Annotated in this window: 44 protein-coding genes and 1 pseudogene; 25 read left to right on the top strand and 20 right to left on the bottom strand. The window is 59.1% G+C overall.

The window, feature by feature from the left end; genetic code table 11:
• The 3 genes and pseudogenes from KO536_RS23575 to KO536_RS23565 all read right to left on the bottom strand — a co-directional run.
• A pseudogene (locus tag KO536_RS23575) lies at positions 1 to 170 on the bottom strand (urocanate hydratase); the annotation flags it as partial.
• Between the two features lie 316 nt (positions 171 to 486).
• Complete coding sequence (gene hutC, locus KO536_RS23570) at positions 487 to 1239, bottom strand: histidine utilization repressor (RefSeq protein WP_219263208.1); 753 nt, start codon at positions 1237 to 1239, stop codon at positions 487 to 489.
• Positions 1240 to 1373: 134 nt separating this feature from the next.
• Positions 1374 to 2078, bottom strand: coding sequence for a YoaK family protein (locus KO536_RS23565; protein ID WP_133078496.1), 705 nt, complete (start codon positions 2076 to 2078; stop codon positions 1374 to 1376).
• A gap of 259 nt (positions 2079 to 2337) precedes the next feature.
• Between KO536_RS23565 and KO536_RS23560 the strand changes: the two genes are divergently transcribed.
• Positions 2338 to 3012 carry a histidine phosphatase family protein gene (locus KO536_RS23560; protein WP_219263207.1) on the top strand — a complete coding sequence of 225 codons (675 nt, stop codon included), beginning with the start codon at positions 2338 to 2340 and terminating at the stop codon, positions 3010 to 3012.
• 16 nt (positions 3013 to 3028) lie between these two features.
• Here KO536_RS23560 and KO536_RS23555 read toward each other — a convergent pair whose 3' ends face one another.
• Positions 3029 to 3967: a DMT family transporter gene (locus KO536_RS23555; protein ID WP_219263206.1), complete on the bottom strand. Its 939-nt coding sequence runs from the start codon at positions 3965 to 3967 to the stop codon at positions 3029 to 3031.
• A 136-nt stretch (positions 3968 to 4103) separates the two neighbouring features.
• On the opposite strand from KO536_RS23555, the gene KO536_RS23550 reads away from it, so the two are divergent.
• Positions 4104 to 5042, top strand: a complete 939-nt coding sequence (locus tag KO536_RS23550; protein ID WP_219263205.1) for a LysR substrate-binding domain-containing protein — start codon at positions 4104 to 4106, stop codon at positions 5040 to 5042.
• A complete protein-coding gene (locus KO536_RS23545) occupies positions 5039 to 5260 on the top strand; it encodes a YgdI/YgdR family lipoprotein (protein WP_133078492.1) in 222 nt (73 codons plus the stop codon). The genes KO536_RS23550 and KO536_RS23545 overlap by 4 nt, the downstream gene beginning before the upstream one ends.
• A gap of 21 nt (positions 5261 to 5281) precedes the next feature.
• On the opposite strand, the gene KO536_RS23540 is transcribed toward KO536_RS23545, so the two are convergent.
• Genes KO536_RS23540 through KO536_RS23530 form a run of 3 tightly spaced genes read right to left on the bottom strand, consistent with a single transcriptional unit; the run spans position 5282 to position 8048 of the window.
• Positions 5282 to 6574: an FAD-binding oxidoreductase gene (locus KO536_RS23540; RefSeq protein ID WP_219263204.1), complete on the bottom strand. Its 1293-nt coding sequence runs from the start codon at positions 6572 to 6574 to the stop codon at positions 5282 to 5284.
• Positions 6571 to 7227, bottom strand: a complete 657-nt coding sequence (locus KO536_RS23535; RefSeq protein WP_133078490.1) for an amino acid ABC transporter permease — start codon at positions 7225 to 7227, stop codon at positions 6571 to 6573. The genes KO536_RS23540 and KO536_RS23535 overlap by 4 nt, the downstream gene beginning before the upstream one ends.
• A gap of 59 nt (positions 7228 to 7286) precedes the next feature.
• A complete protein-coding gene (locus KO536_RS23530) occupies positions 7287 to 8048 on the bottom strand; it encodes an ABC transporter substrate-binding protein (protein ID WP_133078489.1) in 762 nt (253 codons plus the stop codon).
• Positions 8049 to 8217: 169 nt separating this feature from the next.
• Between KO536_RS23530 and KO536_RS23525 the strand changes: the two genes are divergently transcribed.
• The 3 genes from KO536_RS23525 to KO536_RS23515 all read left to right on the top strand — a co-directional run bounded on the left by KO536_RS23525 (position 8218) and on the right by KO536_RS23515 (position 12326).
• On the top strand, positions 8218 to 8994 hold the full coding sequence (locus KO536_RS23525; protein WP_046808658.1) for an IclR family transcriptional regulator: 777 nt from the start codon (positions 8218 to 8220) through the stop codon (positions 8992 to 8994).
• Positions 8995 to 9985: 991 nt separating this feature from the next.
• Positions 9986 to 10714 (top strand): carbonic anhydrase, encoded by a 729-nt coding sequence (locus tag KO536_RS23520; protein WP_219263203.1) that lies wholly within the window; start codon positions 9986 to 9988, stop codon positions 10712 to 10714.
• An 82-nt stretch (positions 10715 to 10796) separates the two neighbouring features.
• Entirely contained in the window at positions 10797 to 12326 is a 1530-nt protein-coding gene (locus KO536_RS23515) for a SulP family inorganic anion transporter (RefSeq protein WP_219263202.1), read from the top strand.
• Here KO536_RS23515 and KO536_RS23510 read toward each other — a convergent pair.
• The 5 genes from KO536_RS23510 to KO536_RS23490 form a co-directional block, all read right to left on the bottom strand.
• Positions 12312 to 13325 carry an AraC family transcriptional regulator gene (locus KO536_RS23510; RefSeq protein ID WP_219263201.1) on the bottom strand — a complete coding sequence of 338 codons (1014 nt, stop codon included), beginning with the start codon at positions 13323 to 13325 and terminating at the stop codon, positions 12312 to 12314. The genes KO536_RS23515 and KO536_RS23510 overlap by 15 nt on opposite strands.
• Before the next feature lie 151 nt (positions 13326 to 13476).
• Positions 13477 to 14310, bottom strand: coding sequence for an SDR family NAD(P)-dependent oxidoreductase (locus KO536_RS23505; RefSeq protein ID WP_219263200.1), 834 nt, complete (start codon positions 14308 to 14310; stop codon positions 13477 to 13479).
• Between the two features lie 202 nt (positions 14311 to 14512).
• Positions 14513 to 15757 carry a helix-turn-helix transcriptional regulator gene (locus KO536_RS23500; protein ID WP_219263199.1) on the bottom strand — a complete coding sequence of 415 codons (1245 nt, stop codon included), beginning with the start codon at positions 15755 to 15757 and terminating at the stop codon, positions 14513 to 14515.
• Positions 15758 to 15923: 166 nt separating this feature from the next.
• The gene (locus tag KO536_RS24390) at positions 15924 to 16193 is read right to left on the bottom strand and encodes a hypothetical protein (protein WP_257623066.1); all 270 of its coding nucleotides are present in this window, start codon (positions 16191 to 16193) and stop codon (positions 15924 to 15926) included.
• Between the two features lie 284 nt (positions 16194 to 16477).
• Entirely contained in the window at positions 16478 to 17833 is a 1356-nt protein-coding gene (locus tag KO536_RS23490; RefSeq protein ID WP_219263198.1) for an MATE family efflux transporter, read from the bottom strand.
• Positions 17834 to 18051: 218 nt separating this feature from the next.
• Between KO536_RS23490 and KO536_RS23485 the strand changes: the two genes are divergently transcribed.
• From KO536_RS23485 to KO536_RS23465, 5 genes are all read left to right on the top strand, one after another.
• The gene (locus KO536_RS23485; protein ID WP_219263197.1) at positions 18052 to 18735 is read left to right on the top strand and encodes a response regulator transcription factor; all 684 of its coding nucleotides are present in this window, start codon (positions 18052 to 18054) and stop codon (positions 18733 to 18735) included.
• Positions 18713 to 20101, top strand: a complete 1389-nt coding sequence (locus KO536_RS23480; RefSeq protein WP_219263196.1) for a HAMP domain-containing sensor histidine kinase — start codon at positions 18713 to 18715, stop codon at positions 20099 to 20101. Before KO536_RS23485 ends, KO536_RS23480 begins: the two co-directional genes overlap by 23 nt.
• Positions 20102 to 20166: 65 nt before the next feature.
• Entirely contained in the window at positions 20167 to 22041 is a 1875-nt protein-coding gene (locus KO536_RS23475) for an extracellular solute-binding protein (RefSeq protein WP_219263195.1), read from the top strand.
• 1 nt (position 22042) lies between these two features.
• Positions 22043 to 23113, top strand: coding sequence for a microcin C ABC transporter permease YejB (locus KO536_RS23470; RefSeq protein WP_219263194.1), 1071 nt, complete (start codon positions 22043 to 22045; stop codon positions 23111 to 23113).
• A complete protein-coding gene (locus KO536_RS23465) occupies positions 23113 to 24135 on the top strand; it encodes an ABC transporter permease (protein ID WP_219263193.1) in 1023 nt (340 codons plus the stop codon). The genes KO536_RS23470 and KO536_RS23465 overlap by 1 nt, the downstream gene beginning before the upstream one ends.
• Positions 24136 to 24152: 17 nt before the next feature.
• Here KO536_RS23465 and KO536_RS23460 read toward each other — a convergent pair whose 3' ends face one another.
• Positions 24153 to 25052 (bottom strand): LysR family transcriptional regulator, encoded by a 900-nt coding sequence (locus tag KO536_RS23460; RefSeq protein ID WP_219263192.1) that lies wholly within the window; start codon positions 25050 to 25052, stop codon positions 24153 to 24155.
• A gap of 96 nt (positions 25053 to 25148) precedes the next feature.
• Between KO536_RS23460 and KO536_RS23455 the strand changes: the two genes are divergently transcribed.
• The 4 genes from KO536_RS23455 to KO536_RS23440 all read left to right on the top strand — a co-directional run bounded on the left by KO536_RS23455 (position 25149) and on the right by KO536_RS23440 (position 28525).
• The gene (locus KO536_RS23455) at positions 25149 to 26015 is read left to right on the top strand and encodes a DMT family transporter (RefSeq protein WP_374105728.1); all 867 of its coding nucleotides are present in this window, start codon (positions 25149 to 25151) and stop codon (positions 26013 to 26015) included.
• 231 nt (positions 26016 to 26246) lie between these two features.
• A complete protein-coding gene (locus KO536_RS23450) occupies positions 26247 to 27053 on the top strand; it encodes an ABC transporter substrate-binding protein (RefSeq protein WP_133077657.1) in 807 nt (268 codons plus the stop codon).
• A gap of 71 nt (positions 27054 to 27124) precedes the next feature.
• Positions 27125 to 27853, top strand: a complete 729-nt coding sequence (locus KO536_RS23445) for an amino acid ABC transporter permease (RefSeq protein ID WP_219263190.1) — start codon at positions 27125 to 27127, stop codon at positions 27851 to 27853.
• A 3-nt stretch (positions 27854 to 27856) separates the two neighbouring features.
• A complete protein-coding gene (locus tag KO536_RS23440; RefSeq protein WP_133077655.1) occupies positions 27857 to 28525 on the top strand; it encodes an amino acid ABC transporter permease in 669 nt (222 codons plus the stop codon).
• A gap of 253 nt (positions 28526 to 28778) precedes the next feature.
• Here KO536_RS23440 and KO536_RS23435 read toward each other — a convergent pair whose 3' ends face one another.
• The 4 genes from KO536_RS23435 to KO536_RS23420 form a co-directional block, all read right to left on the bottom strand.
• Entirely contained in the window at positions 28779 to 29117 is a 339-nt protein-coding gene (locus KO536_RS23435; RefSeq protein WP_219263188.1) for a DUF3325 domain-containing protein, read from the bottom strand.
• Position 29118: 1 nt separating this feature from the next.
• Positions 29119 to 30657: a PepSY domain-containing protein gene (locus KO536_RS23430; RefSeq protein ID WP_219263187.1), complete on the bottom strand. Its 1539-nt coding sequence runs from the start codon at positions 30655 to 30657 to the stop codon at positions 29119 to 29121.
• Positions 30654 to 30944, bottom strand: a complete 291-nt coding sequence (locus KO536_RS23425) for an iron transporter (protein WP_219263181.1) — start codon at positions 30942 to 30944, stop codon at positions 30654 to 30656. Before KO536_RS23425 ends, KO536_RS23430 begins: the two co-directional genes overlap by 4 nt.
• A gap of 128 nt (positions 30945 to 31072) precedes the next feature.
• The gene (locus KO536_RS23420) at positions 31073 to 33331 is read right to left on the bottom strand and encodes a FepA family TonB-dependent siderophore receptor (RefSeq protein WP_219263179.1); all 2259 of its coding nucleotides are present in this window, start codon (positions 33329 to 33331) and stop codon (positions 31073 to 31075) included.
• A gap of 305 nt (positions 33332 to 33636) precedes the next feature.
• On the opposite strand from KO536_RS23420, the gene KO536_RS23415 reads away from it, so the two are divergent.
• The 5 genes from KO536_RS23415 (at position 33637) to KO536_RS23395 (ending at position 38102) form a co-directional block, all read left to right on the top strand.
• Entirely contained in the window at positions 33637 to 33978 is a 342-nt protein-coding gene (locus tag KO536_RS23415; RefSeq protein WP_133077650.1) for an FKBP-type peptidyl-prolyl cis-trans isomerase, read from the top strand.
• Positions 33979 to 34043: 65 nt separating this feature from the next.
• Entirely contained in the window at positions 34044 to 35120 is a 1077-nt protein-coding gene (locus KO536_RS23410; protein WP_219263211.1) for a DUF1615 domain-containing protein, read from the top strand.
• Positions 35121 to 35177: 57 nt separating this feature from the next.
• Positions 35178 to 36872: a DUF262 domain-containing protein gene (locus tag KO536_RS23405; RefSeq protein WP_374105727.1), complete on the top strand. Its 1695-nt coding sequence runs from the start codon at positions 35178 to 35180 to the stop codon at positions 36870 to 36872.
• A 151-nt stretch (positions 36873 to 37023) separates the two neighbouring features.
• Complete coding sequence (locus tag KO536_RS23400; protein ID WP_219263178.1) at positions 37024 to 37425, top strand: MbcA/ParS/Xre antitoxin family protein; 402 nt, start codon at positions 37024 to 37026, stop codon at positions 37423 to 37425.
• Entirely contained in the window at positions 37425 to 38102 is a 678-nt protein-coding gene (locus tag KO536_RS23395) for an RES family NAD+ phosphorylase (RefSeq protein ID WP_219263177.1), read from the top strand. The genes KO536_RS23400 and KO536_RS23395 overlap by 1 nt, the downstream gene beginning before the upstream one ends.
• Positions 38103 to 38147: 45 nt before the next feature.
• Here the strand turns inward: KO536_RS23395 and KO536_RS23390 are convergent, their stop codons facing one another.
• The 3 genes from KO536_RS23390 to KO536_RS23380 all read right to left on the bottom strand — a co-directional run bounded on the left by KO536_RS23390 (position 38148) and on the right by KO536_RS23380 (position 40908).
• Positions 38148 to 38750, bottom strand: a complete 603-nt coding sequence (locus KO536_RS23390; protein ID WP_219263175.1) for a hypothetical protein — start codon at positions 38748 to 38750, stop codon at positions 38148 to 38150.
• 108 nt (positions 38751 to 38858) lie between these two features.
• Positions 38859 to 39083, bottom strand: a complete 225-nt coding sequence (locus tag KO536_RS23385) for a hypothetical protein (protein ID WP_219263174.1) — start codon at positions 39081 to 39083, stop codon at positions 38859 to 38861.
• A 487-nt stretch (positions 39084 to 39570) separates the two neighbouring features.
• Positions 39571 to 40908: a PLP-dependent aminotransferase family protein gene (locus tag KO536_RS23380; protein ID WP_219263172.1), complete on the bottom strand. Its 1338-nt coding sequence runs from the start codon at positions 40906 to 40908 to the stop codon at positions 39571 to 39573.
• 85 nt (positions 40909 to 40993) lie between these two features.
• Between KO536_RS23380 and KO536_RS23375 the strand changes: the two genes are divergently transcribed.
• From KO536_RS23375 to KO536_RS23355, 5 genes are all read left to right on the top strand, one after another.
• Positions 40994 to 41965 (top strand): threonine dehydratase, encoded by a 972-nt coding sequence (locus tag KO536_RS23375; protein ID WP_219263170.1) that lies wholly within the window; start codon positions 40994 to 40996, stop codon positions 41963 to 41965.
• A 23-nt stretch (positions 41966 to 41988) separates the two neighbouring features.
• The gene (locus tag KO536_RS23370) at positions 41989 to 42444 is read left to right on the top strand and encodes a GNAT family N-acetyltransferase (protein ID WP_219263169.1); all 456 of its coding nucleotides are present in this window, start codon (positions 41989 to 41991) and stop codon (positions 42442 to 42444) included.
• A gap of 26 nt (positions 42445 to 42470) precedes the next feature.
• Positions 42471 to 42872, top strand: coding sequence for a hypothetical protein (locus KO536_RS23365; protein ID WP_133077641.1), 402 nt, complete (start codon positions 42471 to 42473; stop codon positions 42870 to 42872).
• A 125-nt stretch (positions 42873 to 42997) separates the two neighbouring features.
• Entirely contained in the window at positions 42998 to 43342 is a 345-nt protein-coding gene (locus KO536_RS23360; protein ID WP_219263168.1) for a hypothetical protein, read from the top strand.
• A gap of 61 nt (positions 43343 to 43403) precedes the next feature.
• Positions 43404 to 43958: a UPF0149 family protein gene (locus tag KO536_RS23355; RefSeq protein ID WP_219263166.1), complete on the top strand. Its 555-nt coding sequence runs from the start codon at positions 43404 to 43406 to the stop codon at positions 43956 to 43958.
• Positions 43959 to 44041 lie beyond the last annotated feature (83 nt).

The following is a 44041-nucleotide window of genomic DNA, read 5'->3' as shown; positions in this document are numbered from 1 at the left end:
CCAATACCGCCATACACCACCAGCTCGGTCGGGTTCTCGGCCACTTGCGGGTCGAGGTTGTTCATCAACATCCGCAGCGGCGCTTCGGTCATCCAGCTTTTAGCAGTGAGCCGGGTGCCACGGGCGGCGCGGATTTCACCTTCACGGTGACGGTCATGGGCAGTTGTCATGGGCAGTCCCTCATAAAAAAGCATCAACGTCATACGGTGCAGTGCGACAGGTGCGCACTTATACCAGCCTGTATGTACAAGTGAATGCAAGCGAAGGGCCAACACACAAGCGGCAATGCGCCAATGGCCTGTTTTTTCTATGTAAAAATGTTATAAATCAGATAGTTAAAAAATTTTTAATTTTTGCGAAAAGAATATGTCGCACGAAAAATCTGCATCAAGTTGCCGCAACTTTGTGCATCAACAGGCGGGAAGGTAACAAAAATGCACCAAAAGTAACGCGAGTAACACATCGTTACCCGCTATCAGCGACCCCTCAGTTGCCGCACTGGCCTTGCAGGCGATAGCGCGTGCCCGGGTACACCAGGCGGGCACACCCCACCATTCCTTGAGCCGCCCACGTGCGGCGGCGAATGAGCAGGCAAGGCTCGTTTCGCTTGACGTGCAGCAGGCGACACTCTGCAGATTTGGCATGAATGGCCTCTACCACATGCTCACCGCCGGTCAATGGCGCGAGGTTCATCAGGTAGGCATAGGCCGTGGTACGGGTGAAATCCTGCTGCAGGTACTCAGGTGCGATCTCGGCATTCACGTAGCGCTCTTCAATCTGCACCGGTACATCGTTTTCGTAATGCACCATCACCGAATGGAAGAACCGCTTGATACCGTCCAGTGCAAATGGCAACACAGGCGTGACCTTGGCCGGGACTTCTTCGAGCACGATCACTTCACAGCGGTGCACGTGGCCACGGTCGGCGATTTCCTGGGCAATGTTATGAATCTCGAACAACGCCGCATTGCCTTTGGGCACGGCAACAAATGTCCCCACCCCTTGCATGCGCACCAGCAACCCTTCGATGGTCAGCTCACGCAATGCGCGATTGATCGTCATGCGACTCACGCCCAACAGGGTAAGCAACTCACTCTCGGAGGGCAGCTTGGAGTTGGGCAGCCAGGCGCCCGAACGGATTTTTTGCGCAATGGCCTGTTTGACGCGCGCATACAGCGGCGCAGGACTCTCAATGGAGAATGACTCAAGGGATGAATTGTCATCGACTGGCTTGGACACAACGACTCCTGTTGGCGGGTTGGGCATGCCAGGGGGCATTCTCGATCAGTTTGCGCGCCACACAAACTGATCGAGAACATCCCCTGATGCGCCGGGCCAGTTTACGCGCAGCGTGAGCGAAGAAAAACGGGCGTTTAGCGTGGCATGTAATCGCGTTGCCAGCGGCGCGGGATTCTCAACGACAGCAGCCCGAGCACGGCGGCAAAACCGGCACTGAACAGCATCGCCTTGAGCCCGAACCGTGTTTCCAGCAGCGCCCCCAGTACCGCCCCCAGCAGCATCCCGGTCCAGGGCACCAGCTGCACTCGCCAGCCGCTGCGTCGCTCGCCCAGCAGCCAGCGGCCCACCCCCCGGCCAAAACGCGATAACGCCCCGGTCACATAGGTCAGGCCCACCGGTAGCCCGTTAACCTGCTCCACCGCCGCATTGAGCATGCCCATCGCCACAATGGCCGCCAGCAACGCCGGCACTTGCGTGGCAAACGGCAGCAACGCCGCGGTACACAACAAGCCTGCGATCACCAGCATCAACGGCAATGCACGTCGCCCGCCCCAGCGCGCCAGCAACACCCCGAGGGCGTTGCCGACAATAAACGCCAGCACCGCAAACAACAGACGCACCACCAGACTCACGTCGCCCTCGCCTATGGCGACCGCCAGGCGCGTGGTGTTGCCGCTCATGAATGAAACAAAATCACCGGTGGCCAGAAAGCCGATGGCGTCGGTCATGCCCGCCAGTACCGACAAGCTGGCAACCATGCCCAGCCCCACCCGTCCGCGCCAGGCACGAACACGCACATGCACGGGATTGCTCGGTTTTCTGAGTGGCGCTGGGAGCATGGCGAATGCCTCTGAAGAGTGACCCGACTAAAGAGAGAACGATTTTGTCATACAAAAAAGCCACCATAGCACTCGGCCTGTAGGACCATTCGCAATCTAGCGCAGGTAAAATCGAACCATATTTGAAAATGACATCTAATGATTGCTTGGACCAAGGATGAGAAACACAGGTGGTGTAGCAATGACAGGGATAAACACGCGGGCGATACGCTCGATGTGCCAGGCCAGTCAGCCTTAATGCGGTATGTAGAAGAGCCCCATGACCCAGTCTGTTTGGAATAAATTTCGAATCAAACCCTACGCACTGGCGGCAATCCCGCTGTTACTGGTTGCAGGCGCCGTGACGCTGGCCGTACATGCGGATGATGTGTTTGCCCAGCCGGTAGACGGCGTACAAACCCTGGTGTTTATGCGTCACGCCGAAAAACCGGCCGACGGCCTTGGCCAGCTCACCTGCCAGGGACTTAACCGCGCAATTGATCTGGCCACCCTGCTGCCGCAACGCTATGGCAAGGCCGACTACGTGTTTGCCGCCAACCCGTCGCGACAAGTGGAAGAAGGGGCTGATGATGACGCCTACAGCTACGTGCGACCGATGATGACCATCAACCCCAGCGCCATCAAGCTGGGCTTGCCGATCAACCTGGAGTACTCGGCCAACGACACCCGCGCACTGGCCAGGGAGCTGACCGGCGACCAGTATCACAACTCCACCATCTACACCGCGTGGTCCCACGGCTATTTGCCGGACCTGATCAATAACGTTGCCAGCCAGGCCCTGGGCAAAAAAACCTCGCTCACAGAAGACTGGCCCGGCAATGACTTCGACTCGTTGTACGTGCTGACCCTGACCTGGAAAGATGGCAAGGCCACCCTGCTCAGCCGCAGCGAAAAACAGGACCTCAACAATGGGGCCAAAACCTGCCCGAGCTGATCACCCCGCACCTCGATCACGGCGCGAGCATTGTCCGCGCCGGGGCATGGCAGCGCACCGCCCAACTGACACCGCCCAGCAGCAGCACCACCGCCAGAGCTTCTGAAAAGGTGGGCCAGCGTTGCAGGTACACAAAGCCATAGAACAGCGCGAATACCGTTTCAAACACAATCAATTGCCCGCTCAGGGTCAGCGGCAGACGCCGGGACGACGCATTCCACATCCGATTGCCGAACCATGAGCCGAGCACGGCGCACGCCAGATTGACCATCCAGAACATCTGCCAGCGCTGATCACTGACCTCGACCGTCACCGCGTCCAGGGACAGTCCATGGGCAACGCCCCAGATCAACAAGCCCAGCACACCGGTGGTGACGCCCCACAGGGTCGACCACTGCCCACTGTCAAACTGACTGTGCTTCAAATACCGCGCATTCTCGATCGCAAACCAGCTCCAGCACAGCAAGGCACCGATCCCGCACAGCACGCCCAGCACCTTGTCCCCCAGCGGCTGCTGCGACGTGCTGCCGAACAAGGCCTCGAGATTGATGCAAAGCACGCCGCCCAGCACCAGCAGCAACGGCCACGCCAGCCTTGCCAATGGCACCGCTGCAGCATCGCGGCGCCCCAGCCAGGTAATGCTCAGGGGCAATACCCCCACGATCAAGGAAGCGGCGGTGATACCTGCCCACTGAATCGATGCCGCCAGCAGCATGTAATAAATCAGATTGCCCAGCAGCGCGAACTTGACCAGTGTCAGCACATCGCGCCGAGTCAGCTGGCCCAGCAAACGCCGGGCGTTGGGCAGCAACACAATCAGCGACACGGCCCCGTACACGATAAAACGCCCGCAACTGAGTAACAGCGGGCTGAACTCCGGCAACAGCTTGGGCACCAGAAACACCAGACCCCACACTGCACCGGCCATGCCGGCATAGACTATCCCGCGTTTCATTCAAGACTCTCAAACTGATCAATATCGAGTGAGCGTAAGCGGCCCAACTATTTGGCACAAAAGATCATTTGGCATACTGGCATTCCGTGCAGGAATGCCTTATACCGTCCCCCCCACAACCTGCTGTAAGGTTTCTGTGAATCGCTACTCGAAAAACCTGCCCCCTCTGGACAGCCTGATTACCTTCGAAGCCGTCGCGCGCACTGGCAGCTTTACCCGCGCAGCGAGCGAACTGTGTTTGACTCAAAGTGCGATCAGCAAACAGATCCGGGCCCTGGAAGACAACCTCAAGCTCACCTTGTTTGAGCGCCAGGCGCGGGGCATTTGCCTGACCCAGGCCGGAGCAAGCCTGTTCAGCGAAGTCACCACCCTGCTCGAACGCCTGCAGTACAGCGTCAATCGGATCAAGGCAGCCCATGCCCCCAACTCCGTCACAGTGCTCTGTACCCATGCCGTCGCGCAGTTCTGGCTGTTTGCGCGATTGCTTGCGTTCAATACCGAGCATCCGTCAATCACGGTCAATATTCACGCCAGCAACGACATCCATGAATCCAGCGTTGCCGATTACGACTTCACGATTTTATACGGCGCCGGTCACTGGTCATCATTGAGTGTCGAGCCACTGTTTGCCGAAAAGGTCTACCCTGTCGCCCGCACTGACCTGGTATTGGCCAGCGTCGATGAACCTGCCGACCTTCAAACATTGCCCCTGATCGAACTCGACGCCTCGGGATGGAACTGCATGGACTGGCACGACTGGTTCAAGCATTTCGGCCTGGAACACAAAGCCGATGCCAAGCGACCGACCTTCAATCAGGTCACGCTCGCCTATCAGGCAATCGTGCAGGGCATGGGGGTGGGGCTGGGTTGGGACTTTATGGTCAGGGACAAAATCGACAAGGGCGAACTGCGACGCGTGGGGCCTTTTGAATTTTTAAGCACGAATGCGGACTACCTGGCGCACTCTCGCCATAAAACGCTGTCAGATGCAGCAATTACTTTCCAGCGCTGGCTGCTCGACGACGCCCGGCGCGAACACTCTCCACTTTGCCAAGAGCTCAAGGTACACCCATGAAAATCAACGCTATCGGTTTACCCCTGCTTGTGGTTGCCTTGCTGGGACTGGCAGGCTGCGCAACCCCGAGCGTTGTGACCCTGCAAAACGGCACGCAATACCTGACCAAAGACCTGCCGGTTACCACGAACAAGGACGGCCTGTACGAGTTTGTGGACATTGCAGGCAAACACATCAAGGTCAGGGCTGCCGATGTCTCCAGCATCAAGTCCGATTGAAGATCGGCGCCAGCCCACCCCTCACCCGTTCAACGCATCCAGCAGCCGGTAATAGCTGATGCCTGCGGCCACATACAAGCGCTGAAGGCTATGGAAGGGAATTCTGCGAATCGGCGTCACCGGGAACGGGAAGTCATCGCTGCCCCCCGAAACACGGGCCGCGAGGTGCTTGCCCAGGGTGCTGGACATCGCAATGCCGCGCCCGTTGTAGCCCATCAGGATTGACAGGCCCGGTTGCGGCTCATGGAGTTGTGGCAGCACGCTATGGTTGAGCGCCACACGACCGCTCCAGCGGTACTCAATCGCGACGCCCGCCAGCTGCGGGAACACGCTGATCAGCGAGCGTTCCAGATGCGCCCAGTCTTCATTGCGACCCGGCTCGGCAAACGGCCCGCGACCACCCAGCAGCACCCGCCCCTGGGCATCCTGCTTGAAGTACAGCAACAGGCGACGCGCATCCGAACACACTTCCCCACCAGGCAAAATGGTTTTGCGCAGCTCCGGCGAAAGCGGTCGCGTTGCAATCATGAAGCTGTTGGCCGCCAGCACGGTTTGCCGCAAGCCGGGCCATAAACCGTCGGTGTAGCCATTGGTGGCCAACACCACCCGTTCAGCCGTGACGCTGTGGCCCTGGGCGGTGGTCAGTTGCCACTGCGTGCCGATGCGCCGTAGATCGGTTACCCGGCTATCGCTGTGAATCATCGCTCCACGGCCCAGCGCCGATCTGGCCAGCCCCCGGGCGTAATTGAGTGGATGCAGGCTTCCCGCACGGGGGTCAACCCAGCCGCCCACGTAATTTTGCGTGCCGATGCGCTGGCAAACGGCACTGGCGTCCAGCAACTCAGCCGCCACACCACGTTGTTGCCATTGCCGGGCACGGTGTTCCAGGGTCTTCATCGTGGCACTGGAGTACGCGGGTTGAATCCAGCCCTTGCGGGTTGCATCGCACGCAATGCCGTACTCGCGAATCAGCGAAAACACTTCGTCTGCCGCCCCGCCGCACGCCTCAATAATCTTCTCGCCGCGGGCCGCACCAAAACGCTCGATCAGTTGATCCGGATCGTATTTGAGACCGGGAATGACCTGCCCGCCATTGCGCCCCGAAGCGCCCCAGCCTGGCTCCCCGGCATCCAGCACACACACGCTGACACCCGACTCGGCCAGGCGCAGCGCGGTCACAAGCCCCGTGTAACCGGCGCCGACAATGGCCACGTCCACGCGCTTGTTTTCGGCGAGCGCCTGGGTCATCGCAGCCGAGCGCGCCGTGGCGGACCACAGCGAAGGCGGCAAGGTGAGTTTTGACGTTGCTTTCATGTACGCCTCCGCAGCGCAAAACGTCCTTCCAGACGACGCAAGCCATAAGACAGCGGCAAACTCATCGACAGATAGAGCAACGCAACCAGGGTGTAGACCGTCATGTTTTCAAAGGTCGAAGAAGCGATCAGTTGACCTTGGCGCGTCATCTCGGCCACGGTGATGGTCGACACCAGCGAGGAGTCCTTGAGCATCATCACCAGCGTGTTGCCATAAGGCGGCAAGGCAATGCGAAACGCCTGGGGCAGCACAATGCGGCGCATGATCATCAGGCCGCGCATGCCAAAGGATTCGGCTGCCTCGATCTGGCCAATGTCGATGGCTTGAATGCCGGCCCGGAAGTTCTCGGCCTGATAGGCCGAATAGGCAATCCCCAGACCGATCACACCGGCCTGCATGGCGCTGAGCTGGATGCCGAAGTCGGGCAAGACGAAATAGATGTAGAACAGTTGCACGATGATCGGCAACCCGCGAATCACATTGACCACGCCAATGGCGAACAAGGCGACGGCACGGATTTTGGAAACCATCATCAGCGCGAACATCAGGCCAATCACTGAACTGAGCAGGAACGAACCCGCCGTGACCTGCACAGTGACCACTGCGCCTTTGAGCAGAATCGGAAGAAAGTCCAACGCGTCCTGGAGAAACATAAACTACCTGCACACCGCTACAAGAAGTGGCCCACCGCAGAGCGGGGGCCACAGAATCATCAGTTCAGCTTCCACTTCTCGATGATGCGCTGCAGCGAGCCGTCAGCCTTGATGGCGGCAATGCCCTTGTTGACCTGCGCCAGTTTCTCGGCGTCGCCTTGACGCATGACCAGGCATACATCACCCATCACGACCGGCACATAGGTGCTCGACAGTTTCACTTCCGGGTTTTTGCCCTGGGCCAACTGGTAAGCGATGATCGGACGATCGCCGAAAGCAGCCTTGATGCGACCCAGCTTCAGGTCACGCATCAGGTCAGGAATAGAGTCGTAGCTGCGCACTTCCTTGAAACCGCCGTGCTTGTTCAGGGCGTCGAGGAATACCGTGCCCACTTGAGCACCGACCACTTCACCGGCCAGGTCATCCATGGTCTTGTATTCTTTGGGATCGTCAGTCTGGACGATCAGGCCTTCGCCATAGCTGAAAATCGGATCGGAATACTGCACAACCTTTTCACGCTCAGGGGTTTTGAGCATGGCGGCGGAAATCAGGTCAATTTTGTTGGTGGTCAGCGAAGGGATCAGCGCGGCAAACGTGGTTTGCTGGATCTCGGTGTCAAACCCCCCTGCTTTGCCGACGGCTTCAGCGGCGTCGACCATCATGCCCTGGATTTTTCCGCTCTTGATATCGAGGAAGGTGAACGGGATACCTGTCGCCGTTGCACCGACTTTATAGACAGGCTCTGCAACAGCACTGGCTGATCCAATCAGTCCGGCTGCCATTGCGCATACAAGCGTCAGTACTTGAAAAGGTTTGTGCATAGCGAATCTCCCTGTGGTCGCTTTTATTGTTGCGGGGCAGCATTTAACACCCTTGCACCCTCTGGTACAAAATGCCGCCATCGACTATAACCAATTTACTTAAATCGTAAAGAGATTTATAAATATCGCACACCGATATTTGTAGGTCGAAAAAAGCCAAGGATGCGCCATGAGCGACAGCAACAATCCTCTTTTCAACCAGTCACTGGAAAAGGGCCTGGCCGTACTTCGCGGCTTCGGGGCAGCGCGGCGCACCATGACTCTGGCGGATATCGCGCAGGTTGCGGGCATCAGCAAAAGCTCGGCCCAGCGCATGGTGCATACCCTTGAAGAACTCGGCTATGTGCGTAAGCACCCGCAAAGCCGACGCTTCCAGTTAACGCCCAAGGTTATGGAAATCGGCTACAACTATTTAGCCGCCGACATACTGGTCGATGTCGCAAACCCCTACCTGGCCGAGCTCAACCAGCTCACGGGCGAAACGGTCAACCTGACGGAGCCGGACGGCCTGGACATGGTCTATGTATCCCGTTTTGTGGCGCCTAAATTTATCCCGATCCACATGCCCATCGGCAGTCGAATCCCGATGTATTGCACCGGGGGCGGTCGAGCCTATCTGAGTGGCCTGGGGGATGACGAAATTCGCCGTGTGCTGCAAGACAGCACGCTGGCTGAGCTGACCCGCTACACCCTGACTGATGCCACCGCCATTTTTGAGCGTGTGATCACCAGCCGCAATCAGGGCTATGCCACCAACAAGGAAGAAATGTTCCTGGGGGACATGACCATTGCCGCACCGATATTCAACAGCAACGGCCTGCCGGTTGCGGCCGTGCATGTGGTAGTGCCGAGCAGTCGCTGGAGCATGGAAGAAGCCGAAGATAAATTGGCCTCGACCGTTATCCAGTGTGCCCGTGGGATCAGCAATTCGATCAGAACCTTGTAGCGGTCCCCGGTGGGAGCTAGCCTGCTCGCGATGCAGCCGGACGTAGCCTCGCACAGCTCGTCAACTGCTACGTATTCCTTGTAGATACTCTGTTGCCAGCTGGCCTGTTTAGAGAAATGTGCTTCGCTAAACAGGTCGGCCTGTAGGCCGCCTCGGCGGGCAGTTGATCTTGTTTTTGCACTGGTTTTTGATCTGCCTGCCCTTCGGGAGGCCGAGAGGAGGTTCTGCGTAGTGGGTCGACCGGCATGGATGCCGGGAGAGCCGTGTTGGGCCAGGGATGGCCCGTCACGGCGGGCCCACGGAGCGGGACCGGAGCGAGGGACACCTGAGCGCAGCGAAGGCCGTACGCAGGGGCGAAAGCGCTTTGGTTACTTTGCCGCTTTTGCAAAGTGACTCGCTGTAAGAGCGAAACCATCATTTCAGTTAACCGCGAATGCCGGATATGTACCCCGTGTGCCAGTTGTTTTGCGATGCGCCCGCACCTATGCCGAGTCCATATCCATTCGATGTGTCACGACTTTCTACGGGTTCCGCCCTTACGGCGGGTCACTTTTTCCAGACGCCGAAAAAGTAACCAAAAAGGCTTGCCCTACCATACGGCCGCCTCGCCAAGGCTCGGCGGTGCCCTCACTCCAGCACTGTCATGGGCATTCGCGTCGTCTGGACATTCGTGTGGCTCCAGCAAAAGCAAAATGCATCGCAGACGTCACAGAACCCTACGAAAAACGGTTTAGCGCCAACCTACAAGTAGCTGTCGAAGGAACGAGGCTGCGAAGCAGTCGTAGAATCGGTGATCGTGGTCCCCTGAATCACCACAGCCGCTGTCGTTGCATGGCAACAAAACCCCCTCCCGCAATAGGTAGCATCCTCATATAAAGCCCGTGCTAGAGCATTCAATTAAGGTTCAGTTAAGTTTCGGGCGCTAACGTGACCGAAGAGTCACAAATGACTCGCATTAGCTTTTCCCCTGCTCTACCACAGAGGATGAACGATGGATATCAAGGTCACACAGCGCTCGGCTGCAGCTACTGCCCCTCCTGAAACGGAACAGGCTGACGCAGCACTGCAGCTCATTGTTGAAGGTTTTCTGCATTTCCATCGTGAGGTCTTTCCACAACAGAAAGACCTGTTCAAAAAACTGGCCACCGCTCAACGCCCAAGGGCGATGTTTATCGCTTGCGCCGATTCTCGAATCGTCCCCGAATTGATTACCCAAAGCGCTCCTGGCGATCTGTTCGTCACCCGCAATGTCGGCAACGTCGTACCGCCTTATGGCGAGATGAATGGCGGGGTCAGCACGGCGATCGAATACGCCAACCTGGCACTGGGCGTACAGCACATCATCGTCTGCGGGCACTCCGACTGTGGCGCGATGCGCGCCGTGCTCAACCCGCAAAGCCTTGAAAAAATGCCCACGGTCAAAGCCTGGCTGCGCCATGCCGAAGTGGCCAGGACCATGGTTCAGGAGAACTGTGCGTGCGCCAATGAAGCTGAAGGCATGCACGTGCTTACCGAAGAAAACGTGATCGCTCAGTTGCAGCACTTGCGTACCCATCCCTCCGTCGCTTCGCGCATGGCCAGCGGCCAGTTGTTTATCCATGGCTGGGTCTACAACATCGAAACCAGCCAAATCAAAGCCTACGACGCTGAGTCCGGCAGTTTTCTGCCACTGGACAATCTCCAGACAATCCCTTGCGCGACACCCAAAGCGCGTTTCTGAACATGTCCCAATGAGGTAGCCGTGGCAACCAGGCACGACGCCGGCCTTTGCCACGCCCCAAGAATCCCCAGGGAGAATCATCATGCGTACTGCGCAATTAAAAGCAGTATTGCCACGGGAGCTATTGGCCTCTGTGGTTGTGTTTCTGGTCGCCCTGCCCTTGTGCATGGGCATCGCCATCGCTTCCGGAATGCCCCCGGCCAAAGGCTTGATCACCGGTATCATCGGCGGCCTGGTCGTGGGCTGGATGGCCGGATCGCCACTACAGGTCAGTGGCCCGGCAGCCGGGCTGGCAGTGCTGGTGTTCGAAGTGGTACGCCAGCATGGCATGGCCATGCTGGGACCGATCCTGCTCCTGGCAGGCTTTTTACAACTGGTGGCCGGCCGTTTGCGTTTGGGTTGCTGGTTCCGCGTTACCGCCCCGGCTGTGGTCTACGGCATGCTTGCCGGAATCGGGGTGCTGATTGTGTTGTCGCAACTGCATGTGATGCTCGACGGCACCCCCAAACCCTCGGGCCTTGATAACCTTGCCGGCTTCCCGCAGGCAGTGGCGCAAGCCATTCCAACCCTTGGCTGGCAGGCGGGCCTGCTGGGCCTGGCAACCATCGGGGTGATGTGGTCGTGGGATAAATTACGCCCGCAAAAGCTGCGCTTTGTCCCCGGCGCCCTGCTCGGTGTGGGCTTGACCACGGCCGTCAGCCTGGTCATGGCGTTACAGGTCAAGCGCGTGGAGGTCCCGGACAATCTGGCGGACGCTATCGACTGGCTGCGTCCGGCCGACCTGCTGAACTTTGCCGATCCCGCACTGTTGATCGCGGCGTTTGCAGTGGCGTTTATTGCCAGCGCAGAAACCCTGTTGTCCGCCGCAGCCGTCGACCGCATGCACAACGGCCAGCGCTCGGATTTTGACAAGGAACTGACCGCGCAAGGGGTCGGCAACATGCTCTGTGGCGTGCTGGGCGCGCTGCCAATGACCGGTGTGATCGTGCGCAGTTCGGCCAATGTTCAGGCAGGTGCCACCACCCGGCTTTCGACAATGTTCCACGGCCTCTGGCTGCTGGCTTTTGTGCTGTTGCTGTCCAGTGTGCTGCAAAGCATTCCAGTGGCGAGCCTGGCGGGTGTGCTGGTGTATACCGGGATCAAACTGGTGGACATCAAGGCGTTTCGCGGCCTGGTACGCTATGGCCGCATACCGATGCTGACCTATGGGGCAACCGCCCTGTCAATCATCTTCACTGACTTGCTGACCGGGGTACTGCTGGGGTTCGGCCTCACCCTGGCCAATCTGGCCTGGAAGGCAGCGCGCCTGAAAATCAGCCTGATTGATCTGCCCCGCAGCGGTGAAATGGAGTTGCGGCTCAATGGCTCGGCAACCTTTCTCAAAGTACCGGCATTGACTCAGGTTCTGGCTCGGGTACCGGCCGGTAGCATCGTGCATGTCCCCCTCAGCAACCTGAGCTACATCGACCACTCCTGCCTGGAGCTGTTCGAAGAGTGGGGACGGGCCAATGCAGCCAAGGGTTCGAAGCTGATCATTGAACCCCAGGGGTTGAAACGACGTCTCGAAGGCCGACTGCGCACGACCCGCGGCCTGGGTTCAGCCACCGCCTAGAATCAAGCTGCGGTAATGCCCCGGATTGGTTCCCGACCACTTGCGAAAAGCCTTGTAAAACGAGCTGGTGTCGGCAAAGCCCAGGCGCAGGGCGATGTCGGCAAAGCTGTGGTCGGGCTCGGCCAACCAGCCAATCGCCAGCTCCTTGCGCACGCCGTCCTTTATCCCCTGAAAGGTGTGCCCTTCGTCCGCCAAGCGGCGGCGCAAGGTCGATGCCGACATGCACAGGCTTTGCGCCAGGCCCGGGGTTTCAGGCCACTGTTCGGCAGGCAACTGGCGCAGATGCTGTTTGATCTGGCTGGCCAGACTCTCGGGATCCCGGTATTTGACCAGGATATTGGCAGGTGCCTCGGCCAGAAAGCGCTTCAGCTCCTGGGCGTTGCGCTTGATCGGTGCATCCAGGCAATCGGCAGCGAAAATCATCCGTGTGCGTGGCCGCTCAAAGCGCAGGTTCTCGGAGAACATCACTTCGTAGTCTTCGCAGTAATCGGGCGCCGCACAGCGCAACTCAATGGCCAGAATAGGAATTCGCCGCCCGGCCAGCCAGCAGGCAACGCCGTGCACGATCATCCAATAGGTGAAGTAGGTAAAGCCACGGTTCGCCGGTTGCTCAGGTTCGTGCAAGACGATTTCCGCCAGGCTTTGCTGGCGCACCAGTTGCGCCGGCAAGCGTTCCAGCATCAACGACAGAAATCCCAGCACCACCTCCAGCCCCTGGGCCAGGGTCGGCTGAGCCATTGCGGTGCGGCACATGAACGCCAGGCTGCCAGAACGCAGCTTGCGCGGGTCCATGGCAAAAAACTCGTCATCCAGACGTCGCGCCAACAGTCGCCACATCCGTGCATAGACCAGCGCAGGCACACGGCCATCCGGTTCGTTGAGCAACCCGGGGGCAATGCCTACCTTATGCAGCACTTCATCCGTGGCGCTACCGGGCGCACAGCTCTGCAGCAACGCCTCGCGCACCAGATGAATGGAGATGGTGTCCTTGTTCAACATTGGCCGTATTCCGAGCCCGATGACATTTGATTGACGGCCATCTTAAGCAGCACGGATCAAAAAGCCAGCAGTACCTTAGCCTTATACGGGCAGCTTGCCTTCAGGGTTGTTCCACACAAACTGCACCCTGTCCCAGATCCATGTGAGGGTCTTAACGCCAATCCTCAACAATCCCGTGTTCCCGGGCAAACGGCTGGCAGTGGATGGTCTTGCGCTGGTGATCGATTGCTGCATCATTGGTCGCCAGCCACAGCATCACCGCTGCTGGCACCTCAGGCGGCGCCGAGCCTGCACGCAAGGCAATCACGCCCTTGTCACCGATGGTGGCGCGCAAGGCGTCAGTGGTCACCACCCCGGGGTTGAGGGTGTAGGCGCGAATCCCCTGTTCGCCAAACTCCACCGACAAAATGCCCGACAGCCGCGACACCGCTGCCTTGCCCGCCCCATAGGCATACCCCCAGCCGCCCTTGCCCGCCGCCACCGGAGGATCGGTTTCACCCGCGCCTGAGGTGACATTGATCACCACCCCGCCACCCTGCTCCAGCATCTGACTGACCACGGCCCGAGTCAGTAGAAACGGAGTCATCATGTAACCCTGAAACACCCGTGCCAGGGTCTCGGGCTGCAAGTCCATAAAGGGCGCGTTGAGGTCGCTGCCCTGATAGATCGCGTTATTGACCAGCACATCCACCCGGCCATATTCGGCAAACACCGCCTGGCTGGCGGCCAGCACCGACTCGCTGTCAAGCAGGTCCATCCGCACCACCAGCGCCTTGCGGCCCAGTTCGCGGATCGCTGCGGCCGTTGCGTTCAGACTGCCGGGCAGCGCCGTGCCGTCGGGGTTACGCAAGCCGTGGGTATGGCTTTCGCCTTCTTCCAGGCTGCGTGCGCTGATGGCCAGATCAAAACCTGCGCGGGCAAACGCCAGCGCTGTTTCACGACCGATACCGCGGCTGGCGCCTGTTATAAATGCCACTTTATTCATCAGAATTCCTTAAAGATCAGAAGCGCTGGGCACGCACCATTACGTCCATGCCACCATCGACGAACACGACGCTGCCGGAAGCGGAACCACTGACAGCTGTAACTGGCATAAGACTTACCTTGATGATCCTGGCCCTGTCTGGCCTGCCTGAAAGGCAGCTGGCAGTGACGTTAAATCGCCATTGCCAACCTGGAATCAATACTTAAGCGCTTTTACGAACCGGTCGCGCCAACTGGGGTGCCGGCACTATCACGGACTCAGCCGCTCGCAAGGCGCACTTGGGCTTTCCCAAGGCAACCACACTGTTAAGCAAAATTCTTACCAGTTCGGTCTGACGGCGTACACCGGTCTTGGAGAAGATCGAGCGCAGGTGTGCCCGTGCAGTGTTGCGTCTGATGTTCAGGTTTTCGGCGGCTTCTTCCAGGGACAAGCCGTTTGCCAGCTCCATCGCCAGCGCAGTTTCGGCCTTGGTCAGGTTGAACAGCTGCTTGGTCACCACTTCACTGGCCAGGGACTTGCCGACCGAGTCACGGATATAGATCACCGCCGCAGGCTTGCTCTTGCCTTCCGCCCATTCGAGGGAAGGAATAGCCTCGACCACCAATCCCAGGCTGACCTGGCCCGATGGCCGGGTAACGGACATCGCGTCGGCCGTCACCCCGCCGTCGCGCACTTCCTGGCTGAAGATGTGCTTGACCAGGCGCTGCAGCTCGCGATTGTCGCTGGGGTAAGTGGCCTCCAGCCTGCCGCCCACCAGCTTCAAGCCATCGGCTTTTTTGAGGATTTCTTCAGCAATCGGGTTAAGGCGCAGCACCTTGCCGGTTTCGTCGAGCACGATGGTGGCCACGGACAGGCGGCTGATGGCCTGGGCGTAAAGCTCGCTCATGGACTCGCTGCGATCGAGCAGATTGTGCAGGTGCAGGGCCCGGCGCAAATGCGGCAGGAAGCTGCTGCACAACGCGCGCTCGGCACTGGAGAAGGCAGGTGAGGTTTTGGGCCGGGTCAGACGAAAGCGCAGCTTGCCACCGTCGGGGGTCGATATATCGGCACCCATCACGTGGAAGACATCCTGCTTGGCGCAGTAAGCCTTGAAGTACGCCGATTGGACCCACTCGGATTCGCTCATCAGGTCTTCAACCGTAAACACCTGGTCAAGCGCCTGCCCTGCGAACGGGGTAAGGGTTTGCGGGTAAGTCTGATACGTCAGTTCACCCTCGCCTTCAATATCGCCGGCCACAATCATCAGGCCCAGATCGGGCTGGTCCGGAACCCGCAGAATAAGGGTCGCATAGTTGGCCTTGAACATGCTGCGTACGGCACACAAGGTACGGCCCATCACTTTCGGGTCCAAAGCACCGTCGTAGAAGCTGCCGACCATTTGATCGTAATCGGCCAATTCGAGCCCCAGACTGGCCAGGGTTTGGTGGTTCAGGGTCACTGTATCCACGGATGCTTCCTCGCGTTGGGTCAGGTTCGGGGCCTGCCCTTTTTATTGTTCTTATTTCCAGCGGTTATTTATACGCAGCCCCTGCAGCGGTAACGGCGCAAAAACAACTCAATGTCTCTTTATACTAGCCGTCATGCAAGCCCGGCAGGCTGTCTGTTCAGCGGTTTTAGGAGTCCCTGGCCGCAAGGATCTGCTTGAACGGGTAATGCCCTGCAGGTGCGTCCATTGCCTGGGTTTTAACCCTGACCAACGGTCGATCCAGATTGAACCGGCTTGGCAAAGCCAACGATATTGGGCAACAGCGCATGCCGTTGATTTGCAGGCGGTCCGGGCGCAACTGAGCAGAAGCGACGGTAGAGGCGGGACGGGGTGAGAAAGTGAATGCTCGGGTTGCAGCGACAATCAGGCAAACCAGATAGCCGATCATTGAGCGCATGGTAGATGCCTCGCTGCACGATTCAATTGCTGGGCAGAGTTCATGCCGCCAGTCCTGTTTTTTATTATCTTGGATGCTCTGGCTTGCTCCTCAGCGAGGTATCCAGAACCTGGCTTCGATCATCGGACTGACCAGCCACAGGCACATCGTCCAAATGGCCTAGCCCGGATGAAGGAGTGAAAAACGGTCATAGAGAATGGTTTTGCGCCGTAGTCGCTGACGAGCCGTGCGAGGCTGCGATCAAGCGCGCAGGGGCGCACCAAACCTGTCGCAGCCTCACACACTCAAACCAGCCGCTGAATCTGCTTGTGCCGCCAGACCAGCCGGTAATACGCAGTCTGCAGAACCAGCATGGCGATATAGGTCACCGGGAACGCCATCCACACGCCTTGCAGACCAAAATGCGCATCCAGTGCATAAGCCACCGGCAACTCAATGCACAGCACGCAGAAGATCGTGATCCCCATAGGCACCAGGACCACGCCGCTGGCCCGCATGATCCCGCCAATAACCGCCTGGAAGCCAAATACCAGCACGCTCCACAGCATGATATGCAGCAGGTGCTCAGCCCTGACCCGCGCCTCGACATCGGTGATGAACAGTCCCAGCAACCAGTGCGACAGCCCATAACCGAGCACTACCAGGGCACCGGTCAGGCACAGGTTGATCAGCAAACCGGTGCGCAATATCAACCCGATACGCTCAATGCGACCGGCGCCAATGGCCTGTGCCCCCAGAATCGAGGCCGTAATGGCAATCGACAGCGCCGGAAACTGCACGTAGTTGACGATCTGGGTCACGGCCCCATAGGCCGCGGTGGCCTGGGAGCCGTGACTGTTGACCAGCGCCAGGATCACCAGCTCCGACAGCGAAAGCACCACCATCTGCACGCCCGTGGGCAAACCGATACGCAGGACCTTGCCCAGAATCTCCCGGTTCAGGCGCAGCGCAGCCCAGAGTTCGCGGTCCGGGGCCATGACATGGTTTTTGTGGCGCAAGCGCAGCACCAGAAACAGCATGGCCAGCACGTTACCCACCAGCCCCGCATAGGCCGCACTTTGAATACCCATCGGCGGCAAGCCGATCCAGCCCAGGATCAACGCCGGGGTCAACAGCAAGCCAACCGCCGTGGACACCATCAGTGCCAGCAATGGGGAAACCGTGTCACTGACCCCACGCAGAATTTGCGTGAACAAAATAAACACCAGCAGCAACGGCATGATCAGCATCATGACCCTGGCATAACCGACAGCCTCCTCCAGTACGTCAACCGGCGTGCCCAGCGCCTGCAAGGCGGGCCGCGCCAACAGGCTGCCCAACACCGCTGCAATCAGCCCGATCAGCGCCCCAAGGGTGAGGGTCGCCCCGGTGATTTGCTTGACCATCGTTGTTTCCCGCGCCCCCCAGGCCTGACCGATCAGCACGGAAGCGCCCGCCCCCAGACCAATCACCAGCGCAATAAAAAAGAACACGATGGGAAACATCCCCGACACCGCGGCCAGCGCCTGCGTACCCAGCAATTGCCCGACATAGATCCCGTTGAGGGTGCCGGAGAAACTCTGAAGGAAGTTGGACAGCACCATCGGCGCAAGAAAGATCAGGTAGATCAGCCACAGCGGCCGTTGCGAAGGGGTTTGCATGAACAAAGGGCCTGAAAAAATAAACAACGGAACTTATACCGCAAATGTATCCAGATGTTCCTGTCGGGCATCATCAACGACCCGGCTACTGAGCCTTGTCATGGACATTTGGACTACGCTTTCTGACGACTTGCTGAACATGAAGAAATATTCAGAAACGTTTCAGCTTTTTGCGGGCAAAATGTGCTCAACGCTGAAAGAGCCCATCAGGTGACGGTATGACCCGTATTTTGACCATTGAAGACGATGCCGTGACGGCGAAAGAAATCGTGGCTGAATTGACCAGCCACGGCCTTGAGGTCGATTGGGTAGCCAATGGTCGTGAAGGTCTGGTACGCGCTGTCAGCGGCGACTACGACTTGATCACCCTTGACCGCATGCTCCCTGAGCTGGACGGTCTGGCGATCGTGACCACCTTGCGCACCATTGGTGTCAGTACACCCATTCTGATGATCAGCGCCCTGTCCGATGTGGACGAACGGGTTCGCGGCCTGCGCGCCGGGGGCGATGACTACCTGACCAAACCCTTTGCCAGCGACGAGATGGCGGCCCGGGTTGAAGTCCTGTTGCGGCGTAAAAGTCCGGTCGACAAATACGAGACTTCATTGCGCGTCTCGGACCTTGAACTCAACTTGATCACCCGTGAAGCCAGCCGCTGCGAACAACAGCTGAGCCTGCTGCCCACCGAGTACAAGTTGCTGGAGTTCCTGATGCGCAACACCGGGCAAATCCTCTCGCGCATGATGATTTTCGAGGAAGTCTGGGGCTATCACTTCGACCCTGGCACCAACCTGATCGACGTGCATATCGGCCGTCTGCGCAAAAAAATCGATCCGCCGGGCCAAGTGCCTCTGATTCGCACTGTCCGAGGCTCGGGTTATGTCATTGCCGAACCCCTCTAAGGGCTGGCGTTCTTCCAGCAGCCGGTTGCTGGCGCTGTACAGTTTTCTGTTCGTGGCCTGGAGCTGCATCCTGATGGGGGTGCTCTATTACGAGGTGTCGGATTACCTGGGCAACCTGGCCAGGCACTCGCTGATGCAGCGCCAGCACCTGTTTGCCCGCTTTGAAGGCGAGCAACTGGACGAAGCACTTGCCACCAGCATGACCTTCGACATGCGCGCAGTGGATGCCTATGGCCTGTTCGATGCCCAACACAACCCCCTGAGCGGCCCTATCCAGGCCCTCCCTCCGGGCTTGCCGCTGGATGGCCGGATCCACGCCTTGAGCACCTGCATCGACTCCGATGACCCCAACCTGCCCCAGGACAGCTGCGATGCCATCGCCACACAAACCAACGACGGGCGCTGGCTGGTGCTGGTGCGCGACAACGGCTCGCTGTTTGCCGTCACCCGGATCATTTTGCATGCATTGTTCTGGGGCCTGTCGCTGACCATCATCCCGGGCATTGCCGGTTGGCATTTGCTGCGCAGACGCCCCTTGCAACGCATTCGGGCGATCCAGGCCAGCGCCGAAGCGATTGTCGCAGGGGATTTGACTTACCGCCTGCCACTGTCCAATCGGCGTGACGAGCTGGATATGCTGGCGGCCATCGTCAACGCCATGCTCGATCGTATCGAACTGCTGATGCACGAGGTCAAGGGGGTGTGCGACAACATCGCCCACGACCTGCGCACCCCCCTCACCCGCTTGAGGGCCCAGCTCTACCGGATGCGCCAGCATGCTGTCGAAGGCTCCCCCGAAGCCCTGCAACTGGACGAAGTCATCGGTGAAACCGACACCCTGATGGCACGTTTTCGCGGCTTGCTGCGCATTTCCGAGCTGGAAGACCATCAACGGCGTTCGGGCTTCCTGCAACTCGATCCGCTGCCCCTGCTGCAGGAACTGTACGATTTTTACCTGCCGCTGGCGGAAGAAGGCCAGGTCACTCTGGTGCTCGACACGCAGCCCACATTGCCCAGCCTGACGGGCGATCGTGCATTGCTGTTTGAGGCGCTGGCCAATCTGCTCAGCAACTCGATCAAATTCACCCCGCCCGGCGGTGAAGTGATTTTGCGGGCGACTGACGACAACGGCAGCCCGCGCATTGAGGTCCTCGACACAGGCCCCGGTATCCCCGAGGCCGAGCGGGAGGCCGTGTTCAAGCGTTTTTACCGCTGCGATGACAGCCACGGCGGTTTTGGCCTGGGCCTGTCCATCGTCGCCGCCATCGTCAACCTGCACGGCTTCACCCTGGACGTCAGTAACCGCGAAAGCGGCGGAGCCCGGTTGACCCTGCACTGTCGACAAAGCCTGATTAACCCCGGGTAATCCGCTTTTTAATCATCAATACTGTGGGAGTGGCTTTTTCAACACGCGGCACAAGGAACTCCCGCATGCCTCTACCACTCCTGCCCCTGCTCCGCTCCCTGCTGGCCCCCGTGCTGGCTTGCCTGTGCCTGAGCGTGAGCGCAGCGCCCGGCGAGGCCATGACCGTCTATGGTGAAGCACCCAAATACCCGGCCGGATTCCAGCACTTCGATTTTGTAAATCCGGATGCACCCAAGGGCGGATCGCTGAGCCGGGCGGCAATGGAAATAGGCCAGTTCAACTACATCTCCCCCTACGTCGACCAAGGCACGGGAGTCGCGCAAGTGGATGACTGGGTGTACTCGCCACTGGCCTTTCGCTCACTGGATGAGCCCTACACGGTCTACGGTCTGGTGGCGCAAACAATGGAGCGCGACCCGGACGGTCTTTGGGTACGGTTTTACCTGAACCCCAAGGCACGCTTTGCCGACGACACACCGATCACCGCCCAGGATGTCGCCTACACCTACAACCTGCTGATGACCCAAGGCAGCCTGGGCTTTCGCATGCTCTATGGCGAGGTCAAGGCAGTGGAGATCGAAGGCCCGCTGCAGGTGCGCTTCGACTTCAAGAGCAACCAGAACCGTACCCTGGCACTGGATCTGGCGAGCATGCGCATCCTGCCGCAACACTGGTGGCAGACCCGCGACTTCAGCAATGGCGGCGGTTTTGAGCCGCCCTTGGGCAGCGGCCCGTATTCGGTGTCGCAAGTCGATCCGGGGCGCAGCATCAGCTTTGAGCGCAACAAAAACTGGTGGGCCAGGGACTTGCCGGTCAGCAAGGGGCTGTACAACTTTGACCGCCTGACCGTGAATTTTTACGGCGACACGGACGTGGCCCGCGAACTGCTCAAGGGTGGAGCTTTCGATTACAACCGCGAATTCTCGGCCACCGGGTTCAGCATCGGCTATGACAGCCCCAAGCTGACCGATGGCCGCTTGCAAAAAGGCGTATTCGCCAGGCAAAAGCCGGGCGCTGCCCAGGGCTTTGCTTTCAACCTGCAGAATCCGTTTTTCCAGGACCGCCGGGTACGCCAGGCGTTGAGCCTGCTATGGGATTTTGAATGGACCAACAAGCAGATGATGCGCAGTTTTTATGTGCGCCAGCAGAGCTACTTCCCCAAAAGCGAAATGGCTGCCACTGCACTGCCCGACGCCCGTGAACGGGAGATCCTCGAACCCCTGCGCGGCAAGGTGCCTGATGAAGTGTTCACCCAGGTCTATCAAGCGCCGAAAACCGATGGCAGCGGCTACATCCGCGACAAACAGCTGCAAGCCCTGGCGCTGCTCAAGGAGGCAGGCTGGAGCGCGAAAAACAACACGCTGGTCAACGCACAGGGCGAACCGCTGAGCTTCACCTTTCTCGATGGCCAGGGCGGATTCGACCGCATGATCCTGCCGTACAAGCGGACCCTGGCGCAGATCGGCATCCACATGGACATCCGCAAGATAGACTCGGCGCAATACGTCAACCGGCTCAATGCCCGTGACTACGACATGATCGTGGTGGGTTTCCCGCGCAGTGGCGTCCCCATCGTCTCCCCGGGCCGGGAACTGTACGACATGTATGGCTCGCGCAGTGCCACCCAGCCCGGTGCCTCCAACGCCTTTGTGCTGCGCGACCCGGCCGTGGACACACTGCTCGACGGATTGGTACAGGCCAATACCCGTGACGAAATGGTGCACTACGCCCACGCCCTCGACCGCGTCCTGCAGTGGGGCTACTACATGATTCCCAACTATTACTCGGTGGGCACCCCGACCGTGTACCAGAACCGCTTCGCCCGTCCGGCGCTGGAGCCCAAGTATGACGAGGGGCTGGACACCTGGTGGGAGATCAGCAAAACCGCACTGACCAATGCAGCCATGGAAGCAACCGGCACATCGCTGGAGGGGCACTGAGATGCTGCATTACATCAGTCGACGCTTGTTGCTGATCATCCCCACCCTGCTATGCATTCTGGTGGTCAACTTCCTGATCGTGCAGGCCGCCCCCGGTGGCCCGGTGGAGCAGGCCATTGCCCGCTTGCAGGGTGTGAGCAGTACGACCGTGGCCGGCGGAGCCCGCGACATGGCAGGCGGCACTGGCGTTGCCAGCCGCAGCAGCCGTGGCCTGGACCCGGCACTTGTCGAAGAAATCACCCGCCACTATGGCTTCGACAAACCCATGCACGAGCGCTTGTGGCTGATGCTCAAAAACTATGCGCAACTGGATTTTGGCAACAGTTTCTTTCGAGGCGCCAAGGTCACAGACCTGATCCTGCAAAAACTGCCGGTGACTATTTCACTGGGGCTGTGGGCGACGCTGATTACTTACCTGATCTCCATCCCGCTGGGCATACGCAAGGCCATCCACAATGGCAGCGCGTTCGATGTGTGGACCAGCACCGCGATCATCATCGGCTACGCCATGCCGGCGTTTCTGTTTGCCATTTTGCTGATTGTGGTCTTTGCCGGTGGCAGTTATGTGAGCTGGTTTCCGGTGCAAGGCCTGGTCTCGGAAAACTTCGACAGCCTGGGGTTTTTCGCCAAAATCGGCGATTACCTGTGGCACATGGTGCTGCCTGTCTCGGCGTTGGTGATTGGCGGCTTTGCCACCCTGACCATCCTCACCAAAAACAGCTTTCTCAACGAAATCAGCCGCCAGTATGTGGTCACGGCACGGGCCAAAGGCCTGACCGAGCGCCGGGTGCTGTACGGCCATGTCATGCGCAACGCCATGCTGCTGGTGGTGGCCGGGATTCCCCAGGCCCTGATCGAAGTGTTCTTCGCCGGTTCACTGTTGATTGAAACCATCTTCAACCTCGACGGCATCGGGCGCATGAGCTACGAAGCAGCCGTGTCACGGGATTACCCGGTGGTGTTCGGCACGCTGTTCCTGTTCACCCTGTTCGGCCTGTTGATCAAACTGATCGGCGATCTGTGCTACACCCTGCTCGACCCCCGCATCGACTTCTCGGCGAAGGAGGCTTGATGCTCAACCTTTCCCCCCTGGGCCGTCGGCGCCTGGCCCGTTTCAAGGCCAACCGCCGGGGCTGGTGGTCACTGTGGCTCTTTATCGCGCTGTTCGTCCTGTGCCTGTGCGGTGAACTGATCGCCAACGACAAGCCGCTGGCCATTCACTACAAAGATCAGTGGTACTTCCCGGTGGCGACCCGCTACGTCGAAACCGAGTTTGGCGGCGAACTGCCGTTCGAGCCCGATTACCGAAGTGACTACGTGCGCAAATTGATTGACGACCAGGGTGGCTGGATGCTGTTTGCGCCCATCCCGTTCAGCTACGACACGGTCAATTACGACCTCAAGGAACCCGCTCCCAGTCCACCCGGCAGGCAAAACTGGCTGGGCACCGACGATCAGGCCCGGGATGTACTGGCGCGGGTGATTTTCGGCGCCCGGATTTCGATTCTGTTTGCCTTGATCCTGACCGCCATCAGCGTGGTGGTGGGCATCGGTGCTGGCGCCCTGCAAGGGTATTATGGCGGGCTGGTGGACTTGCTGGGCCAGCGCCTGCAAGAGGTATGGTCCGGGCTGCCGGTGCTGTACCTGCTGATCATCTTGTCGGGCTTTGTGGCGCCAAGCTTCTGGTGGTTACTGGGGATCATGGCGCTGTTCAGCTGGCTGGCACTGGTGGACGTCGTGCGCGCCGAGTTCATGCGCGGTCGCAACCTGGAATACGTCAAGGCAGCGCGGGCACTGGGCCTGAGCGATATCGAGCTGATGCGACGGCACATCCTCCCCAACGCCATGACTTCAACCCTCACCTACCTGCCGTTTATTTTGACGGGCGCGATCGCCACCCTCACCGCCCTGGATTTTCTGGGATTTGGCATGCCGCCGGGTACCGCGTCGCTGGGCGAGCTGATCGGCCAGGCCAAGCGCAACCTGCAAGCCCCCTGGCTGGGCCTGACCGCGTTCTGTGCACTGGCGCTGATTCTTTCGCTGCTGGTGTTTATCGGCGAGGCCTGCCGTGATGCTTTTGATCCACGGGCGTAAACCTGAGCGCAGCCTCGTCAACTGCTACGCAATCGCTCTGGAAAAACGGGCAAAGGCTCGAAACGCTCAGCCAACAGTGCAGCAAACGCATCCCGGGCACCGTGGTTGCCGGTTTCGCTGTGCCAGAAAAACTGATTGGGAATCGGCTTCAGCTCGGCAAAGCGGTAGACGGTCAGGTGCCCACAAGCACCAAAATGCGGGAGCAGCCCTTCAGGGACCAGCGCCAAGCCTGCACCCGCACTGACGCAGCCAATGATGCTTCCCCAACTCGCGTAATCGACGCAGTTGACCTCAAGTCGGTGCGCCGCCAGCCAATTCTCCAGTGCCGCACGGTACGGGCAACCGGGTGGCCACATAAAGACGGTGTGTTGATGCACATCGCCAAGGCTGGCAAGCGGTGCGAGTGTCGGGCTGGCAATCATGATCAGCGGTTCGTCATACAACGAATTTTTATTGAGCCTGGGCTGATCGCTATCGCCTGCGATCAGCGCACCATCGAGTCGATGATGCTGTACGTCATCGATCAATTGACGCCATTGGCCGGTAACCAGCTCCAGCGTCACTTGCGGGTAGCGCTGATGAAACTCGGCCAGCAGTGGCGGCAATCGCCCGGTGGCACAGGACTCTATCGCTCCGATGCGCAGCTTGCCAGCGGGCACGGCCTGGGGCTGTACGGCACGCTTTGCCTGATCGACCAGCGCCAGAATTTGCTCGGTAAAGTTCACAAAGACCTTGCCCGCAGGGCTGATGCGCAAGCCCCGCCCCGAGCGGGTGAACAACACAGTGCCCAACTCGCTTTCCAGCTGCTTGATACGGGTGGTGATATTCGACGGTACGCAATGCAGCTGTTGAGCTGCCAGGGCAATACTGCCGCACTCTGCCACCGCCTTGACCATACGCAACTGGCTTAACTCCATTGTTCACTCCTGATGATTTCTGGGTTCTTTATAACTCACTTGTGACCCACGGCAAGGCCGGTAAACACTGCCCGCCACTCCACAGGATTGCAGGTCATCAACGTGCCGCTTCCATTTAGCCGTGTCGCCGCCATGACCGCTGTTGTGCTGTGTTGGGCGTACTCGCCGATTGGCATCAATATCGGTCTGCACGCTTACTCGCCAGGGCATCTGGCGCTGTTGCGCTTTTTGATCGCCTCGGTATTTATGGGGGTGGTTGCGCTGGTTTTGCGCATGGGTCTGCCCAGGCTCAGGGATGTGCCCTGGCTGATCATGTTGGGCTTTTTCGCCATTGTGCTGCATCACGTGGCGCTCAACTTCGGGCAACGATGGGTCAGCCCCGGCGCCTCCAGCGTGTTGGCGCAATCCGCACCGCTGTTCAGCACCCTGATTGCCCGCGTATTTTTGAAAGAGCCCGTCAGCGGCTGGCGCTGGTTCTGGGTGGGCATGGGTTTGCTGGGCGCGCTGGTGGTGGTGATCAGCGATAAAGGCATCACTGGATTCAAGCCCCAGGGCCTGCTGATTTTATTGGCGGCGTTTTCCTGGAGCGTCTATTTCGCCTTGCAAAAGCATTACTCCAACCACTACAGCCCACTGACCCTGGTGTGCTACACGATCTGGAGCGGGACCTTACTGCTGGGTGTGTACGCGCCGGGGCTCACGGATGCGGTCTTGAATGCTCCCGCACGGGTGAACGGGGCAGTGTTGCTGCTGGGGATTTTTCCCAGCGCCCTGGCTTATCTGTTCTGGGCCTTTGTGTTGGCCAGAGCCGAGGTCAGCCGCGTGGTCGGGGTGATGTATTTGATTCCCCCGGTCGCGATGGTGATGGCGGCAGTGGTGTTGAAGAGCACCGTCTCCATGGGGGTGATGGCAGGCGCAGCCATCGTGTTGACGAGTGTGATGGCGATGAGTCGAGTGCGGTAATAATTTGCTGAGCCCCCCCTTTTTTGTGGGAGCGGGCTTGCTCGCGATTGAGGCGGCGAGGTTTGTCAGGCAAACCCCGTGGATACCTTCGCGAGCAAGCCCGCTCCCACAGCGATCAACGCAATACCATATTCCTTAAAGGAATATTTAAATCGTTTTATATTCTTTTTTAAAAGCTAAATTTCCTGCAAGACTCTCGTCATAACTCTTCCAACTCATGATGAGAACGAAATGAAAAAACTCACTGCCCTCACCGCTTTGACCCTGGCTGTCTTGTCTGGCCTGGCCCACGCTGATCGTCTGGATGACATCAAAAAGTCCGGTGTGCTGCGTGTAGCGTCCTTTGACAGCAACCCGCCATTTGGTTTTGTCGATGCCAAGAGCAAGCAGATTGAAGGTCTGGACGTGGACTATGCCAAGGCCATTGCCGACAAGCTGGGCGTGAAGTTGCAGTTGCAGCCGACCAACCCGGCCAACCGTGTGCCGCTGCTGGTCGCAAACAAGGTGGATCTGGTGCTGGCCAACTTCACCATTACCCCTGAGCGCGCCGAACAGGTGAATTTCAGCATTCCGTATTTCGCTTCGGGCCAGCAATTTATCGTCAAGAAAGGCACCCTCAAATCCCCGGATGAACTGAACAAGTGGCGTGTGGGCGTGGACAAGGGCACCGTCAACGAAGGCGTGCTGCGCGAGAAATTCCCCGGTGCCAAAGTGGTTGCCTACGATGACACCCCGTTCGCGTTCACTGCCCTGCGCAACGGCAACGTACAAGCCATCACCCAGGACGGCCCGAAGCTGATCGGCCTGCTGGCCAATGTGCCGGACAAGGACAAATATGAAGTGCCGCCGTTCACCATTTCCAATGACCTGATCGGTGTCGGCATTCCAAAAGGCGAAGCGCGCCTGACCGAAGTGGTTAACCAGACCCTCACCGACCTGGAAGCCCAGGGCAAGGCTCAGGGCATTTATGACGCCTGGTTCGGCCCGACCACCAAGACCCCGCTGACCCGTCTGTACAAAATCGGCGACAAGAGCTAACTCGCAACACCTTTGAAAGCCCGTCCCGGTCAACCGGGCGGGTTTTGCTCGTTTCTGGATGGACGTTTTTTATGTTCGGTGAACTGCTGGCCCCGCTCTACCTGCACTGGCTGCTCGATGGTTTTGTTCTGACCCTGATCCTTTCCCTGCTGACCTGCCTGGTGGCTACCGGGCTGGGATTTTTGCTGTGCCTGGCGCGCATTTCGCCTTCGCGCCTGTGGTCGTGGCCTGCACGGGCCTACCTGGCCCTGTTTCGCAACACGCCGCTGCTGGTGCAGTTGTTTTTCTGGTACTTCGGGGTCACGGCGATGCTGCCCGAAGGGCTGGTGATGTGGCTCAACCAGCCGCGCAGCCTGTCTCTGGGTGTGCTTGAGATTGAATGGCCGTCCTTTGAATTCATTGCCGGGTTCTGGGGCCTGATGCTCTACACGGCAGCCTTCATTTGCGAAGAGTTTCGCGCAGGCATCAGTTCGGTGCGCATCGAGCAACGGGCTGCCGGCCTGGCACTGGGCTTCAAGCCTGCCCAGGTGTGGCGCTACATCGTGTTCCCCCAGGCGTTGCGCACGGCGTTGGGGCCATTGCTGGGGCAATACATGAATGCCCTGAAGAACTCGTCGCTGACCATGGCCATCGGCTTGGCCGAACTGTCGTATGCCTCGCGGCAAGTCGAGACCGAAACCTTCAAGACGTTCCAGGCCTTCGGTTTTGCCACGCTCCTGTATGTGCTCAGCATTGCCTTGATCGAAGTGATCGGCCAAGGGATTGCACGCAGCAAGTGGTATCGCCAGGGAGTGGTGTGAGTCATGGACTTTTCGGTTATTAGCGACAATTTTTCGTACTTCATGCTCGGCGCCTGGCCCAACGGACCTCTGGGCGGCGCGGCACTGACGCTGGTGCTGAGCCTGTTGTCGGGGATCATCTCGGCAGTGCTGGGGCTGGTGCTGGGTATTGCGCTGGTGATGATTCGCGGCAAGGTGCGCTGGCTGTTGCTCGGCGTGCTGGGCTTCTTGCGGGCGATCCCGGTGGTGATGCTGATTTTCTGGAGTTACTTCCTGCTGCCCATCGTGTTCAAGGTCGATGTCCCTGCACTGGCCACCGTGGTGTGCGCGCTGTCGTTGATTGGTGGCGCCTATCTGGCGCACTCGGTGTATGCCGGGATCAGCAGCTTGCCGCCTGGGCAATGGGCTGCGGGCAAGGCACTGGGTTTTGGCACCTGGCAAGTGCTGCGCCTGATCATCCTGCCGCAGGCGTTGCCGATGATGCTGCCCTCCTTTCTCAATCAATGGATTTCACTGATCAAGGACACTTCACTGGCGTATGTGATCGGGGTGGGCGAGTTGTCGTTTGTCGCCACTCAAGTGAGCAATCGGGTGATGGTGCACCCGACTGAAATCTTTCTGTTTGTGGCCCTGGTGTACTTTGTGTTTTGCAGCAGTCTGGATGTAATTGCCAATCGTCTGGTGAAACGCTAGAACCTGGCCTTCGCTCGCGACGTTGAAAGCGGGGCTGCTGCGCAGCCCATCGCAGCCTTCGTCAGCGACTACAGGTTTCGGCCCCCATCCCTCGTGTAGTCGCTGACGAGTAGAACGAGGCTGCGATCGAGATGGTGCGCCAAACCTGACGCAGCCTCGCACGACTCGTCAGCTGCTACGGATCGCGAGTACCACCTCCCTCGCCGTAAGGGCGAACTCCATAGAGGAGCTCGGTTGACCGGCAACAGAGTATCTAAAGGGTCAGGCTTTCGATCACCGCCCAAACCGGCACAAAACCCATCGGCAACCACACGGCCAGGCGAGGCCGGTACGGCAACAGCATCAGCAGGCCAAAACCACTCAGCGAGAGCATGCCCAACCAGCCCACCGGCCCCATCGCCCAGCCCCAGGCCTGCCCGCAAAACCAGAAGCTCAGCGCCAGACTCACCCAGCCCGCAACACGCAGCAAACGGCTCAGTCGGGCCGACGGGGCTTTGCCCCACACCTGTTTGTAATGACGGTCCAACCCCTGACACAGCGCCAGCATCCCGAGGTAGGCGAATCCCAGACCCGCAAAAAAATCAGCCAGCATCTCAATTCACCTCGGCCATGACGGCGGTCTTTTTACGCGGTACTCGCTCAACCGCCGGTTGCGATACTTTCCAGCACGCCCACAGCAACAAGGCACCCAGCGCCATCGCGGTCAGTTCCACGCCCATGCTGGTATGCAACGCCCAAGGCCGGCTGACCGTGAACACGCTCAGCAGTGGCAAGGCCATGCACATCATCCCTGCCAACCCAAGCTGCTCGCGCCAGGCCTGCATGCGCGGTCGGATCACTGCATGAATAAAGCTCAACGCCCACACACCGAAGAACACATTCAGCTCAGCATCGGCCCGTTCGTTCATCCCCGACGGCAACAGGCGATTGCCCCACAGCAGACTGATACAGGCCAGGCTCAGGCCCGCCATGACTGTAACGTTGATCGCCTCGACCAGACGGTAGAGCACCTGGGCAACACGGCTTTCGCTGGCATATTTACGCCGCCGTTTGACGGTGAACAGCACCAGGCCGCTGGCGATCATGGCACTGCTGATCAAGCCACAGACAAAGTACAGCCAGCGCATCGGATACCCCCCGAACTGGGCAAAGTGCAGCCCCGAAATCACCCGATGGGTCAGCACGGTGGGGCGCATTTCGGTCGGCCCGGAGATCTGCTCCCCCGTGACCCCGTCAAAACGCATGCCCTGCCCCTTGGTCAGGGCAATGCGATTACCCAGAATCGGTCGAATCTGGATCTGGGCATTGCTCTGCCCGGGATTGCTGATACTCACCCCGCCCAACGGCCCCATCACTTCGCGGGCCTTGCTCAGTAACGGCCCCAGGGCCACCAGCGGCGCTGGCTCTACAGTCGCCGGGCGCATGGCTTCAACGCCAGCGGGTGCCGTGTCCTGTGCCTTGAAAAAGGCCTCGCGGTCGCCATCGAACAAGGCATCCATCGCCGCAGGCATGTAAATCACCAGGAAAATCGCCAGCCCGGTGTAGGTGATCATCAAGTGAAACGGCAATAGCAGAACGGCACTGGCGTTGTGCGCGTCCAGCCATGAGCGCTGGCCCTTGGCTGGGCGAAAGGTGAAGAATTCCTTGAAGAACTTTTTGTGTATCACGATACCGCTCACCAGCGCCGCGAGCATGCCCATGGCCAGTGCGCCCACCAGGTAGATCCCGATCATGCGCGGCATATGCAGGGTGAAGTGAAACAGGAAGAAAAACCGTCCCCCCACCGACTCGCGCACCGGCATTACCTCGCCCGTATCGGGGTCGAGTGTCACCGACACCCCGTCACGGCGCACCCCGGTCGAGGCCTGCAGTTGCGGCGAACGCTCATAAGGCAGGCTGATGCCCCATTGCCTGGCGTCGGCCTTATTGGCTTGCAAGTAATCCAGCGCCCGTTGCGCGGCCTGCTCATCCGTCAAGTGGTGCGCAGGCAGTTCTGGGGTCATCCAGTTGTCGATCTCCTGATCGAATACCGCCAGGCTGCCGGTCAAGAAAATCACGAACAACAACCAGCCGACAATCAGGCCGCCCCAGGTATGCAGCCAGGCCATGGATTGGGTCAGGGTCTGTTTCATCCCAGTTGCTCCAGCAGTTGTGGCCAAAAGCCGATGGCCGCCAAAGGCACGGCGAGTACCGCGCCCATCCAGGCCGCCCACTGATGACGGGCGGCAAACGCCCACAGGATGGCGAAGGTGTAGATCACAAACGACAGCAAACTGGCGACGATCAGCGAGTCCACATTGTCCAGCGGCAGCAGCCGCGCCAATGCAGCGGTAAAGGCGTAGGTAAAGACATAGCCGCCGACCAGTGCAGCCAGGGTGCGGGACACAATCGGCGCCCAGGCCGACGTTGCAAGTTTCATGTTTTCAATTCCTCATCGAGCTCTGCATTTTGCCTGCACCAGATTCGACAACGGCGCGGCACCCGTTTTCACGGATGTCGCGCCTTTAAGTGCCTGCACGGGTAACAGCGGTCAGGCCCGGGTTTTTATCAGAACGAGCTGGTCACCGACGCAAAGTAGGCACGGCCTGCTTCGTTGTAGGTTTGCGCGCCCGCTTCGTCAGCGTTGCCTTTGCGGTAGAGCTGCTTGTCGAACAGGTTGTTGATGCCCACCCGCACGCTGAAGTGCTTATTGAACTCATACCCACTGCTCAGGCCCACCAGGCCATAAGGGTCAACCGGCTGTTGTACCGATTTGTCCAGCGCTTCGTTGGCGCGGTTGTTGCGCTTGGGTGCTTCCTGCTTGCCGTAGTAAGTACCGCTGACCTGGAACGACAGCTTTTCAGTGGCATACCAGTCCAGCATGGTGTTGAGGGTGTACTTGGGAATGATGCTCAGCGGATCGCCGGTTTCCTTGTCCTTGCTTTCGATCATGTAGGTCAGGTTGGTGTTCCAGTCCAGATCGTCGCGCAGGCTGACAAACAGGTTGCCCTCAACCCCTTGCACAATGGCCTTGCCGCTGTTTTCCCATTGCAGAACGCGACGCCCGTTCGGCAGGCGGAATGCCGATTCGTTGCTGGCATTGATCTTGTTCTGGTAGTCGTTGCGGAAATACGTGGCGCTGGTGCGCCATGTGCCCTTGTCGAACGCCAGGCCGATTTCTTTGTTGACGCTGATTTCAGGCTTCAGGTCCGGGTTACCCACCAGGTAGCAGCCACCGATGTTCACCTCGACCGAGCTGCAACCTGCACCGCGGCTATACAGCAGGTAGTTGGGGTTGGACTGGTAGAGGTTCGGGGTTTTGTAGGCCCGGGCAATACCGCCCTTGATGCTCAGCTCATCGGTGATCTGGTGGGACGCGTTGAGGCTCGGGCTCCAGTTGCCGCCAAACTCGCTGTGGTGATCAAAGCGCACGCCGGGGGTGACGATGGTCTTGGCGCCGGCTTCGATGTTGTCTTCAACATAGAACGCATAGCTGTTGGCCGTTGACTTGGTTTGCGTACGGTCCGTACCCGGAATTCCCGGGGTGCCGCCTGCACCCGGATCCCAGCTCTGCGGACGCAACGAGCCCGGGTCATTGAGCGATTCGTAGAGGTACTCACCGCCCAGGGTCAGCACCTGGGCGGTGCCCATGGTCAACGGCAGGTTGACCTCGCCAGTGGCACGGGTGTTGCGCAACCGCGATTCGAACCTGCCCGCGCTCTCGGACGGCGCGCCTTCGCCATAACCGGCCAGGCCTTCGTTGAGGCGGGCGTTACGGGTCAGGTCATGGGTCAGGGAGGCCATGGTGGTGCCCCAGTCGAACGAGCCATTGTGGGTCGCCGAGAAGCTGCTGCGTTGCAGCACGCTGGTTTCTTTGCCGGTCAGGCTGTTAACGAAATCACCGCCGCTGTTGAGCATGGTGTCACCGGCAAAGATATTGCCCTGACGGCTGTAGCTGGCTTCCAGGTCCAGGCTCTGCTCCGGGGTGAACTGCCAGCTGAGCAAGCCGTTGACGTCCTTGTTGCGCACGCCTTCACGACCTGCCACGACGCTGTCGGGGGATGCCTGGGCGGCGGTGTTGATGCCCGGATCATCGGCATCGGTCTTGTTCAGGCCACCATACACACGAAACACCAGATCGTCCGTGATCGGTCCGCTGAGATTGAAGTTAGTGCGTTTGCTGACGCCTTCAGAATCGTCTTCAGGGGACAGGTAGTAAGCCGTCATCGAACCGCTGAGCTTGTCCGAAGGACGCTTGGTGATGATATTGACCACCCCGCCCATTGCGCCGGAACCGTAGCGGGCCGCAGCCGGGCCACGCAGGATTTCGATGCGTTCGACTTCTTCGGCCGGGACCCAGTTGGTTTCGCCGCGGGTGTCACGGTCGCCGCTCCAGCCATAGCGCTGTGCGTTGCGTGAAGAAGACGGCTTGCCGTCAATCAGGATCAGGGTGTTTTCCGGGCCCATGCCGCGCAGGTCGATCTGGCGGTTGTTGCCGCGGGCGCCGCTGGAACTGTTGCCGGTGAGGTTGACCCCGGGCTCACGACGAATGATGTCGGACAGGTCGTTGGCAGGCGGACGCTTTTTGATGTCTTCGGCGGTGATGATCGAGACACCCGGAGCCTGCTTCAACTCCTGTGCAGCAGTGCCCAGTACGCGGGTTTCTTCGAGCTGCAACGCCTGGCGAGTGCCATCCACCGGCAAATCGGTGGCCTCTACCGGAACTTCGTCACGCTCGCGCTCAAGTGCATCGGCGAGCAAGGTAGGCGAAGCCAGAGCGGCCATGAGAGCCAGTGAAAGATGACTGCGTTTGAATCGAGACGACATGTCCAGTTGATCCCTTAACAATGGAGTGTGCTCAGCAGGCCAAGGGCTGGAAATTGCTGACGCACGACCTTGAAAGGACCTACGTGTTTAGCGTTCCCCGGCACTGCCAGGACTGCAATGATAAACATTCTCAGTTGAGAGTAAAGCGCATTTGACAATCATCCTCATTAGAAAGTTCCCAAATCCCTTTGCTTTAGAGCCTTCTCCTACGTAAAAAAAATCAAAATGCATTGCCAAACCGTCTTCGAATTGAGAGAAACCCTACCCAGAACAATCGTTAATCCTACTTTTTGAGTTCCATCGCCATGACTGACGAACTGCACATCACTGACCTGTTACCGGGCGACGGCAAAACCGTGGTCAAGGGCGCCCTGATTACCACGCACTACACCGGCTGGCTCGAAGACGGCACGGTATTCGACTCTTCCCATCAACGCGGCAAACCGTTCCAGTGCGTGATCGGCACCGGACGGGTGATCAAGGGCTGGGACATCGGCCTGATGGGCATGAAGGTCGGCGGCAAACGCGCACTGCAGGTCCCCGCTCACCTGGCCTATGGTGAAAGAAGCATGGGCGCGCACATCACACCGAACTCCAACCTGCGTTTCGAGATCGAACTGCTGGAAGTGCTGACGCGCGACGATTGATTGGCAGGGCATATTTAAAGGAGTTGTATCGGGTGAATCGATTCTTCAGGTGTTTTTTATCGGTGATGCCCCTGGTGGTAGTGGCGGGTTGCGGTACCCAGGCGTCGCGGACAACCCCGGACATCACCCCCGACCAGGCACGGGCCCGCATTGTGCAATTGCTCCCGGTGAAAACCGCGGACCGCCAAGGCTGGGCGGCGGATATCCAGGTCGCGTTTACCGCTCAGGGGCTGGCCCCCACCGATGAGAACCTGTGCTCCGTGCTGGCGGTGACCGAGCAGGAGTCGACCTTTCAAGCCGACCCGCCGGTGCCCGGGCTGGCCACCATCGCCCGCTCGGAAATCAACCGCCGCGCCGGCAAACTGCATATCCCCGAGTTTGTGGTGCGCAGCGCACTGAGCATCACTTCGCCTAACGGTAAAACCTACAATCAACGCCTGGACACCGCCCGCACCGAAGGCCAGTTGAGCGCCATTTTTGATGATTTCATCGGCATGGTGCCGTTGGGCAAAAGTCTGTTTGGCGGTTTGAACCCGGTTCACACGGGCGGGCCGATGCAAGTCAGCATCGCCTTTGCCGAACAGCGGGCACGGGACTACCCCTACCCCGTGACACACTCGATCCGCCAGGAAGTCTTCACGCGCCGGGGCGGCATGTACTTCGGTATCGCCCATCTGCTGGGCTACCCGGTCGACTACACGCAATCGCTGTATCGTTTTGCCGACTTCAATGCGGGTTGGTACGCCAGTCGTAATGCCGCGTTTCAGAATGCCGTCAGCCGCGTTTCAGGCATCCCGCTGGCACTGGATGGCGACTTGACCATCCCCGGCTCCTACGCACTCGGTTCCACCGAATTGGCGGTGCGCGCCCTTGGCAAACAGGTGGGCCTGAGCAACAACGCGATCCGCCGCCAACTCGAAAAAGGCGACAGCCTGGCATTTAACGACACGGACCTTTACCAGCGCGTCTTCGCCCTTGCCGACCGCCAGCAAGGCAAACCCCTGCCCCGCGCCGTGCTGCCGGGCATCACCCTGCAAAGTCCGAAGATCACCCGCAACCTGACCACCGCCTGGTTTGCCAAGCGGGTGGATGAACGGCGGGCACGGTGTATCAACAAGGCGCAGTCACTGCCCAAGGGATGAGCATGGCATAATATGGCTTATGGCCATCAGTCTTGTATCGATCGACAAGGATTTCTCGTGAACCCCTCAACCACCGTTCAAAACATGCTGGCGAACAAGCGTATCGTCGTACCGGCCTATCAGCGCGCCTATTCATGGGAGACGCCGAACCCCACCAGCACGCGCACCACACAGACCGACGTATTCCTGTCGGACCTTGAGGACTACCGCACCAGCAGTGCCCGGAGCCCTTACTACTTCGGGCATTTTCTGTTTGAGGAAAAAGATGGCAAGTATCAGGTGATTGACGGCCAGCAGCGGCTGACAACCCTGACCCTGTTCTTGTCGGCCCTGTTCAAATGCCTCAAGGCCCTGCGCCCGTTGAGCGAGACGGAACAGGCATGCTATGCCGACGTGATTCGCACGCCCCATGTGATTCGCTTCAACACCGTGGACTATGACAACCGGGTGTTTATCGATTACGTGATTGACCAGGTCAAAGTTGACCACGGCGGACTGAGCACCAGCTCATCCCTGCGTATTGTCAACGCGTTCGATTACTTCAACGATCAGTTGAAGCACAAGCCCGAAGCCTACCTGTGCCGCATGCTCGACATCGTGTGCCAGGCCGCGTGCACCACGCACCGGGTTCAGGACGAAGCCGAAGCGATTCAAATGTTCATCTTCCAGAACAACCGTGGCAAGCGCCCTTCAAACCTGGAAGTGGTCAAGGCCCAGTTCATGTATGCCGTACACCTGCGCGGTCAGGATGATGACCACAAAGAAATGCTGATCAGCGAAATCAAGGACCGCTTTGAGCAGATCTATAAATCCATTGCCTCGATTGATTACCGAATCAAGGAAGACGATGTATTACTCTACACCCTGAGGGTTCAGTTCAACTCTCTATGGGAAAGCGACAGCCTGGACAAAATCGACAAACTGCTCGGCCAGGATGATTCACTGGTATTTATCCGCGAGTTTACCCAGGCCTTGGCCGCAAGTTTTCTGCACCTGTGCAACTTTTTTGTCGCCCACGAGAAAAAACACTTTGCGATTCACTCACTGGTAATGCTGGGCGGGATCGGGATTGTTCTGCCCTTTATCATCAAGGCCTACAATTTCAAGCTACCCATGCCTGAGATCGAATCGCTGTGCGAAGCATTCGAAGGGTTAATCGTTCGCCACCGCCTGATTGGTACCCGTGCAGACATCACCTCTCGCATCAGCCACGTGTATGAACGATTCACCGCGCAGAATCCGCAGATCGAGCCCATTTTAACGCGCATCAATCAGCTGAAAATTGCCGAGGATCCCTGGACGGCCTACTGGAACAACGAGAATCTCAGGGTTGCACTCAACCGCGAAATCCATCACTCCACCGCCAAGCATCTGCTGTGGAAATATGAAAACCACCTCAACTCCGGTGGTCAGCAGGGCTACAACCCAAGACGTTACGATGCCATCGAAAAGCCCGAACTGGAGCATATAGCCCCAACCACCGAGCCCAAGACCAAGCCCCACGGGTATGGCAAATATGATGACACCTTCGTGTCTGAGTACCTGAACTGCCTGGGCAATTACCTGCTGCTGTCCAAACCCCATAACTGCTCAGTGGGCAATATTGCCTTTTCGAAAAAACTGCTCAGCTACACCTACTTGACCCAGCAACGGGAAATCGCCGAACTGTGCGGTGACAAACCGCTATGGGGCAAGCGAGCCATTGACCGCAGGCATGAACGGATCGTTGATGTGCTGATGGAACAGCTGTAAGGCGCCATGTGCATCTTCGCCGGGGCCAGACCAACGGCCCCGGCACGTGCGAGCCCGTGCCGTTACATTTTCATAAATCATATATGAACTGATTTATTGAAAAGAGCCACATCCGGAGTAAGCTGGAAGTATCAACTCTCTGGAGGCCGCCATGCACCTCGCAGCCAAACATCCCGAACCCGAGATCACCAGCGGCGATGCGGGCCGGGTTGCCCTGACCTTTTTCTTCAGCCTCATGGAGCATTGGGGCTGTACCAAGGACCAGCAGTGCACCCTGCTCGGTTCCATCGGCAATACCACCTACTTCAAGTACAAAAAACTGCCGAACGTGCGCCTGCCCCACGACACCCTGGAGCGCATTTCGTACTTGATGGGCGTGCACAAGGCATTGCGCATCCTGTTCAGCAACCAGCCTGAACGTGCCTATGAATGGGTGCACAAACCCAACACCGCTGCGCCCTTTAACGGCCAGAGCGCCTTGAGTTACATGCTCGCTGGCCAGGTGGTCGACCTGGCAGATGTGCGCCGCTATCTGGATGGAGTGCGCGGCTGATGCCTGATGCAATGCTGCCTGAATGGAACAAGGCTTATCGCATCATCAACAGCGCGTTCCCGCCCGTTTCAGTGTTTGAAGACACCCTGGACCCGGCCGATCTGGAGATCGCCTTTGTCCTCGAAAGCCTGACCAATGACCGGCTGCGCGATCAGGCAGGCGTGCTCAACAGGGTCCGGCCCGAAGACCGCCTGTGCGGCGAAGGCTCAACCGCCGTGATGGCTGCTTTTACCCATATCGGGCGGGCCAGTCGTTTTACCGATGGCAGCTACGGCGTGTACTACTGCGCCAACAGCGTAGAGGCGGCAATCGCCGAAACCTGTTTTCATCAGGAGCAATTCTGGCGGGCGACACAGGAGCCCAGCATCGAAATCACCATGCGTACCTATATCAACCGCGTCGTGCAGCCGATGATCGATGTGCGTGGCGACCAGGGGCTGCATCAACCGTCGCCGTCAGGTTATGGCCTGTCTCAAGCATTCGCCCGGCCATTGCGCGAAGACGGCGCCTGGGGCCTGCTTTACAAGAGCGTGCGCCTCGACGGACACGAATGCGTTGCCGCGTTCCGCCCACCAGCGCTCTCGCTACCGGTGCAAGGCCAGCATTTTCGGTATGTGTGGGATGAGAGGACGCAGGCGATTGCCTGGGTGTTGCAGGTCACTGAAGTGGTGAGATAGGAGCAGGGCAACGTCACTGTCGCCACCCTGCCCCCGGCTCAAATATTACAAGCCATCAGTAGGCTTGAGCGTGCGCTCGGCCACAGCGTCAGCGCTTTTTTCCTGCCAGACCGGCCAGTATTCAGCGCGTTTCTTCTCTACGCTGGCTTTGACCCGCTCGTACCAGGCCAAAGATTTTGGCGAGTTGGTCACCATGTCCGTGTCTTCAACCCAGCCTTTGAAGTTCTTGGACTTCAGGCTGTGGGAGGCTTCAGGATCATTGCTGATCGGCCACAGTGAAAAGCGTGCTTTCCACAAACCCATGCGCGGCGTTACCAGCGCGTAGTAGGTTTTGCCTGCCACAAGGTCGGCTTCCATGAAGTCGGCCGCTTCGGACACCACCATGTAGGTGTGCTTGCCAGGGGTGGCGGGATGGGCGATTTTCGTGCCGTTGGCCATGACACCAATGAATTGGGTCTTGCCATCGGTCACGTCATACAGCGAGGACACAATGGCTTTGCCGGTATAGGCATCGCGCATGAACACCACTTGTGCCATGCCTGGCGCAGGTGGCTGCACCGCCTGGTCAGCTACCGGGGCCATTGGATTGCTTGCGCAACCGGCCAACAGCAAGGTGCCCAGCAGGGTAAAGATATAAAACACGCGCATCTACAGCTCCTTTGAATTGCAACTTCCTGGCCCGGCACCTGCCGAGCCCGCGGCATTATCGACAGATCTTGCCCTGGCCTCAAACCAGATCATTGATCGCGACACCACTCAGAGGGTGTATTGCCTGAACAGTTCCTCCTTGATGATCAACAAGGCATCTTCGTAGTAGCGCTCGCCCCGAGCTTCGCTGAGCAACACCGAACGCACGCTGCCCTCGCCCTCACTGGGCATGTGCTCGCAAGTGAGGTAGAACTCGGCAGTGTCGGGTTTGAATTCCAGGTAATAGAACAACTCGCGACCTTCTCGGTGCCAGTAGCCAATTTCTCTGCGCATGGGGGTTCCTTGGACAATGCGGGCGTTAAAGGATACACAAGACTTTTGGCCGCAGCGGTCACAAGACAAGCTTCTTCGGTTTAGCCGGCAGACCTGAATGGGCCAAATCAAAAACTTCAGTTCAAGCTTGCGTCCACGCTGGAAGAGCAGAGACGGCACAATCTCCGCGTTGTAGTCGCTGACGAGTAGAACGAGGCTGCGATCGAGATGGTGCGCCACTGCGACGTAGCGGGCGCAAAACCGGTACACGCGCTGACGCAGCCTCGCACGGCTCGTCAGCGACTACAGGTTCGCCACCAACTCCGCGTTGTAGTCGCTGACGAGTGGAACGAGGCTGCGATCGAGATGGTGCGTCACTGCGACGTAGCGGGCGCAAAACCGGAACACGCGGTTTGCCTGATTAACCGTGCAAGCTGATTTTACGACTGCTACGCAGCCGGACGCAGCCTCGTTCCACTCGTCAGCTGCTACGGATCGCGAGTACCACTTAGCAACTACCCGCAATCCGCTCCAGCGCCACTTTCAGAACCTGGACAGTGTCAGCCGCTGTCAGGCTGATGCGCACCGCATTGGTCGCGGTGGGTTTGACCGCAAATACATCCGCGGGCACCACATCGACCCCCGCTGCGCGGCACGCCTCGGCAAGCGGGCTCTGACCCTCGGCCACTGTCAGCCAGATATGGGGCGAAGGGGTCTGTGTCTGGTACATCCCGGGGCCCAGGATCTTTTTTGCCAGCCGCCAGCGTCGGGCAACTTCCCGGGTTTGCCACTGCACACGGGTTTGCGCAGTGCCGTCGCCAATCCATCGGCAAGCAATCGCCATGCACAGGGGCGATACTCCCCAGTGCGCCGACAGGGCATAGGGATCAATACGTGCCAGCAACTGCGGACTCGCCACGATCCACCCCACGCGCACGCCCGCCGCAACAGTCTTGGACAAACTGCTGACCAGCACCGTGAGTTCGGGCAAGAATCGGTACAACGGCGGGCTGTCAGTGAGTGCCCCGTACACGTCATCTTCAATCACCATGACGCCGTGGCGCCGGGCGACGTGGGCAATGGCCCGCTTACGCTCAATGCTCATCACGGCCGACGTGGGGTTTTGCAGGGTGGGCGTCAGTACGGCAATCCGCGCCCCCGTAGCGCGGATCATCCGGTCGAAGTCCTCCGCCACGATCCCTTCCTGGTCAAGCGCTACGCCATGCATGGGCAGGCGCAGTTGCGCGCAGGCGGCCTTGATCCCCGGAGCGGTAAACGCCTCGACCAGCACCGGCTCGCCGGCCTGGCACAGCGACAAGAGCACGGTGAACAGCCCTTGCTGGGCGCCGGTACACGGCATGATGTTTTCCACGGTCAACTCCAGCCCGCGCCCCTTGAACCAGGCCGCGCCTTGAGCCCGCGTCAGCAGTAAGTCCGCCGCACTCAAGTAGCCTTGCAAGCGGATGGCCTGACGACTGTCGAGCACCCATGACAACGCCTGCCCATCATGCTCACCCACGTGATCAATGGCGGGCACGTTGGTTCGCAGGTCGATGCGCTGCGCGTGCTCATCGGCGTGCTGCAGCCTGAACAGGGTCGCTTCCTGACTGCTCGCCAGCACGTAGGTGCCACGGCCCACCTCGCCCGAGACCAGATGCCGACGCGCCGCCTCGCGATAGGCCTGCATGGTCGTGCTGGGATTCCAGCCCAGTGCCCAGGCAAGTCGCCGCTGTGGCGGCAGGCGTGCGCCGGGTTGCAGTTCGCCACAGGCGATGGCCTGGGTGATGGCATCGACCAGCGCCAGGTAGCGCGGCTGGTCCGTGTCGCTGAGCGTCGGTATCCACATTTATTGTTGGCCATGCAATATAAGGATCGGCCCATACAATGCGTTGTGCCTAGAATCGAGTCAAACCCCTCGATGACGGTGTGCCATGTTTGACTTGAACGACCTTCGCCTTGCAGCACAAACCGTATACCAGAACCTGGCGCCAACACCGCAACTGGCCTGGCCCTTGTTGACTCAGCGCCTGGGTTGCACGGTGTGGGTCAAGCATGAAAACCACATGCCCACCGGCGCGTTCAAAGTGCGCGGGGGGTTGTTGTATGTGCAGGGCTTGCTGGCACGGGAACCGAACACCAGAGGCCTGGTCACGGCCACCCGCGGTAATCATGGGCAAAGCCTTACCCTGGCGGCCCGGAGCATGGGGCTGCCAATCCGTATCGTGGTGCCTGAAGGTAATTCCCTGGAAAAAAACGCGGCCATGCGGGCGCTGGGCGCAACCGTTATTGAATGCGGCAAGGACTTCGATGAAGCGAGGGCCGAAGCCGCCACACTGGCCGCAACCCATCAATGGCATCTGGTCCCCGCCTTCCATCACGACCTGATTCGCGGGGTCGCCACTTATGCGCTTGAGCTGCTTGAAGCCATCGAGGAACTGGACACGGTGTATGTACCCATCGGCATGGGTTCGGGGATTTGCGGGCTGATCCAGACCCGTGATCTGCTGGGCCTGGACACAGAAATCGTGGGGGTCGTGTCATCCCATGCCGATGCCTATGCGCAAAGCGTTGAGCAAGGCCGCGTGGTGTGCACAGACTCGGCTCACACCTTCGCCGACGGCCTGGCCTGTCGTCAGCCGCAGCCCGAGGCTTTGGCCATTATCGCCAAAGGTGCGGCACGGGTCATTCGGGTGTCCGACCAGCAGATCTCACACGCTATTCGGGTCTACCATGAAACCACCCACAACACCGCCGAAGGTGCGGGGGCTGCCGCGCTGGCCGGGTTGATCAGCGAGCAATCCAGCCAGCAAGGTCGTCGGGTTGCGCTTATTCTGAGCGGGGCCAATATTGATCGTCAGCTGTATGCGGGGATTCTGGCCGAAGGCCCTGATCCCTCAGCCTGACCCTGGAAAAGCAAGGAGCGTGTATGCAGTGTCAGATTCGTCGTGCCATGCCGGTCGATGCACACGCCATCAGCAAGGTGGTGATTGGCGCCCTGCAAGAATCCAACGCCCGAGACTATCCGCCCGAAGTGATCGCCCAGGTAGAGCAGAATTTCTGCCCGGACTCGATCCTGGCGTTAATGAAACAACGCCAGATGTATGTGGCCGTGGTTGAGCAGCACGTGGTCGGCACTGCCAGCCTGGACCGGGCGGTGGTGCGCAGCGTTTTCGTGAGCCCGCGCCATCAGGGGCGCGGTATCGGCCAGCAATTGATGGCACGGCTCATGGACGCCGCCCTTGTCGCCCAGGTCGACGAGCTGAGGGTGCCCTCCTCGCTGACCGCCGAATCGTTCTACGCTCAGTTGGGTTTTCACAAAGTGCGCGACGAATTTAACGGCCCTGAACACACGGTGATCATGGCGCTGCGTCTGGACGCTTGAATCGTAGCGCAGCTATGCTGAACCCCATGACTCCTACAGCAGCGACCCGCTCACCCTGCCCACCCGGCGCCTGCATCTGCGAGCGGGAACAGCTGTTGGCAACCCCCGACAGCGACCTGCGCATCTTCAACCTGACCCGCCAGGCCGAGAAAGTTCTGCTGGAGCGGCTGGAGAATATCCAGAGCCTCAGTGACCTGGAGCACATGCAGCGCCGCCTGCGCGAGCAACTGGGGATTGAAGTGCAGATCGACCCGGGGTTTACCGAGGTTCGCACCATGCGCGGCATTGCTATCCGCCTTGCAGAACAACCGGGCTTGTGCCGAAAAACCCGGCAGGCAATCCCGGCTGCCATCCGCCGTGCCCTGGAAAAACGACCGGAAATTGCCTACAAACTACTGGATGGTCACGACTTGCTGCGTGACACCTGAATCGGTTCAGATAAGGACTTTTAGCTATTAAAAGGCCATAATATTCAGCCTATGAACAAATTTGCTTGCCATAACCCGAATCGCTGTCCTATAAGCGCGTCTTTTATATTACAAGAGTCTTATCAATGAGTGCCGGATTCACCGAGGACGACATGCGCAGAGCGCTCGGCCTTGATCTACCTGCTGCCCCTGTTCAACCTGAAGTTGAACCTGTCCCTGCAAAACCCATCCCCACTGCGAAGAAAGCCCCGGCACCTGCAAAGGCTCAGTCACCTGCGCCGAAAAAGCGCAGTGGCCCGATTCTTCGCGTCACCATGCGCGTGACCAAGGTGTTTGACGGTGATGAAACAAAGTTTGTGCACGACTCCAAGGATTTGAGCCGGTTCAACGCAGAGCAAGAGGCCAAAAAAGCCCTGGCCAAAGCTGGCTTCAAATACTTCGAGCTTGAGTCTATCGTTTCAGTGGACTGACTTCGCACTGGCGGTCAGTCATTGACCGCCCGCTTTAGCGCCCCATCCAAGGAGCCCGTACATGCAATCGCAACCCCTGAACGCCAGCGACTTTGAAGTGATCGAAAACACGCTGCTCAAATACGGCGACGATCACTCAGTGCTCAACCCTTCAGAACTGGACGGCTACTTCACGGCTCTGGTTTCAAGTCCGACTCGGGTGGATATCGCCGAATGGTTCCCGGCAATCTGGGGCGGCCAGAACCCGGCCTGGCAAACCCCTGAAGAAGCCAAGCAGTTCATCGAGCTGAGCGTTCGCCACATCAACACCCTGGCACGGCAACTGGCTGAAGACAGTGCTGCATTTGCACCGCGTTTCGAGCAGACCGAGCACCTGGGGCAAGACGTGACGCTGGCTGAAGAATGGTGCTTCGGTTACACCCGTGCCGTTGCCATCTGCAACTGGCCAGCATTGCCCCTGCCACAGGCCAGCCTGCTGCAAGCCATTGCCGAGTGCGCCGAGCAGGACAACTTTGAACTGCCTGAAGACCTGGACGTGGCGGCTCATCAGCACAGTGTTGCCGCCATTGCACCGGCGGCGCGTGCACTGCATGACTTCTGGTTGAGCCAGCGCTGAATTCTACCTACTGCCCATGTAGTCGCTGACGAGGAACGAAGGCTGCGAGCTTTTGATCTTTAAAAGCTCGCAGCCTTCGTTCC

It is taken from the genome of Pseudomonas sp. NKUCC02_KPG, assembly GCF_019345465.1.
GTDB lineage: Bacteria > Pseudomonadota > Gammaproteobacteria > Pseudomonadales > Pseudomonadaceae > Aquipseudomonas.
This window is presented reverse-complemented; position numbering and strand designations above follow the sequence as displayed.

What these genes read in the sequence shown, in the direction of transcription:
- KO536_RS23490 (WP_219263198.1), bottom strand. Translation starts at nt 17,833, where the DNA reads ATGCAAACCCCTTCGCAACGGCCGCTGTGGCTGATCTACCTGATCTTT.
- KO536_RS23560 (WP_219263207.1), top strand. Translation starts at nt 2,338, where the DNA reads ATGACCCAGTCTGTTTGGAATAAATTTCGAATCAAACCCTACGCACTG.
- KO536_RS23510 (WP_219263201.1), bottom strand. Translation starts at nt 13,325, where the DNA reads ATGTTGAACAAGGACACCATCTCCATTCATCTGGTGCGCGAGGCGTTG.
- KO536_RS23435 (WP_219263188.1), bottom strand. Translation starts at nt 29,117, where the DNA reads ATGCTGGCTGATTTTTTTGCGGGTCTGGGATTCGCCTACCTCGGGATG.
- KO536_RS23565 (WP_133078496.1), bottom strand. Translation starts at nt 2,078, where the DNA reads ATGCTCCCAGCGCCACTCAGAAAACCGAGCAATCCCGTGCATGTGCGT.
- KO536_RS23440 (WP_133077655.1), top strand. Translation starts at nt 27,857, where the DNA reads ATGGACTTTTCGGTTATTAGCGACAATTTTTCGTACTTCATGCTCGGC.
- KO536_RS23460 (WP_219263192.1), bottom strand. Translation starts at nt 25,052, where the DNA reads ATGGAGTTAAGCCAGTTGCGTATGGTCAAGGCGGTGGCAGAGTGCGGC.
- KO536_RS23355 (WP_219263166.1), top strand. Translation starts at nt 43,404, where the DNA reads ATGCAATCGCAACCCCTGAACGCCAGCGACTTTGAAGTGATCGAAAAC.
- KO536_RS23515 (WP_219263202.1), top strand. Translation starts at nt 10,797, where the DNA reads ATGCGTACTGCGCAATTAAAAGCAGTATTGCCACGGGAGCTATTGGCC.
- KO536_RS23475 (WP_219263195.1), top strand. Translation starts at nt 20,167, where the DNA reads ATGCCTCTACCACTCCTGCCCCTGCTCCGCTCCCTGCTGGCCCCCGTG.
- KO536_RS24390 (WP_257623066.1), bottom strand. Translation starts at nt 16,193, where the DNA reads ATGCGCTCAATGATCGGCTATCTGGTTTGCCTGATTGTCGCTGCAACC.
- KO536_RS23410 (WP_219263211.1), top strand. Translation starts at nt 34,044, where the DNA reads ATGCCCCTGGTGGTAGTGGCGGGTTGCGGTACCCAGGCGTCGCGGACA.
- KO536_RS23480 (WP_219263196.1), top strand. Translation starts at nt 18,713, where the DNA reads ATGTCATTGCCGAACCCCTCTAAGGGCTGGCGTTCTTCCAGCAGCCGG.
- KO536_RS23380 (WP_219263172.1), bottom strand. Translation starts at nt 40,908, where the DNA reads ATGTGGATACCGACGCTCAGCGACACGGACCAGCCGCGCTACCTGGCG.
- KO536_RS23425 (WP_219263181.1), bottom strand. Translation starts at nt 30,944, where the DNA reads ATGAAACTTGCAACGTCGGCCTGGGCGCCGATTGTGTCCCGCACCCTG.
- KO536_RS23420 (WP_219263179.1), bottom strand. Translation starts at nt 33,331, where the DNA reads ATGTCGTCTCGATTCAAACGCAGTCATCTTTCACTGGCTCTCATGGCC.
- KO536_RS23385 (WP_219263174.1), bottom strand. Translation starts at nt 39,083, where the DNA reads ATGCGCAGAGAAATTGGCTACTGGCACCGAGAAGGTCGCGAGTTGTTC.
- KO536_RS23450 (WP_133077657.1), top strand. Translation starts at nt 26,247, where the DNA reads ATGAAAAAACTCACTGCCCTCACCGCTTTGACCCTGGCTGTCTTGTCT.
- KO536_RS23485 (WP_219263197.1), top strand. Translation starts at nt 18,052, where the DNA reads ATGACCCGTATTTTGACCATTGAAGACGATGCCGTGACGGCGAAAGAA.
- KO536_RS23465 (WP_219263193.1), top strand. Translation starts at nt 23,113, where the DNA reads ATGCTCAACCTTTCCCCCCTGGGCCGTCGGCGCCTGGCCCGTTTCAAG.
- KO536_RS23360 (WP_219263168.1), top strand. Translation starts at nt 42,998, where the DNA reads ATGAGTGCCGGATTCACCGAGGACGACATGCGCAGAGCGCTCGGCCTT.
- KO536_RS23530 (WP_133078489.1), bottom strand. Translation starts at nt 8,048, where the DNA reads ATGCACAAACCTTTTCAAGTACTGACGCTTGTATGCGCAATGGCAGCC.
- KO536_RS23415 (WP_133077650.1), top strand. Translation starts at nt 33,637, where the DNA reads ATGACTGACGAACTGCACATCACTGACCTGTTACCGGGCGACGGCAAA.
- KO536_RS23535 (WP_133078490.1), bottom strand. Translation starts at nt 7,227, where the DNA reads ATGTTTCTCCAGGACGCGTTGGACTTTCTTCCGATTCTGCTCAAAGGC.
- KO536_RS23540 (WP_219263204.1), bottom strand. Translation starts at nt 6,574, where the DNA reads ATGAAAGCAACGTCAAAACTCACCTTGCCGCCTTCGCTGTGGTCCGCC.
- KO536_RS23505 (WP_219263200.1), bottom strand. Translation starts at nt 14,310, where the DNA reads ATGAATAAAGTGGCATTTATAACAGGCGCCAGCCGCGGTATCGGTCGT.
- KO536_RS23555 (WP_219263206.1), bottom strand. Translation starts at nt 3,967, where the DNA reads ATGAAACGCGGGATAGTCTATGCCGGCATGGCCGGTGCAGTGTGGGGT.
- KO536_RS23430 (WP_219263187.1), bottom strand. Translation starts at nt 30,657, where the DNA reads ATGAAACAGACCCTGACCCAATCCATGGCCTGGCTGCATACCTGGGGC.
- KO536_RS23520 (WP_219263203.1), top strand. Translation starts at nt 9,986, where the DNA reads ATGGATATCAAGGTCACACAGCGCTCGGCTGCAGCTACTGCCCCTCCT.
- KO536_RS23365 (WP_133077641.1), top strand. Translation starts at nt 42,471, where the DNA reads ATGACTCCTACAGCAGCGACCCGCTCACCCTGCCCACCCGGCGCCTGC.
- KO536_RS23375 (WP_219263170.1), top strand. Translation starts at nt 40,994, where the DNA reads ATGTTTGACTTGAACGACCTTCGCCTTGCAGCACAAACCGTATACCAG.
- KO536_RS23395 (WP_219263177.1), top strand. Translation starts at nt 37,425, where the DNA reads ATGCCTGATGCAATGCTGCCTGAATGGAACAAGGCTTATCGCATCATC.
- KO536_RS23400 (WP_219263178.1), top strand. Translation starts at nt 37,024, where the DNA reads ATGCACCTCGCAGCCAAACATCCCGAACCCGAGATCACCAGCGGCGAT.
- KO536_RS23525 (WP_046808658.1), top strand. Translation starts at nt 8,218, where the DNA reads ATGAGCGACAGCAACAATCCTCTTTTCAACCAGTCACTGGAAAAGGGC.
- KO536_RS23445 (WP_219263190.1), top strand. Translation starts at nt 27,125, where the DNA reads ATGTTCGGTGAACTGCTGGCCCCGCTCTACCTGCACTGGCTGCTCGAT.
- KO536_RS23470 (WP_219263194.1), top strand. Translation starts at nt 22,043, where the DNA reads ATGCTGCATTACATCAGTCGACGCTTGTTGCTGATCATCCCCACCCTG.
- KO536_RS23545 (WP_133078492.1), top strand. Translation starts at nt 5,039, where the DNA reads ATGAAAATCAACGCTATCGGTTTACCCCTGCTTGTGGTTGCCTTGCTG.
- KO536_RS23370 (WP_219263169.1), top strand. Translation starts at nt 41,989, where the DNA reads ATGCAGTGTCAGATTCGTCGTGCCATGCCGGTCGATGCACACGCCATC.
- KO536_RS23390 (WP_219263175.1), bottom strand. Translation starts at nt 38,750, where the DNA reads ATGCGCGTGTTTTATATCTTTACCCTGCTGGGCACCTTGCTGTTGGCC.